At 40.4% G+C, this 57,671-nt stretch carries 56 protein-coding genes (1 of these 56 running past the window's edge); 42 read left to right on the top strand and 14 right to left on the bottom strand.

Features of this window, described 5'->3' with window-relative positions:
- Nucleotides 1–83, top strand: partial view of a gluconokinase gene (locus KTH84_RS11615; RefSeq protein WP_042894800.1) — the 3' portion only. 430 nt of this gene lie to the left of the window's left edge; the window shows 83 of its 513 coding nt (coding positions 431–513); its start codon lies off the left edge, out of view; its stop codon occupies nt 81–83.
- A 73-nt stretch (nt 84–156) separates the two neighbouring features.
- Here KTH84_RS11615 and KTH84_RS11610 read toward each other — a convergent pair whose 3' ends face one another.
- Nucleotides 157–1,422, bottom strand: a complete 1,266-nt coding sequence (locus KTH84_RS11610; protein ID WP_133975468.1) for a glutamate-5-semialdehyde dehydrogenase — start codon at nt 1,420–1,422, stop codon at nt 157–159.
- Between the two features lie 299 nt (nt 1,423–1,721).
- On the opposite strand from KTH84_RS11610, the gene KTH84_RS11605 reads away from it, so the two are divergent.
- Nucleotides 1,722–3,035, top strand: coding sequence for an alpha/beta fold hydrolase (locus tag KTH84_RS11605; RefSeq protein ID WP_262473204.1), 1,314 nt, complete (start codon nt 1,722–1,724; stop codon nt 3,033–3,035).
- 55 nt (nt 3,036–3,090) lie between these two features.
- Here the strand turns inward: KTH84_RS11605 and KTH84_RS11600 are convergent, their stop codons facing one another.
- Together KTH84_RS11600 and nagZ are read right to left on the bottom strand one after the other, a co-directional pair.
- Complete coding sequence (locus KTH84_RS11600) at nt 3,091–3,933, bottom strand: class I SAM-dependent methyltransferase (RefSeq protein ID WP_262473203.1); 843 nt, start codon at nt 3,931–3,933, stop codon at nt 3,091–3,093.
- 80 nt (nt 3,934–4,013) lie between these two features.
- The gene (nagZ, locus tag KTH84_RS11595) at nt 4,014–5,033 is read right to left on the bottom strand and encodes a beta-N-acetylhexosaminidase (RefSeq protein ID WP_262473202.1); all 1,020 of its coding nucleotides are present in this window, start codon (nt 5,031–5,033) and stop codon (nt 4,014–4,016) included.
- Nucleotides 5,034–5,224: 191 nt separating this feature from the next.
- Between nagZ and KTH84_RS11590 the strand changes: the two genes are divergently transcribed.
- The 33 genes from KTH84_RS11590 to KTH84_RS11430 all read left to right on the top strand — a co-directional run bounded on the left by KTH84_RS11590 (nt 5,225) and on the right by KTH84_RS11430 (nt 36,612).
- Entirely contained in the window at nt 5,225–7,408 is a 2,184-nt protein-coding gene (locus KTH84_RS11590; protein ID WP_133975462.1) for a carboxy terminal-processing peptidase, read from the top strand.
- A 137-nt stretch (nt 7,409–7,545) separates the two neighbouring features.
- Nucleotides 7,546–8,835 carry a glycosyltransferase family 4 protein gene (locus tag KTH84_RS11585; protein WP_262473345.1) on the top strand — a complete coding sequence of 430 codons (1,290 nt, stop codon included), beginning with the start codon at nt 7,546–7,548 and terminating at the stop codon, nt 8,833–8,835.
- Nucleotides 8,836–8,859: 24 nt separating this feature from the next.
- A complete protein-coding gene (locus KTH84_RS11580; RefSeq protein ID WP_316249455.1) occupies nt 8,860–9,411 on the top strand; it encodes a phosphatase PAP2 family protein in 552 nt (183 codons plus the stop codon).
- A 99-nt stretch (nt 9,412–9,510) separates the two neighbouring features.
- Nucleotides 9,511–9,711 (top strand): Fe-S cluster assembly protein IscX, encoded by a 201-nt coding sequence (iscX, locus tag KTH84_RS11575; protein WP_069036256.1) that lies wholly within the window; start codon nt 9,511–9,513, stop codon nt 9,709–9,711.
- Between the two features lie 113 nt (nt 9,712–9,824).
- Nucleotides 9,825–10,256, top strand: a complete 432-nt coding sequence (ndk, locus tag KTH84_RS11570) for a nucleoside-diphosphate kinase (RefSeq protein ID WP_003654870.1) — start codon at nt 9,825–9,827, stop codon at nt 10,254–10,256.
- A gap of 123 nt (nt 10,257–10,379) precedes the next feature.
- Nucleotides 10,380–11,615, top strand: a complete 1,236-nt coding sequence (gene rlmN, locus KTH84_RS11565) for a 23S rRNA (adenine(2503)-C(2))-methyltransferase RlmN (RefSeq protein WP_262473196.1) — start codon at nt 10,380–10,382, stop codon at nt 11,613–11,615.
- Nucleotides 11,616–11,630: 15 nt separating this feature from the next.
- Nucleotides 11,631–12,431 carry a type IV pilus biogenesis/stability protein PilW gene (pilW, locus tag KTH84_RS11560; protein ID WP_262473194.1) on the top strand — a complete coding sequence of 267 codons (801 nt, stop codon included), beginning with the start codon at nt 11,631–11,633 and terminating at the stop codon, nt 12,429–12,431.
- Nucleotides 12,422–13,213, top strand: coding sequence for a helix-turn-helix domain-containing protein (locus tag KTH84_RS11555; protein ID WP_262473193.1), 792 nt, complete (start codon nt 12,422–12,424; stop codon nt 13,211–13,213). The genes pilW and KTH84_RS11555 overlap by 10 nt, the downstream gene beginning before the upstream one ends.
- Nucleotides 13,214–13,234: 21 nt before the next feature.
- Complete coding sequence (ispG, locus tag KTH84_RS11550) at nt 13,235–14,350, top strand: flavodoxin-dependent (E)-4-hydroxy-3-methylbut-2-enyl-diphosphate synthase (RefSeq protein WP_133975454.1); 1,116 nt, start codon at nt 13,235–13,237, stop codon at nt 14,348–14,350.
- Nucleotides 14,347–15,639 carry a histidine--tRNA ligase gene (gene hisS, locus KTH84_RS11545; protein ID WP_133975452.1) on the top strand — a complete coding sequence of 431 codons (1,293 nt, stop codon included), beginning with the start codon at nt 14,347–14,349 and terminating at the stop codon, nt 15,637–15,639. The genes ispG and hisS overlap by 4 nt, the downstream gene beginning before the upstream one ends.
- Before the next feature lie 28 nt (nt 15,640–15,667).
- Nucleotides 15,668–16,366, top strand: coding sequence for a YfgM family protein (locus KTH84_RS11540; RefSeq protein WP_042894820.1), 699 nt, complete (start codon nt 15,668–15,670; stop codon nt 16,364–16,366).
- Nucleotides 16,366–17,511 (top strand): outer membrane protein assembly factor BamB, encoded by a 1,146-nt coding sequence (gene bamB, locus KTH84_RS11535; protein ID WP_133975450.1) that lies wholly within the window; start codon nt 16,366–16,368, stop codon nt 17,509–17,511. Before KTH84_RS11540 ends, bamB begins: the two co-directional genes overlap by 1 nt.
- A 187-nt stretch (nt 17,512–17,698) precedes the next feature.
- Entirely contained in the window at nt 17,699–19,108 is a 1,410-nt protein-coding gene (gene der / locus KTH84_RS11530; RefSeq protein WP_042894826.1) for a ribosome biogenesis GTPase Der, read from the top strand.
- Between the two features lie 196 nt (nt 19,109–19,304).
- Nucleotides 19,305–19,919 (top strand): beta-ketoacyl synthase chain length factor, encoded by a 615-nt coding sequence (locus KTH84_RS11525; RefSeq protein WP_262473192.1) that lies wholly within the window; start codon nt 19,305–19,307, stop codon nt 19,917–19,919.
- Entirely contained in the window at nt 19,904–20,707 is an 804-nt protein-coding gene (locus KTH84_RS11520; protein ID WP_133975446.1) for a lysophospholipid acyltransferase family protein, read from the top strand. The genes KTH84_RS11525 and KTH84_RS11520 overlap by 16 nt, the downstream gene beginning before the upstream one ends.
- A 1-nt stretch (nt 20,708) precedes the next feature.
- Complete coding sequence (locus KTH84_RS11515) at nt 20,709–20,969, top strand: phosphopantetheine-binding protein (protein WP_000067033.1); 261 nt, start codon at nt 20,709–20,711, stop codon at nt 20,967–20,969.
- 5 nt (nt 20,970–20,974) lie between these two features.
- Nucleotides 20,975–21,229 (top strand): acyl carrier protein, encoded by a 255-nt coding sequence (locus KTH84_RS11510; protein WP_080592314.1) that lies wholly within the window; start codon nt 20,975–20,977, stop codon nt 21,227–21,229.
- Nucleotides 21,226–21,780, top strand: a complete 555-nt coding sequence (locus KTH84_RS11505) for a Clp protease (RefSeq protein WP_262473191.1) — start codon at nt 21,226–21,228, stop codon at nt 21,778–21,780. The genes KTH84_RS11510 and KTH84_RS11505 overlap by 4 nt, the downstream gene beginning before the upstream one ends.
- A gap of 9 nt (nt 21,781–21,789) precedes the next feature.
- Nucleotides 21,790–23,448, top strand: a complete 1,659-nt coding sequence (locus KTH84_RS11500) for an AMP-binding protein (RefSeq protein WP_262473190.1) — start codon at nt 21,790–21,792, stop codon at nt 23,446–23,448.
- Nucleotides 23,449–23,450: 2 nt separating this feature from the next.
- Complete coding sequence (locus KTH84_RS11495; RefSeq protein WP_262473189.1) at nt 23,451–24,191, top strand: glycosyltransferase family 2 protein; 741 nt, start codon at nt 23,451–23,453, stop codon at nt 24,189–24,191.
- A 2-nt stretch (nt 24,192–24,193) separates the two neighbouring features.
- Nucleotides 24,194–25,120: an acyltransferase gene (locus KTH84_RS11490; RefSeq protein WP_262473188.1), complete on the top strand. Its 927-nt coding sequence runs from the start codon at nt 24,194–24,196 to the stop codon at nt 25,118–25,120.
- Nucleotide 25,121: 1 nt separating this feature from the next.
- A complete protein-coding gene (hutH, locus tag KTH84_RS11485) occupies nt 25,122–26,657 on the top strand; it encodes a histidine ammonia-lyase (RefSeq protein WP_262473187.1) in 1,536 nt (511 codons plus the stop codon).
- 9 nt (nt 26,658–26,666) lie between these two features.
- A complete protein-coding gene (locus tag KTH84_RS11480) occupies nt 26,667–27,095 on the top strand; it encodes an acyl-CoA thioesterase (protein WP_000542808.1) in 429 nt (142 codons plus the stop codon).
- A complete protein-coding gene (locus tag KTH84_RS11475) occupies nt 27,095–27,724 on the top strand; it encodes a LolA family protein (protein ID WP_262473186.1) in 630 nt (209 codons plus the stop codon). Before KTH84_RS11480 ends, KTH84_RS11475 begins: the two co-directional genes overlap by 1 nt.
- The gene (locus KTH84_RS11470; RefSeq protein WP_262473185.1) at nt 27,699–30,014 is read left to right on the top strand and encodes an MMPL family transporter; all 2,316 of its coding nucleotides are present in this window, start codon (nt 27,699–27,701) and stop codon (nt 30,012–30,014) included. Before KTH84_RS11475 ends, KTH84_RS11470 begins: the two co-directional genes overlap by 26 nt.
- Nucleotides 30,015–30,043: 29 nt before the next feature.
- A complete protein-coding gene (locus KTH84_RS11465; RefSeq protein ID WP_262473184.1) occupies nt 30,044–31,339 on the top strand; it encodes an NAD(P)/FAD-dependent oxidoreductase in 1,296 nt (431 codons plus the stop codon).
- A gap of 2 nt (nt 31,340–31,341) precedes the next feature.
- Nucleotides 31,342–31,887 carry a DUF3261 domain-containing protein gene (locus KTH84_RS11460; RefSeq protein ID WP_092707340.1) on the top strand — a complete coding sequence of 182 codons (546 nt, stop codon included), beginning with the start codon at nt 31,342–31,344 and terminating at the stop codon, nt 31,885–31,887.
- Nucleotides 31,884–33,086, top strand: a complete 1,203-nt coding sequence (locus KTH84_RS11455; RefSeq protein ID WP_262473183.1) for a beta-ketoacyl-[acyl-carrier-protein] synthase family protein — start codon at nt 31,884–31,886, stop codon at nt 33,084–33,086. The genes KTH84_RS11460 and KTH84_RS11455 overlap by 4 nt, the downstream gene beginning before the upstream one ends.
- Nucleotides 33,086–33,511, top strand: coding sequence for a 3-hydroxylacyl-ACP dehydratase (locus KTH84_RS11450; protein ID WP_133975430.1), 426 nt, complete (start codon nt 33,086–33,088; stop codon nt 33,509–33,511). Before KTH84_RS11455 ends, KTH84_RS11450 begins: the two co-directional genes overlap by 1 nt.
- 22 nt (nt 33,512–33,533) lie before the next feature.
- The gene (locus tag KTH84_RS11445) at nt 33,534–34,259 is read left to right on the top strand and encodes a 3-ketoacyl-ACP reductase FabG2 (RefSeq protein WP_262473182.1); all 726 of its coding nucleotides are present in this window, start codon (nt 33,534–33,536) and stop codon (nt 34,257–34,259) included.
- Complete coding sequence (locus KTH84_RS11440) at nt 34,259–35,485, top strand: beta-ketoacyl-ACP synthase (RefSeq protein WP_262473181.1); 1,227 nt, start codon at nt 34,259–34,261, stop codon at nt 35,483–35,485. The genes KTH84_RS11445 and KTH84_RS11440 overlap by 1 nt, the downstream gene beginning before the upstream one ends.
- A gap of 11 nt (nt 35,486–35,496) precedes the next feature.
- Nucleotides 35,497–35,931, top strand: a complete 435-nt coding sequence (locus KTH84_RS11435) for an excinuclease (RefSeq protein WP_262473180.1) — start codon at nt 35,497–35,499, stop codon at nt 35,929–35,931.
- A 24-nt stretch (nt 35,932–35,955) separates the two neighbouring features.
- A complete protein-coding gene (locus KTH84_RS11430) occupies nt 35,956–36,612 on the top strand; it encodes a 4'-phosphopantetheinyl transferase family protein (protein ID WP_262473179.1) in 657 nt (218 codons plus the stop codon).
- Between the two features lie 71 nt (nt 36,613–36,683).
- Here KTH84_RS11430 and secB read toward each other — a convergent pair whose 3' ends face one another.
- From secB to rsgA, 4 genes are all read right to left on the bottom strand, one after another.
- Nucleotides 36,684–37,136, bottom strand: a complete 453-nt coding sequence (gene secB, locus KTH84_RS11425) for a protein-export chaperone SecB (protein WP_003654925.1) — start codon at nt 37,134–37,136, stop codon at nt 36,684–36,686.
- 27 nt (nt 37,137–37,163) lie between these two features.
- Nucleotides 37,164–37,421: a glutaredoxin 3 gene (gene grxC / locus KTH84_RS11420; RefSeq protein ID WP_009390671.1), complete on the bottom strand. Its 258-nt coding sequence runs from the start codon at nt 37,419–37,421 to the stop codon at nt 37,164–37,166.
- Between the two features lie 11 nt (nt 37,422–37,432).
- Nucleotides 37,433–37,849 (bottom strand): rhodanese-like domain-containing protein, encoded by a 417-nt coding sequence (locus tag KTH84_RS11415; protein WP_133975422.1) that lies wholly within the window; start codon nt 37,847–37,849, stop codon nt 37,433–37,435.
- 98 nt (nt 37,850–37,947) lie between these two features.
- Nucleotides 37,948–39,009 carry a ribosome small subunit-dependent GTPase A gene (rsgA, locus tag KTH84_RS11410; RefSeq protein WP_202742625.1) on the bottom strand — a complete coding sequence of 354 codons (1,062 nt, stop codon included), beginning with the start codon at nt 39,007–39,009 and terminating at the stop codon, nt 37,948–37,950.
- 124 nt (nt 39,010–39,133) lie between these two features.
- Between rsgA and orn the strand changes: the two genes are divergently transcribed.
- The 3 genes from orn (at nt 39,134) to KTH84_RS11395 (ending at nt 41,525) form a co-directional block, all read left to right on the top strand.
- Nucleotides 39,134–39,700 carry an oligoribonuclease gene (gene orn, locus KTH84_RS11405; protein WP_005036888.1) on the top strand — a complete coding sequence of 189 codons (567 nt, stop codon included), beginning with the start codon at nt 39,134–39,136 and terminating at the stop codon, nt 39,698–39,700.
- A 152-nt stretch (nt 39,701–39,852) separates the two neighbouring features.
- Entirely contained in the window at nt 39,853–40,584 is a 732-nt protein-coding gene (locus tag KTH84_RS11400) for a Bax inhibitor-1/YccA family protein (protein ID WP_262473178.1), read from the top strand.
- 137 nt (nt 40,585–40,721) lie between these two features.
- Entirely contained in the window at nt 40,722–41,525 is an 804-nt protein-coding gene (locus tag KTH84_RS11395) for an enoyl-ACP reductase (protein ID WP_003654938.1), read from the top strand.
- A gap of 68 nt (nt 41,526–41,593) precedes the next feature.
- Here KTH84_RS11395 and KTH84_RS11390 read toward each other — a convergent pair whose 3' ends face one another.
- The 7 genes from KTH84_RS11390 to KTH84_RS11360 form a co-directional block, all read right to left on the bottom strand.
- Nucleotides 41,594–42,988 (bottom strand): efflux transporter outer membrane subunit, encoded by a 1,395-nt coding sequence (locus tag KTH84_RS11390; RefSeq protein ID WP_262473343.1) that lies wholly within the window; start codon nt 42,986–42,988, stop codon nt 41,594–41,596.
- 22 nt (nt 42,989–43,010) lie between these two features.
- On the bottom strand, nt 43,011–45,005 hold the full coding sequence (locus tag KTH84_RS11385; RefSeq protein WP_262473177.1) for a MacB family efflux pump subunit: 1,995 nt from the start codon (nt 45,003–45,005) through the stop codon (nt 43,011–43,013).
- A gap of 2 nt (nt 45,006–45,007) precedes the next feature.
- Nucleotides 45,008–46,348, bottom strand: coding sequence for a MacA family efflux pump subunit (locus tag KTH84_RS11380; RefSeq protein ID WP_133975416.1), 1,341 nt, complete (start codon nt 46,346–46,348; stop codon nt 45,008–45,010).
- A gap of 107 nt (nt 46,349–46,455) precedes the next feature.
- Nucleotides 46,456–47,445, bottom strand: a complete 990-nt coding sequence (holA, locus tag KTH84_RS11375; RefSeq protein ID WP_262473176.1) for a DNA polymerase III subunit delta — start codon at nt 47,443–47,445, stop codon at nt 46,456–46,458.
- Between the two features lie 18 nt (nt 47,446–47,463).
- Nucleotides 47,464–47,973, bottom strand: coding sequence for an LPS assembly lipoprotein LptE (gene lptE, locus KTH84_RS11370; RefSeq protein WP_003654946.1), 510 nt, complete (start codon nt 47,971–47,973; stop codon nt 47,464–47,466).
- A 27-nt stretch (nt 47,974–48,000) separates the two neighbouring features.
- Nucleotides 48,001–50,625, bottom strand: a complete 2,625-nt coding sequence (leuS, locus tag KTH84_RS11365; protein ID WP_262473175.1) for a leucine--tRNA ligase — start codon at nt 50,623–50,625, stop codon at nt 48,001–48,003.
- A gap of 187 nt (nt 50,626–50,812) precedes the next feature.
- The gene (locus KTH84_RS11360; RefSeq protein ID WP_262473174.1) at nt 50,813–51,148 is read right to left on the bottom strand and encodes a DUF4124 domain-containing protein; all 336 of its coding nucleotides are present in this window, start codon (nt 51,146–51,148) and stop codon (nt 50,813–50,815) included.
- 503 nt (nt 51,149–51,651) lie between these two features.
- Here KTH84_RS11360 and KTH84_RS11355 point away from each other — a divergent pair.
- The 4 genes from KTH84_RS11355 to KTH84_RS11340 all read left to right on the top strand — a co-directional run bounded on the left by KTH84_RS11355 (nt 51,652) and on the right by KTH84_RS11340 (nt 57,295).
- Entirely contained in the window at nt 51,652–53,376 is a 1,725-nt protein-coding gene (locus tag KTH84_RS11355) for an acetolactate synthase 3 large subunit (protein WP_262473173.1), read from the top strand.
- Nucleotides 53,376–53,867 carry an acetolactate synthase small subunit gene (gene ilvN / locus KTH84_RS11350; protein WP_001215920.1) on the top strand — a complete coding sequence of 164 codons (492 nt, stop codon included), beginning with the start codon at nt 53,376–53,378 and terminating at the stop codon, nt 53,865–53,867. The genes KTH84_RS11355 and ilvN overlap by 1 nt, the downstream gene beginning before the upstream one ends.
- Nucleotides 53,868–53,898: 31 nt before the next feature.
- Nucleotides 53,899–54,915, top strand: a complete 1,017-nt coding sequence (gene ilvC / locus KTH84_RS11345) for a ketol-acid reductoisomerase (RefSeq protein ID WP_262473172.1) — start codon at nt 53,899–53,901, stop codon at nt 54,913–54,915.
- Between the two features lie 325 nt (nt 54,916–55,240).
- Nucleotides 55,241–57,295 (top strand): EAL domain-containing protein, encoded by a 2,055-nt coding sequence (locus tag KTH84_RS11340; protein WP_262473171.1) that lies wholly within the window; start codon nt 55,241–55,243, stop codon nt 57,293–57,295.
- The last annotated feature ends 376 nt before the right edge of the window (nt 57,296–57,671 follow it).

Here is a 57,671-nt window from a genome sequence, read left to right as displayed (position 1 = left end):
TTGATATTATATTGACCCCTGAGCAAATTGTTACGCAGGTGATGCAGAAACTTGGTGTGATTAGTGATGTGTGTCAGGAATAATAATCCTAAAAATACTGAATGATGGAAACAAAAACGCCTGATCAATATCAGGCGTTTTTTTGGTTTAGCTCGATTATTGGCGAATCTGGCCGTCACCTAACACAATCCATTTTTGAGAAGTTAGGCCTTCTAAACCTACTGGACCACGCGCATGAATTTTATCGGTAGAGATACCGATTTCTGCACCTAAGCCATATTCAAAACCATCAGCAAAACGAGTTGATGCATTGACAACCACTGAACTCGAATCTACACGAGCTAAGAACTGACGGGCCAAAGTATAGTTTTCAGTCACAATTGCATCAGTGTGATGTGAACCATATTTGTTGATATGGTCAATTGCTTCATCAATACCGCTAACAACTTTAACTGCAAGAATTGGCCCTAAATATTCGGTATACCAATCTTCTTCTGTCGCAGGTTTTACAGATGCACCTAAAATACGGCGTGTTTCTGGACAGCCACGGAGCTCAACTTGTTTTTCTGCATAAAGCTCGGCAATGCGTGGTAAGAAAACGTCTGCAATTCTTTCATCAACGAGCAGCGTTTCCATCGCATTACAAACGCCATAACGGTGAGTTTTGGCATTTAAGGTAATTGGTAAAGCTTTTTGCAAGTCTGCTTGCGCCTCAACAAATACATGGCAGTTGCCATCAAGATGCTTAATGACTGGAATGCGCGCTTCATTGGTTACACGCTCAATTAAACTTTTGCCGCCGCGTGGAACAATCACATCCACATATTCAGTCATGGTAATGAGGTGACCAACAGCCGCACGGTCAGAAGTGCTAATAACTTGCACTGAATGTTCAGGTAAGCCAGCAACTGTTAAGCCATGCTTAATTGCTTCAGCAATTGCTTTATTTGACTCTAGTGCTTCTGAACCACCACGCAAAATAATAGCATTACCAGATTTAATCGCTAAAGATGCAGCTTCAAGGGTTACGTTTGGACGTGATTCGTAAATCATTCCAACCACACCTAAAGGCACACGCATTTTGCCAATTTGAATGCCTGTGGGGCGATATGCAAGATCAGTAATTTCCCCAATAGGATCGACAAGTGCGATCACATCTTTTAAACCTTGCAACATTCCTTTAAAACGTGCGGGTGTAAGTTCAAGACGATCAAGCAATGCGCTGTCGAGCTGATTGCTGCGACCTTTATCCATGTCGATTTGATTCGCTGCCAAAATTTCTGCCTGATTATTTTCTAAAGCAGTATAAATAGCAGAGAGAGCATGATTTTTTAGTGAGGTAGAGGCACTTGTTAAAACACGAGAAGCTTGACGTGCTTGTTGTCCCACCTGTTGCATATATTGTTCAATTGAGTCTTGCATAGCATTTTTTAATCATTTACCAATGCGTAAGATAGTAGCAGTCAAATGCGGAACAATGAATGGCTTTTTTGGAAAAATGTGACCGCCATAAAAAAACATTTAAATATTTTGCAAACTATTAGCGACTTAAACAAGATGAGCGGTCATTTGAGCGATTGCGTATATTTCACACAATTGTTTAGAATGTTATTGTGCAATACAAACTAATACAAATTTTAAAGTTTTGTGCATAAAAGATTACGTGTTCAAGAAGGAACTCTTGCAGCATAAAAAAATTACAGCAAGGAGGAAGCAAGGATATGAATTCCATTATTCAAATGGATTCGGAGATCAACCAAGCTTATGCCGGTTTTGGCTTTTTCGATATCTACCATAGAGATAGTTTTAAACAACCTGCTCGGACAACATGGATTGACGGCTGGAAAATTGAATATATGGCGATTGCCGATCCAAAAACGATTCACAATACGCCAATTGTGATTGTGGGCGGTGCTTTCCAGAATTTTAATTCTTATAAATATTGTGTTGAACAATTATTTGAAAGCGGTCCGGTCATTTTAATCGATTTACCTTCGATGGGCGCAAATCAGCAAATTACCAATCGGGACACAGGAGTATCTGCGGGTACTTTAGAGCTACCTGATTTGTCTAAAATGTTGGGGCGCTGGCTAGATATTGTCGGACTACAAAAAGTTTCTGTTATGGGAATGTCTTTGGGATCGGTAATCGCATCTTGCTTCGCTTATCATCGTCCAGAATTAATGGACCGCATGATTTTAATGGGCGTTATGCAAAAGACCCGAAAAAGTTGGCGAATGATTTTGGAAGAGTCGCTTAAGCTCATGCAAGAAAACCGCATGGAAGAGTTTGGGCAAGCTGTGATTTTGTATTTGGTTAATCATGCCAAATTAGATAAAACTCGCATGTCACCTACAGCTAAAAAATTATTTTTTAGGCAAATGGCTGAGTTTACAGGCACAGAGCGAGAGCGTTATGAAATTAACTGTAATCGTCTTTTGCGTTTAACGGATGTACCCATTCCAGATTGTAAAACGCTGGTTGCAGCAGGTCAGTACGATAGTTTTACTTTGCCTCATGAAAATGCAAATTTTGCGTTGCAATGTCCTGACATGGAGTTTGCACTTATTGCAAATGCTGACCATGTACCTCAGTTGCAGCGCCGTAAAGAAACCATGAGTTTGTTCACCACTTTCTTGAAAGGGGAATCTATCCAAAATCTGGATGGTATTATTCCCATGACACGTGAACAAATGCAAAAGATGGAACGCCGTGGTGAAGAACGAGTTCGAGTTTTGCAGCCAAAAACTCAACTTACTCATCGCGAATCTGATGTACAGGTGCCAGTGACGATCGTTGATGTCACATTCTTTGGTATGTATTTAAAAATGGATGATATTTCGCAGCTTGATTTTGTGAACGATTATCCACGTGACTTGGCACTGCATTTAGAAGATGAAGAGGGTACTTTTGCAATTGAGTGCTTAATTTTTGAAAGTACAGATCAAGGTATTCGAGCTTTGTTCAAACATGGTAGTTTTGAGCTAGCTGATCGTTTAAGCCGTTATATTACTCGTCAAAAACAAACCGTTTAATTTAATCCTTATAATTGGAAGCCCGTTTAATACGAGCTTCCATTTTTTATCTTTATTATTTTGTTTGAGCATGAATGGTCCAGACTAGATCACCTAAATGCTGTTCATGAGCCTCAGATGAAACTTGCCCAAAGAATATTTGTGGCTGTTCAACACTAACTTGACCAAACCCTGCATCTTCAAAAAAGTCTTGAACTTCCTGAGGGCTTTTAAAGTGAAAACTAAAAGAGCTGCGCGACATTAATTTAAGTAATTTACTACTGTTCCAGATAATGCTGGCGAGTTTATTTTTAACAGGTTCAGGGTAAAGGTCAGTTAAATAGTGAAGCTTTTTAAAAGAAGCGCCATAGTGAGCAATTGATTGAATCAGTTGTTTTAATAAATCTTTATCAAAATAGTTAATTAAACCTTCACTTATTACAACTAATGGACGGTTCAGATCAAATACCTCAAATGCTTGTGCAAAAGCTTCTGTAAATAAATCAACTGATAAAATTTCGGGCGCATTTTGTTCAATTTGCTGAAGTGCATTTTGTTTGGTTTGTGCCATATCGGGTAAATCAAGCTCCCGATAGGTAATTGAAGGGTAATGCTGTCTAAACCACCATCCGCGAGGGGATAGGCCACATGCTATTTCAAGGACTTGTAGATCAGGATTCTCTTGAATTAACTTCTCTAAATGATGATCAAGCATCGTGTGGCGTTGTTTGAGTGTAGTGCGCATGCTGCCACCCACATATTTCTCCGCCCAAGATTCTATCGGGTGAACCAAATATGCCAGTGATTTTCCTTTGGTTGTGGCAAGTGCTTCGTGAGAGATCCCCATTTGGTACCAGATATAACCCGTATAGTGGGCTGTAAAAGAGATGTGGCGGTGTTTTGAAAGTTGTTGTGTCATTCGTCCTGAACTCGGTTTATTGTTTTTGTGTGATTTGACTGATGATTTGAACCATCAGTCAAATATGTGCTTAAGTCAACTTAAAACGAATTCTTAAACTCTTCAATGGCTGTTCTGACAGCTTGCCACTCATTTCCAAGCGATAAGGTTTCACCAATCTGAATTTGTGGAATTTGACCGCGCATACGTTCTAAACGCTCTTGGTTTGGCAGTGCAAGTTTTTCGATACCTTCTAGTGCTGTGCATGCCGCACTTCGGTCGTTACACACAAGTCCCATATCACAACCCGCAGAAAGAGCTGCTTGAATACGAGCATCTGCACCACCTGCTACACATGCGGCCTGCATACTTAAGTCATCAGAGAAAAGTACACCATCAAACTTCAAACGGTTGCGTAGAACTTCTTGAATCCAGAAAGGAGAAAAACCAGCTGGATTTGGGTCAATCTGATCATAAATGACATGTGCAGGCATAAGTGCATCAAGCTGAGGCATGAGCTTGATAAAGCTTTGCATGTCATGATTATAGATTTCGTCATAGCTACGGCTGTCAATTGCAGCTGAGACATGAGAATCTGCTTTCACTGAACCATGACCTGGGAAGTGCTTGCCCGTATTTGCCATTCCGGCTTTTTTCATGCCTTGCATAAATGCGCCAGCAAGTGGTGCGATATCTTCAATGTTTTTAGAGAAACCTCGGTCACCAATCACGTCACTAATGGCATTGAGGTCTAACACTGGTGCAAAACTAAAATCGATACCGACAGCAAGGACTTCAGTTGCCATGAGCCAGCCACACTGTTCGGCCAGTTCAAGTGCTTTTTGAGGTTGGGTAATATAGAGTTCACCAAAACGGCCCATGGCCGGTAATAAGGTGAAACCAGATCTTAGGCGCTGAACTCGACCACCTTCTTGGTCGACAGCAATTAAAATATCTGGACGAATTTGACGCATGTGGTCTGTTAAAGCACGGACTTGTTGTGGAGATTCAATATTTCGTGCAAATAAAATCATGCCACCGACTTGCGGAGCGCGTAATAGTTCAATATCTTCTTGAGTAAGTTCTGTGCCGGCGATATCCAGCATCAATGCGCCAATCATATTGGTTCCATTTGAATTTTGATAAAAAACAATAAGCGAATTTTGCAATGTTTTGCTACATTTTGTCAGTACAGAATATGATAAAACTACACGGTATAAACAATTTAGTTGGTTAAGATTTTGAATCTGCTTAGTTCATATCGAAAACAGAGCATGTAAGATAGGAACACCCAAGGAAGTATTAAGAATTTATGAAACTTCAAACTATAGCTTGTGCAGTAGCGATCGCGACTGGCGGTTTATTCTTCTCTCATACGATGAACGAAGCGAGAGCAGCAACGAATACTGCTGTGGTTTCTCAATCGATCCAGCCAACGCAAGAACAGGCTTTGGTGGCCCGCCAACTGGCAACTTTAGTTGATCGGCAACATTATTTAAATATGCGTCTGGATGCGACAACATCAAATCGCATTTTAGATATGTATTTAGACAGCCTTGATCCAGATCACTCATTATTTTTAGACACTGAAGTTCAAAACTATAAAAAACTATACGGTTCAAATTTCGGTGCTTCATTAAAATCGGGGAATTTAACGGGGCCATTTGCAATTCATCAGCAATATCGTGAACGCTTAAAACAATTTTATGAGTTCATGTTGACTGAGTTGAAACAGCAGCAAAATCTAAAACAGCCAAATAGCTATATTGAAATTGATCGTGAAAAAGCACCGTATTTCAAAACTACGGCTGAGCAACAAAATCATTGGCGCAAAATGTTGGCTTCACAGTTAATCAACTTAACCATTAGCCGTGAAGAAGAGCAGGCTAAACAAAAAGCGCTTAAAGAGAATCCTTCACTTGCTGATGGTCAAGACTTAACTGGCCCAGAAGATTTAACACCAGCTCAGACGTTAACTAAACGTTATACACGTCAGCTTGAAAGAATTAGTCGCGTGAAAAGCGATGATGTTTTGGACAAAACATTAAATGCAATGTTGGCGACCTATGATCCACATAGTAATTATTACCCGCCAATTGATGCGATAGAACTTAATCGCCAAACGACTTTGCAATTAGAAGGTATTGGGGTATCGATTCGTCCAGAGCGTGGCAACGAAGATTACACCAAGATTGAAACTATTGTAGAAGGCGGTCCTGCAAGTAAGTCTGGTCAAGTGAAGTCAGGAGATCGAATCATTGGTGTCGCTCAAGGGGGCGAGAAAATGATTGATGTGGTTGGTTGGACAAGTTCTGAAATTGTGGGACTCATTCGTGGTAAACGCGGAACGAAAGTAACTTTAAAACTTCTTGGTGCTGGAGCATCAATGAGTCAGGCGCGTAATGTGACGTTAGTGCGTGATGTGATTCAAGAAGAAGATGCAGGTGTCCGTTCACGTACAGTTGAAGTTAACCGCGATGGTAAAAAGCATCTGTTGGGTGTGATTGAAATTCCATCTTTCTATTTTGACTATCGTTCACGTCGCGCGGGCCAACAATACCGTTCAGTTTCTGAAGATACTGCAAATGCTTTTGAAGCGTTAAAAGCGAAGAAAGTAGAAGGTATTATCATTGATTTGCGTAATGACCCAGGTGGTTCATTAGAAGAAGTTGCACGTATGCTTGGTCAGGTAATCAAGTCTGGTCCAGTAGTCCAAATTCGTGATGGTAATGGCAACGTAAGCGTTTTTGAAGATAACGATGGTGGTCAACAAATTTACACTGGCCCCCTTGCTGTCATGGTGAACTTGGCATCTGCATCTGCAAGTGAAATTTACTCTGCTGCAATCCAAGACTATGAGCGCGGTATTATTATTGGTAGTACAACAACTGGTAAGGGTACAGCTCAGGTACAACTTGATACTCTGGCATACGGTCAAGCGACTTTAACTCAGCGTAAGTTCTACCGTATTACCGGTGGTAGTACACAAAATAAAGGTGTAGTGCCTGACATTAAACTCGTCGATATCTATAACGAAGAGTTTGGTGAGCGTAAATCGAAGAATGCGTTGAAGTGGGACACTATTCCTACAGCGCCATTTAAACGTGAAGGTTCTGTTCAACCTTATGTCACAAAGTTATCTCAATTTTCTGAACAACGTGTAAGTGCTGATCCGCAGTTTAAATATTTGAATAAACGTACTGCAATTGCTAAGGCTACAAGTGAGCAAAAGCAAGTTGTACTTGATATTGATAAGCGCCGTGCGGAATTACTTGCTTTAGAGAAACAGACTCTAGACGCAGAAAATGAACGCCGTGCAGCAAGTGGTCAAAAGCCTTTTGCAAACTGGGAAAGCTATCAAGCTTCATTAGATGCTCTAGCTGAATCTCGCGCTAAAATGAAAGCTTCACAACGTCCTGCATTGCCAGAAGAGGAAACTTTTGTGACTGAAGCTGCAAATGTACTCATGGACTATGCAAAATTGCAAAATCGCTAAGCGTTATTAAGTTTTAAGAGAAAAGCATACTGTCATCAGTGTGCTTTTTTATTTTTCATGTCAGTAAACTGTCATGCATTTATCATCAAAGTGTCAAAAAAACTGCTTAATATTTAAGCATGAAAATAAATACATTGATGGATGGCGCTATGCAAAGCTCATACGCGACAGCACTATTAAAACAACAGCAACTTCCTGAAAGCTTCCAATTCTTTTTTAAACAAAAGCAGCAGATATCCAATACGCATTCGTTGCACGATTTGGTTCGCCCACGTTTAAAAATTGCGATTGTTACCGAAACATGGCCACCTGAAATTAATGGTGTGGCACTTTCATTATTACAATTATGTCAAGGTTTACAAAAACAGGGGCATAAGATTTTATTGATTCGCCCAGAACAAAAAGCAAAATGCCATGACTTTACGCCAGAGCAAGAATGTTTGGTGATGTCGCAGGCTATTCCGAAATATCCAACTTTGCAGTTTGGTTGGCCACAATATTTAAAAGTATCGAAAGCTTTTGAAAAGTTTGTGCCAGATGTAGTCCACATTGTGACAGAAGGTCCTTTAGGCTTAACTGCCATGCAGGCCGCAAAAGCAAAAGCTATTCCGGTTTCTAGCGGCTTTCATTCACCCTTTCAAGATTTTAGTCGATTCTTCGATTTGGCTTTTTTAGTAAAGCCGATTCAAAAATACCTGTGCTGGTTTCACAACAATACTCAAGTGACCTGTGTGCCGAGTAAAGATACACAAGAAGCGTTACGTGGTTTTGGTATTACTTGCCCGTTGGTTGTTGTTGGGCGCGGCGTAGATACAACAAGATTTTCACCAAAGCATCGCTCTGAAAATTTGCGAAAACAATGGGACGCCGATGAGAATACGCGCGTTATGCTTTATGTGGGGCGTTTGTCACCAGAAAAAGAAGTGCAAGTGCTCATTGAAAGTTATGCCAACTTACAAACTGTTCCTCCACATAAAACTAAATTAGTGATTGTGGGAGATGGCCCAGATTTTGCTCGTTTAAAGTCATTGCCTGAAGCGAAGGGTGTTATCTTTACTGGAAGTCTGAGAGGTCAAGATTTGGCAGCTGCCTATGCGAGTGCAGATGTATTCGTATTTGCGAGTCAAGTTGAAACGTTTGGTAACGTAGTTTTAGAGGCGATGGCAAGCGGTTTGCCCGTTATCGCGTATGATTATGCATGTGCACATCAATATTTAACCCATGGTGTGAATGGCTGGTTAAGCCCACTTGGACAAAAAAACCACTTTATACAACAAATTTATCAGCTTCCTTCAGTACAACAACTTAGAGAAATGGGCGTACAAGCCTGTCATAAAGTACAGCAAAGCGGTTGGCAACTCCCGGTTCAGCAATTGGAGCAGGCATTTTATCAGGTAGTGAAGGAGCCCTTGGTGGACTTCACCTAAGTATCCTAAAATAGGAGAATGACCATGAAACTTAAGAATGCAAAAATAAAAATACTCGATTTAGATTTGAGAGGCTGTTTATATCTTAATAATTTCTCTCACTCACAACGTGTTGCCCTTTTTTTCAAAATCATCAGTCGTGTGGGTGATGGTCCATTTTGGTATCTCATGCTGGCAATCGTGTGGGGGATGCAAGGCATTACCTATAGCCTGCAAATCATCTACTTGTTATTAGGTGGTTCTGTTGGGACAGCGATCTATAAATTCTTAAAACATAAAACAACACGACCGCGTCCTTATCAGGTGCATCAGGTAATTGTGCTCGGTGAAAGACCACTTGATCATTTCAGTTTCCCATCTGGCCATACACTTCATGCCGTGATGGTCACGATAGTTTTAGGTTATATCCAGCCTGCGCTGCTTGCGGCGATGTTTCCTTTCATGGTGCTTGTTGCATTGTCTCGTATGGTGCTTGGTCTTCACTACCCAAGTGATGTGATTGTCGGTGCGCTCATTGGTGCGGCAGTCGCAAGTATGATTATTTTTATGGCTCCGCTATTGAACATCGCTTTATAAACATCGGTAATTTTTATCAGCTTAAGCTATCGATTAGGTTTGTGGATTTGCTAAAGTACACAGTTCGTGATTTAGCAGATTAAACAGATAGGAGCCGCTATGGGCTTACGTTGGACAGATACGATTGAAATTGCGATTGAATTGTCGGAAGCACATCCAGAAGTTGATCCGCAATGGATCCGTTTTACCGATTTACACGCATGGGTATGTGCATTACCAGATTTCAGTGATGACCCAAATAAATCGACAGAAGGATTGCTAGAAGGGATCCAAATGGCCTGGATAGACGAAGTTCGCTAAAAACAGTAGAAAAAATCGCAACTTTTACACATACAAAGCTGATTATTGCCTATGACATCGGTATAATGCGGCAAATTTTTTAAAGTTTAAATCTTAAAATAAAGGAGCCACTCATGGCTATTGAACGTACTTTGTCTATCGTAAAACCTGATGCAGTGTCTAAAAACCACATCGGTGATATTTTTGCTCGTTTTGAAAAAGCGGGTTTAAAAATTGTTGCGACTAAAATGAAACACCTTTCTCAAGCTGATGCTGAAGGTTTCTATGCTGAGCATAAAGAACGTGGTTTCTTTGGTGACTTAGTTGCATTCATGACTTCTGGTCCAGTTGTAGTATCTGTTCTTGAAGGCGAAAATGCAGTTCTTGCACACCGTGAAATTTTAGGCGCTACAAACCCTAAAGAAGCAGCTCCTGGCACGATCCGTGCTGACTTTGCTGTAAGCATCGATGAAAACGCTGCTCACGGTTCTGACTCAGTTGCTTCTGCAGAGCGTGAAATTGCTTACTTCTTTGCTGACAACGAGATCTGCCCACGCACTCGTTAATCGAAAGCATTCAAACCAGATAAGTGGTATACTACTTATCTGGTTTTTTTATTCTCTCAAGAGAATATTGTTTGATTCTTGAACAATATCTTCAGTTTTTTGACATGGTTTAGGTAAATACACATGAGTTCTGCAGAGGTCGTTTCATCTGAAAATCTTGATGGACAGCAGCAATCTTCGTCCACGCTGGTCATGCCTGCTGCCGAAAATAAAGTGAATTTACTCGGCATGTCTCGTCCGGAATTAGAAAAATTCTTTGAAGATATTGGCGAAAAAAAGTTTCGTGCCGGTCAGGTCATGAAATGGATACATCAATACTTCATTACTGATTTTGCTGAAATGACCAATATTTCAGGAAAATTACGTGAGAAGCTTGAACAGATTTGTGAAGTCAAGGCTCCTGAAGTTGTTCACCGTCACTATTCAAAAGATGGTACACGTAAGTGGGTTTTTCGTGTGGGCGATGGTGCGGGTTCTTTGGTTGAAACGGTATTAATTCCTGCTGAAGATAAAACAGGCTTGCGCAAAACTTTGTGTATTTCATCACAAGTGGGTTGTGCATTGGACTGTTCATTTTGTTCAACAGGTAAACAAGGTTTCCAACGCGATTTAACGCCAGATGAAATCATTGGACAACTCTGGATGGCAAACTATTCTTATATGGAAGAAGTGCCTGTTGCTGAGCGTGAACGTTCAGTGACCAATGTCGTGATGATGGGTATGGGTGAGCCATTACTCAACTATGATGCCGTATTAAGCTCAATGCGGATTATGCTTGATGACTTTGCCTATGGCATGTCTAAGCGCCGTGTGACTTTATCAACGTCGGGTGTTGTACCGAAAATTGATCAACTTGCAAAAGACATTGATGTTGCTTTAGCAATTTCTTTACATGCACCAAACGATGAATTACGTAACGAATTAGTACCAATTAATAAAAAATATCCATTGGCTCAGTTAATTGCTGCATGTCAGCGTTATATTGCCAAAGATGGTAATGAAAGTTCACGTAAACATGTGACCATTGAATATGTGATGTTAGAGGGTGTAAATGATCATCCTGAACATGCACAGCAAATGATTAAATTATTAAAAAACTTACCAAGTAAAATTAATTTAATTCCATTTAATCCGTTCCCGCATGCACCATATGGTCGCTCAAGCCGAAATCGAATTATCTCGTTCCAAAAAACTTTGTCTGATGCTGGATTTGTGTGTACGATTCGTCAAACACGTGGTGATGATATTGATGCTGCATGTGGACAGTTAGTCGGTCAAGTGGCTGATAGAACGCGTCGTGCTGAACAGTGGCAGAAAAAAGTCACACAGCGTCAAGAGATTTTGCGTACACAAGGGTAAAATTGAGGGCAGGCTTTGAGTAATCCAAAGTTAAAAACGGTATTTTGTATGGGGGTTGCAGTTGCGCTTTTGGCAAGTGGTTGCCAAACAACGCATGTGCAAAAAAAAGACCCAGAAAAAGCGGTAAAGGTGCGTACACAACTTGCTGCTGAACATATCCGTTCGGGTGACTTGGATTCAGCAAAGCGAGCGCTTGATCAAGCTTTAAGTGTAGATAGCCGTGATGCAGCGGCAAATATGATGATGGGAATTTTACTACAGCAAGAAGGTAGTAAGCCGAACTTAGAAAAAGCAGAACATTATTTTAAACGAGCAATTTCATCTGAACCAGATAATGCTCAAGCACATAATAACTATGGTACTTATTTATACCAAATGGAACGCTATAATGATGCGATCGAGCAATTTCGCATTGCTGGCACAACATTAGGTTATGATCAACGCTATCAGGCGTTAGAAAATCTAGGTCGTATTTATTTAAAATTGGGTGATGTTGCGAGTGCTGAAAAAACATTCAAACAAGCACTCCTTGCTAACCGCGACTCTTATATTTCAATGTTAGAGTTAGCGGAAATTTTTTATTTGCAGCAGCAGGTTCCGGCTGCTACACAAATGTATGAGCAATATGTTCGTACAGTGGGGCAGAAAAATCAGGGTGCAAGAGCACTTTGGATTGGTGTAAGAGTGGCTCGAGCCAATGCGGATAAAATGGGAATGCAAGTGTTAGTAAACCAATTACGTGCCTTGTTCCCGGAAAGTCCAGAATATCAACGTTATTTGCAATTACAGTATAGTACTGAGGCCGTATGGAAATAAATCCTAATTCACAGCAGCCAACTGGCTCAAGCTTACCGACTTCTGCTTTAGGAAATATTCAACGTCCTGGTGAGTATTTACGTCAAATTCGGGTTGCTCAAAATAAAGAGTTAGTGCAAGTTTCCTCAGATTTAAACATGCCAGTTAAAACTCTAACTGCTTTAGAGCAAGATGATTATAAGTCATTACCAGAAGCGACTTTTATCAAGGGTTATTACCGTTCATATGCGAAATATCTAAATACAGATGCGACGGCAATTATTCAGCGCTTTGATGAGATTTATGCAAATGATACCGGGCTTTTACCGAACCATGCCTTAAATAATTCGCCAATTAAAATCATGGGTAAACTTCCTGGTTCTAATAGTGATCGTAATAAGAAATGGTTAAAGCGCGCACTGCTTGCAATTTTGGTTATTGCTGTTGTGTCATTGATTGTTATGGGTATTCAAAAATGGACTTCAAAGAAAGAAGATGCTGATTTACCTAAAGTAAATCAATCTAATGTTGAAGTTTTACCTATGAAAGGAGATACCACCACAACAGTGGGTGATCAATTGGTGCTAAACTTTAACCGACCAACTTCTGTTCATATTGTGGATGCAACAGGTAAAGTTTTGGCGACTGGTCGTCAGTCATCAACTTTAACTTTAAATGGTGAGTCACCATTCCAGATTCGTCTTGATGATGCAACTGCTGTGTCATTAAGCTTAAACCAAGAACAGATTTCATTGTCTCCATATACGGTAAACGGTAAAGCTGAATTCCGTTTATCCCGCTAATACCATGAGTTGAGCGATACAATGATAGAGAACCCAATTAAACGTCGACCAACACGCAAAATCCGTGTTGGGTCGGTGTATGTCGGTGGCGATGCACCTATTAGTGTGCAAAGTATGACAAACACTGAAACTTGCGATGTTGATGCAACAGTGGCTCAAATTGAGCGTTGCGTCGAAGCAGGTGCTGATATTATGCGTGTTTCGGTCCCGTCTATGGAGGCTGCTGAGGCATTTGGCGCAATTCGTAAGCGCGTTTCAGTACCATTGGTTGCCGATATTCATTTTGACCATAGAATTGCTTTGGCAGTTGCAGATTATGGTGCAGACTGTTTACGCATTAACCCAGGTAATATTGGATCCGACCAGAAAGTTCGTGAAGTCGTTGCTGCGGCGCGTCATCATGGCATTTCTATACGTATTGGTGTTAATGCGGGTTCTTTAGAAAAAGATTTACAAAAAAAATATGGTGAGCCTACAGGTCAGGCATTGCTTGAATCAGCACTACGCCATATCGATATTTTAGACCGTCTTGATTTTCATGAATTTAAAGTAAGCGTAAAAGCATCTAATGTGTTTTTAACAATGGATGCTTATCGTTTACTCTCTCAACAAATTGACAATCCATTACACCTTGGCGTAACCGAAGCTGGTATTTATCGTACGGGTACGGTTAAATCGGCGATCGCATTGGGCGGTTTGTTGATGGAAGGCATTGGCGATACGATGCGTATTTCGCTTGCTGCCGAACCAGAAGATGAAATCAAGATTGGTTTTGATATTTTGAAATCACTTGGTTTGCGTTCTAATGGCATTAACTTCATTGCATGCCCAAGCTGTTCACGCCAAGAGTTTAATGTTATTCAGGTGATGCAATCTTTGGAAAAACGTTTAGAAGATATTCGTACTCCAATGGACGTGTCCGTGATTGGCTGTAAAGTAAATGGCCCGGGCGAAGCGAAAGAAGCAGATATCGGAGTGGTCGGGGCAGCGCCTCGTTCATTGGTTTATCGTAATGGTGAGAAAAGCCATTTAATCGATACCGATCAATTGGTTGATGAAATCGAAACAATGGTTCGTCAACGTGTCCAAGAGCTTGAAGAAGCTAAATCTAAAGAAATTATTCGTAGTTCATCATGAGTTCAATTGTCGCAATCAAAGGTTTTAATGACGTCTTACCAACGCAAACAGTAGCGTGGAGACGTCTCGAGCAATATTTAGCATCTTTAATGGATGCTTATGGTTATCAACAAATTCGTTTGCCGATTATTGAACAAACGGGCTTGTTTAAACGTACCATTGGTGATGCAACCGATATTGTTGAAAAAGAAATGTATACCTTTTTTGACAAAGGTAATCCACCTGAGTCGTTAACCTTACGTCCAGAAGGTACGGCTGGTTGTGTTCGCGCGATGCTTGAACATAATTTGTTGCGTGGTGCTACACCGCGTGTGTGGTATATGGGACCTATGTTCCGTTATGAAAAGCCACAAAAAGGCCGTTACCGTCAGTTTCACCAGTTTGGCGTGGAAACTTTTGGCGTAGCAACACCTGATATTGATGCCGAATTAATTTTGTTGACTGCACGCTTATGGAAACGTATGGGTGTTGCTGATAAGGTTCAACTTGAGTTGAATACTTTAGGTGAGGCTGATGAGCGTACAGAATACCGCAATGCATTGGTTGCTTTTTTAAACGAGCATAAAGATGCGTTAGATGAAGATTCTCAGCGTCGCTTAACAACAAATCCATTACGCATTTTAGATTCTAAAATTGAATCTACCCAGAAAATTCTGGAAAATGCACCGAAATTGCATGATTTCTTAAAAGAAGATAGTTTGGATCATTTTAAGCAGTTACAAGACTATTTAACTGCTGCTGGTATCCAGTTTGTAATTAACCAGAAGTTGGTACGCGGTCTGGATTATTACAACAAGACTGTTTTTGAATGGACGACTACGGCACTTGGTTCGCAAGGTACAGTATGTGCTGGTGGACGCTACGACGGTTTAGTTGGCCAGTTAAAAGGTAAGCCGGATCAATCTGTACCAGCTGTTGGTTTTGCGATGGGTATGGAGCGTTTATTACTTCTGCTTGAGCAAGTTGAACAGGCCGAAGTTATTCGTGATTGTGAAGTCTTTTTGGTTGCAGAACCTGCTTATCAAACGAACGCTTTGATTTTAGCGGAACAATTACGTGACCAGTTAGAAGCTGCTAATAGCGGTATTCGAATCAAAACAGGTTCGCAAGGCAGCATGAAAAGCCAGATGAAAAAAGCTGATCAGGCTGGAGCAATCTTTGCTTTGATTTTAGGGGAACGAGAGTGGGATGCACAGCAGCTTGCAGTAAAAGAACTCGCAACAGCTGAACAGTCACAAGTCGCAATTGCTGATCTCGTACCATTTTTAATCCAAAAATTTACAAAATAAACTGAAACATCTGGAAAAGGACAATCACATGAGCGTAAGTGATGAAGAACAATTCGACAGCTTAAAGTCGTTCGCCAAAAAATATGGTTCTGCCATGATTAGCGGAATTCTCATTGCGTTGATTGCCTTTTTCGGGTGGACATATTGGCAGAAAAAGAATCTGGCAACTAGTCAGGTAGAAACTGCAAAAGTACAGCAGTTAATGGATGAAGCAAATGCAAGTGCCGATAATCCTAATGCCTTAACTTCGGTAACTGCATCGGCAGATAAAATTGTAAAAGATGATATCGACTCTGTTCAGGCAATACAGACTCAGTTTGTATTAGCAAAATTAGCCTATGAAAAACAGGACTATGCTGCTGCCGAAAAAGCATTAAAGAAAGTTGAAAATTCAAAAGTAAAAGATGAAGGTTTGATTCAGGTTGTAAAATTGCGTTTAGCAGATGCACAATTGGCACAAAACAAATATGATGAAGCACTAAAAACCCTGTCTGGTAACGTCGATCCTGCATTTAAAGCAACGGTAGAAGAGTTACGTGGTGATATCTTTGTTGCTAAGAAAGATGTTGATTCTGCTAAAAAAGCGTATCAGGCAGCTTGGAATTCGTTACTAGAACGTAAACAAGAGCGACAAATTTTACAAATTAAACTCGAAAGTGTTGGCGTTTTAGTTGAAGATCCACAGATTGAGCGCCCAATTTTGGAAACACAGGTGGAAGAGTCTTAATGAATCATAAATTCAAACTGCCTTTGGCAATTGCAATCGCATCGGCTGTACTGGTGGGATGTTCGAGTAATAAAGTAAAAGAAGTTAAACCTAATCCGCTACCGAAATTGACCGAGTCGAAAAAGACCTTAACGCCAGTGTTTTCGCGTAATGTTTCTTCTACTGATAAGGCTGATCCATTACGCTTACAACTTGATGCAAGTGACGGTGTGGTTTTCACGCTTGATCCAAAAGGCGAAGTAGCTGCATATCGTGGTAAACAACGCATTTGGGAGAAAAAAGTCAGCAAATTAGGCTTGAGCTCTGGTGTTGAAGCTGCTGAAGGAATTGTGGTTGTTGGTAATAGTAAAGGGCAACTTTTTGCACTAGATCAGGCAACAGGCGAACAGAAGTGGACTGCACAGTTATCGGGCGCATTGTTAAGCCCGTCTTTGGTTCAATCTGGACGTGTTATCACTGTTGCGAATGACGGTACTGTATTTGCACATGATGCTGCTTCAGGCCAACAAGTTTGGGCTTATAAATTACCAAATGTACAATTTAGTTTGCGTGGTCAAGCATCACCGGTGAGCCTTGATCCTCGTACTGTATTAATTGCATCTGCGAATGCGTATGTTTATGCAATTGATACCATTAGTGGTATTCCACGTTTCCAACGTCGTGTTGCAGTCAGCGAAGGTCGTTCTGATATTCAGCGTTTGGTTGATATCGAAGGTGATCCTACTGTAGCTGGACAATTTATGGTAACGACTAGTTTCCAAGGTCAAGTGACTGTAACCGATCTTGCTTCTCAACGCGTAGTTTGGAGTGAAGATTCGAGCAGTACTAAACGTCCTGAAGTTTATGACAATAAAGTATTTGTTTCTTCAACAGATGGTAAGTTAACAGCTTACGATTTAGCGTCTGGTGAAAAAATCTGGGAAAATGATAGTTTGTTAAACCGTCATTTAAGTAATCCAGTTGTGCTAGGACAAGATCTTGTTGTAGGTGATTTAGATGGCGTATTGCATCTTGTTGAACCAGCAACAGGTAAATTAATTGGTCGTTCAAAAACAAGTGGTGAAGTTAATACATTACGTGTTATCGAGAACCAACTCTATGTTTCGACCAGAAAAGGCGATTTAAGTATTTGGCAGAATCGTTAATTTCGTTCGCTTGTGCTAAAATAAGCGCTTAACAAATTACGCTGTTAAAAATATCGGGGTGTTTGAATTAAATCAGTTCAAAGCCCCGTCTTTTATTATGGTCATCTCTGACCTTAAAATATATCTCCTGTACTGTTTCTAATGCTCATGCCATGAGATATGGCTGGTCTTGAATTAAGGTTATTGTATGAAACCCGTTATTGCGCTCATTGGTCGTCCGAATGTCGGAAAATCAACGTTATTTAACCAGATTACCAAGAGTCGTGATGCACTTGTAGCCGACTTCGCGGGCCTGACTCGTGACCGTAAATATGGTGATGCGACTTATCAGAATAAGTCTTTCATTGTTGTTGATACTGGCGGTATTGGTGAAAATGAAGGCGGTATTGATAACTACATGGCCGAGCAGTCAAAAACAGCGATCAATGAAGCAGATATCATTATTTTTGTGGTTGATGCGCGTGCTGGCTTATTGGCTTCGGACGAACAAATTGCCCGTGAACTGCGTACTTTGGGTAAAAAAGTTTACTTGGTTGCCAATAAAGTTGATGGTGTCCATGCAGAAGCTGCGTTGGTTGAGTTCTACAAACTTGGTATGGGTGAACCCTTACAAGTTGCTGCCAGCCATGGACGTGGTGTACAGCAAATGCTTGAGGATGTCTTGGTAGACGTACCTGAAGATGAAAATCCAGAAGAACATGACAAAGCAACAGGCTTACGTTTAGCGATTATTGGTCGTCCAAACGTGGGTAAATCGACTTTGGTCAATCGTTTGCTAGGCGAAGACCGTGTAGTTGCATTTGACCAACCGGGCACAACGCGTGATTCGATTTATATTCCATTTGAACGTGATGGTCGTCAGTACACATTAATTGATACAGCGGGTGTGCGTCGTAAAGGTAAAGTTGATGAAATGATTGAGAAATTCTCAATCGTGAAAACACTACAAGCCATTAAAGATGCACATGTGATTGTGGTGGTGTTGGACGCTCGTGAAGGCGTGGTCGAACAAGATTTACATTTGATTGGTTACGCACTTGAAGCTGGTCGTGCCATGGTGATCGCCATTAACAAATGGGACAACATGACCGAATACGATCGTAAACAGTGTAAGTTGGATGTTGATCGCCGTTTTGACTTTATTCCTTGGGCGAAAGTCCATTTAATCTCGGCATTGCATGGCACTGGTGTAGGGGAAATGTACCCATCCATTCATCGTGCTTATGACTCATCACATTTAAAAGTTTCACCTGCGAAATTAACCCAAATTTTGAATGATGCTACAGATGCACATCAACCGCCAATGGTGGGGGGTAAACGTATTAAAATGCGTTATGCGCATATGGGTGGACAAAATCCACCAACGATCGTAATTCACGGTAATAAAGTAGACAAAACCCCAGCGGATTATCGTCGTTACCTTGAGAATGTGTTCCGCAAAGTTTACAAACTGGAAGGAACGCCAGTGCGTGTCGATTTTAAAACGTCGGAAAACCCATTTGAAGGACGTAAGTCACAAGTGGATGAGCGCGTTGCGGCACGTAAACGTCGTTATGTACAGAAATTCAAAAAAGCTGAGAAAAAGTTTAAACGTTAAGCTTTTTAAAGTTCAAAAACCCAAAGTCTTCTTTGGGTTTTTTATTGCAAATAAATGAGCATGAGCCAAGATTTATGAAAAAGTGTGAATAATAAACGTAATTTTTTGTAAATTTCATAACGAATGCTATAATCAGCATCTTTATAAAATAATTTATATTTCGACAGAATAACGCTGCTTAGGGTTCACTTTTAGCATGGTAACATTACATCTTGCTCAGCTTACATTTACACATGCTCAGCCCTCATATACAGCCCTTGACCGTATTCCAGCTATGCAACGTAGACGGTTATCGCCATTAGCTAAACTTGCTTTGAATAGCGCGCTTGGTGCATTAAATGGTAGTAAAGTCGATTATATAGTTTGGGTATCACGATATGGTGACGAGACTAAAACGTTGAATATCTTGCAAGACGTTTTAAGTGAGCAAACCCCGTCACCCACACAATTTTCAACGTCTGTTCATAATGCAATTTCTGGGCTTTATTCTATTTTATGTCAAGATGACACGCCATCTACCAGCTTAAGCTGCTCATGGACTGAAAGTTTGATTGAGGCCTATGCTCTTTTAAAGTCAATGAAAGATATCGAGCGGGTATTAGTCGTTGCCTATGATGAGCCTTTACCCCAAATTTATGCTGAGGCAGTCGATTTCCCTGCTTATGGGATGGCTGCGGTCGTTACCCTAGAGCAACCTAATTTACAAATTACTGCGTGGACGCATACAGATGAAGCAGATGGTCCTAGTTTTGCTCATTTTTGGCAGGATACTGACCAGTTAATATCTGCATTTGGGTGGAACAAATGCTAAATCTTAAAAATCTGAAGCAAAAAAGTAATTATTGCTGGCGTGTAGCTGCAACTGGTTTTAGCTTTGCCAGTTTCGGTCTGGGCGGTATGGTAATTGCCACAGTCATTGCACCTGTGCTGAATGCCACAACCTCTGATTCTGAAAAGCGTCAGCAGCGTGCGCAGAATGTGATTAAGTATAGCTTTAAAGGCTTTACCGAAATGATGGTCAAACTGGGCATCATGACTTACTCGGTCGAAGGTCTGGAAAAGCTACAGAATAGTCGCCAAGAGCTTGTAATCGCCAATCATCCGAGTTTGATTGATGTTGTAGTACTAATTGGTATGATGCAGCAGGCTAATTGTGTGGTGAAGCAGTCTCTTTGGTCGAACCCATTTACCAAAGGACCTGTACAAAGTGCGGGTTATATTTTAAACGCGGGTTCTCAGCAATTTGTTGAAGACTGTGTGATGCGTCTGAAAGAAAATAATGCGGCTTCTCTTTTAATTTTTCCGGAAGGAACGCGTACTGAAAAAGGGATGACCCTAAACGAATTTCAGCGCGGTGCAGCCAACATTGCCATTCGTGCAAATGTACCAATTCGCCCAGTAGTTATTACCTGTACACCATCGACATTAACCAAGAATGAAAAATGGTACCACGTACCATCTCGACCATTTCATATCGAAGTGAAAGTACTCGATGCTGTACAAGTTTCAGATTTGTTAGATGATTTAACAGTAGGACCTAAACAAGTTCGTCAGTTAAGTCGTAGTTTTTATAAAATTTTTGATGAAGAGTTATCGTGAAATGAGCAATCTTGCTGATGAACTAAAGCAAATGATTATTGATGTTTTGGCACTAGAAGATATTACTATTGCAGATATTGATACAGAAGCTCCATTATTTGGAGAAGGTTTAGGATTAGACTCGATTGATGCACTGGAGTTGGGACTGGCTTTGAAAAAGCGTTACAACATTCATTTAAATGCGGAGTCGGATGAAACCAAACAGCATTTTAAATCAATCCAGAGTTTAGTTGCTTTAGTTGAAGCACAGCAGAAGTCATAAGGAGTGTGATGATGTTATCTCAAGAGCAAGTATTAACTAAACTCCGCGAATGGATGGAAGATTTGTTTGAAATTGAACCGGAGTCTGTTCAACTCGATTCAAACTTATATTCAGATCTTGATGTAGACAGTATTGATGCAGTTGATTTAGTTGTAAAAATTAAAGAATTAACTGGTAAGCAAGTAAAACCTGAAGATTTTAAAAATGTGCGAACCGTACTGGATGTTGTGACGGTTATTCGGAATATGACTGCTGAATGAAGCTCGTGATTAAAGGGATGATTACAGCACTTTTTGTGTTGTATCCCTTTATTGTGGGTTGGAGTTTGACGCACGGTCAATTTGTTTGGGTGAGTGTGTTACTCATCGGATTAGGTGTGGTCAGACTTTTTAGTAAAGGCAACTCGTTATTATGGCCTTTAACTGGTTTTGCCATTGTTTGTGGCAGTCTTAGCTTACTGTCACATAATCACGCTTGGTTAAAGTTATATCCAGTCGGTATGAATTTGGGTGCATTGGTTATTTTTGCACTGACACTGATAAAACCACCTTCTATGATTGAGCGCTTTGCCCGACTCGTTGAACCTGATTTACCTCCTTCTGGTGTGCAGTGGACCAGACAGGTGACTAAAGTCTGGTGTGCTTTCTTTTTCTGTAATGCATTGATTGCTTTGACTACTGTGCTTTTTACTTCAATGCAGGTTTGGGTCATTTATAATGGCTTTATTTCTTATGTGCTGATGGGTATTTTGTTCGTTGGTGAATTTATTTTGCGTAAGCGACATCAGCGTTTACATTCTTCAAATCATTAATTAAAAATTATGCATTGTCATTTTCAGAAATTCATCGATTCAGTTCAGCCACTTTGTATAGACAGTGCTCTACATTCGACCAGTTTTACTCAATTTTGGCAGGATGTTGCTTTGCAAGCTGCTGCAATTGCTCAAATGGAAAATTTAACTTGGGCACTATGGGAAGCAGACAGCTATGAATTTCTGGTTTTATTCTTTGCCGCTTTGTTAGCGAAAAAACAGGTACTTTTACCACCAAATCGAGTACGCGAATTAGAACAAGATTTCGCAGCACAGCAGATTTATTTTTTAAAGCGTCAAGATGTTGAAAAAGTTGTTCCTTTATCTTTAATTTTGGATGATGCTTTTTTACAGCAAGCGCAACTCTATTTTTATACATCAGGTTCAACTGGCGAACCTAAAAAAATCCCAAGAACACTCAGACAACTACTTAACGAAGTTCAAGGATTAAGTCAGAGTTTTACTTTCGATGAAAATGCAATTGCGATCGCAACGGTCAGTCATCAGCATATTTATGGATTACTGTTTAAATTATTGCTACCACTTGCTGTGGGTCGAAGTTTTTATGTGCCTCAAATGGCATTCCCTGAAGATGTGGTACAAGCTCAAAAACAATTAGAAACGTTGGGTTTAAGCAATTATTTGATCTCAAGTCCTGCATTATTAAAACGCTGGACAACCGATGTGGTTTTACAACACTGTCAGATGGTCTTTAGTTCGGGTGGCAAACTGGAAAGTGGTGTTCGTCCTTTATTAAATCGTCCGATTATTGAAGTTTTGGGAAGTTCTGAAACAGGTGGTATTGCCCATCGTGCTCAAGATGAGGATGCTTGGACTGCTTTTAGCAATGTGGCTATTCGTATTGAAGACCAACAACTCATGGTGAAGAGTAATCATGCCTATGAGGATGACTGGATTACGACAGGTGATGGTGCAGCATGGACAGATGCAAAGTGTCAGACATTTAAGCTGATGGGGCGTACAGATCGAATTGTAAAACTTGAAGAAAAGCGTTTGAGTCTAGATGCGATCGAGCAAAGCATTCAAGCTTTAGATGCAGTGCAACAATGTCATGTATTGGTACTTGAACATGAGCATCGTCAAATATTGGGTTGTATTGTTGTTTTAAAAGAACAAGCTCGGGAACAATTACAGCAACTAGGTAAGTCAGCTTTTGTTGGCCATTTAAAACAGCAATTAAAAGATCACTTAGAAACTTTAGCGATTCCTCGTCAATGGCGTTTCCTCAGTCAGTTGCCGCAAAACTCGCAGTCTAAACTTAACAAAAACTATTTGAAAACTCTATTTAAACCTATGTTACAACCAGTCGTACTGTCGCAGTCTCAAAGTTCAGATGACCATATTTTGAGCCTTGAGTTTCCACCAGAGTTAGCTTGTTTTAAAGGGCATTTCTCAACACAACCGATTTATCCTGGGGTTGGGCAAATAGGTTTTTTACAATATTTTGCTAAGTCAATTTGGTCGGACTTAAATTGGTGTCAGGGGTATGAACAGCTAAAATTTCAAAATCTGATCCGTCCTTATGCAATTGTGCAACTTAAGCTTTCTCGAAAAGAGCATAAAGTGAGTTTTGAGTTACGCGATTCAGAACAGATTTTGGCTTCTGGGCGTTTATTATTCGCTTTGCAAACGGAAGTAGAGGGTTAAAAATGCAGACCAACTATGGCTTTGTTATCCCAGTTTATAATCATCCTCATTATTTAGCTGACTTGATTGCCTATCTAGATCGTTTTCATTTGCCGATTGTATTGGTAAATGATGGAAGTGATGATACTTGTAGCCAGATTTTACGAGCATTGGCCGATCAATATTCCCAAATTCATTTAATTGAACATGAAGTGAATAAGGGCAAAGGGCAAGCTGTGATTACAGGATTGCGTGCGGTACATCGATTGGGTTTAAGCCATGCCTTACAACTTGATTCAGATGGGCAACACCACTGGGATGACATTCCTAAATTTATTGAACAGTCCCAGCAACATCCCAAAGCCATGGTGATTGGTCAGCCGTACTTTGATGAATCTATTCCTAAAAAACGGTTGTACGGACGTTACATCACCCATTTCTGGGTGTGGCTTAATAGTTTATCTTTTGAAATTAAAGACAGTATGTGTGGGTTTAGAGTGTATCCACTCGAGAGCACCATTAAAGTTTTGAACAGCGCTAAGTTCCAACCACGTATGGGCTTTGATAGCGAAATTTTGGTGCGTTTAAAATGGGAAAATACCCCATTTATTAATGTGCCGACACCTGTGGTTTATCCAGAGCAGGGCATCTCCCATTTTCATGTCTGGCGAGATAACTTAGGCCTGAGTAAAGCACACGCAAGCTTGTTTATGGGCATGCTGATTCGTTTGCCGAAGCTGCTAAAACAAAAGCTGCAAGGTTAATTATGACTGATTCAGCTTCTCCAAAATGGAACGATATTAAAGAGCGAGGAGGCATGTTGCCCCTCATGCTCGTGTTGTGGTTTTATCGTTTTGGTGGGCGTTGGTTATGCAAGTTGGTGATGTACTTTGTCATTATGTGGTATTGGCTATTTGCCGCCACAGCACGCCAAGCTTCCTTACTTTATTTACAAAAACTGCATCATTTTTCCGGAACACAATCTCCGTTTAGCCACCAGCCCAATTGGACAAACAGCTACGCGCATTTTATGCAATTTGGTGAATGTATTTTAGATAAGATTGAAGGTTGGCTAGGTCATATCTCTGAGCAAAATCTGGAAGTTTTTGGACATGAAAACTTCTCACAGCATTATCAAAAAGGTGCCCTTATTATTGTCTCTCACTTTGGCAATATTGAGTTGCTTCGAGCAATTAAGTCAGAGCATCCGCAGAAAATTAATGTGCTGGTTTACCAAAAGCACGCGACAAAATTTAATGAGTTTTTGAAAAAATTAAATGATAAGGCAGATGTCTGTCTTTTATCAGTCGATGAGCTGGGCATTGAAACTGCAATGTTGCTGCAAGATAAAATGCAGCAAGGTGAGTGGGTTATTGTGGCGGCAGATCGAGTACCAGTGCAGTCAGACCGTGTACAGCAGATTGAGTTTTTAGGAGAGCCAGCATCCTTCCCTCAAGGTGCATGGATCTTGGCAAATTTACTGAAAGTACCTGTTATTGCAGTGTTTTGCTACCGTGTGCAACAGCAGTTTCAAGTTCATATTCATTCAATTGCCGAGCAGGTGAGTTTACCTCGTGCTAACCGTATTGAAAGTATGCAAACCATAACTAAAACGTATGTTGCTGTACTAGAACAGCATTGTCTGCGTGCTCCTTATCAATGGTTTAATTTTTATAATTTTTGGACGAAATAACATGCGTGTGTTAACCGTAGGTGAACAGCCACTGAGTATTGAAGATGTTGTTTCTGTAGCAAGAGGCGAATGTCAGGTCGCTTTACCTGAAACATCTGAGTGGCGTGAACTGATTCAAAAAGGTGCTGATTTTCTCGATCAGTTACTTGAAGAAGAAGGTGTCATTTACGGTGTAACCACGGGTTATGGTGACTCGTGTTTGGTTGAAGTGCCATTACATCAAGTTAATGAACTACCGCTACATCTTTCACGTTTTCATGGCTGTGGTTTAGGTGAAAATCTGGATGTGATTACCGCACGTGCAGTAGTCTTGACGCGCCTATGTTCGTTGGCTCGCGGTTATTCGGGTGTATCGATAGTACTACTTGAACGCTTGGTTTGGCTACTCAACGAAAATGTGATTCCAGTCATTCCATCTGAAGGTTCAGTGGGAGCAAGTGGTGACTTAACGCCGTTGTCTTACATTGCTGGAACTTTAGTCGGTGAGCGTGATGTCTACGTCGATGGACAAATTGTTCCTGTTGCTCAAGTCTATGCTGAAAAAGGTTTGCAAACATTAACGCTCAGACCGAAAGAAGGTTTGGCGCTTATGAACGGCACAGCGGTAATGACGGCAATTGCTTGTTTAAACTATAAAAAAGCAGAACAGATTGCACTCGCAAGTACTTTGATTACAGCTCTGAATGTATTGGCACTGGAAGGTAATCCAAGCCATTTTGATGAAGTACTGTTTGCACAAAAACCTCATCCGGGGCAGCAGCAAATTGCAAAGCAATTACGAGACTGGTTGAACAGCGAAGTACAAATAGAACATCAAAGCCCACGTTTGCAAGATCGTTACTCGTTGCGCTGTGCGCCTCATATTATTGGTGTATTTGAAGATTCAAAAGTATGGTTGCGTCAGTTTATTGAAAATGAATTGAACTCAAGTAATGACAACCCCTTGATTGATCCAGTGGGGATGCGCGTCTTGCATGGTGGGCATTTTTACGGTGGACACATTGCGCAGGCGATGGACAGCTTAAAAATTATGATTGCCAATATTGCTGACTTGATGGATAGACAGATTGCACAGCTAGTCGATCATAAAATGAATCATGGTTTACCACGTAATTTAACAGGTGCAACGACTGAACGTTTACCACTGAATCATGGTTTTAAAGCGGTACAAATTGGAGTATCGGCTTGGACTGCTGAAGCTTTGAAAAATACTTTGGCAGCGTCGATTTTTTCACGCTCAACCGAATGTCATAACCAAGACAAAGTCAGCATGGGAACTATTGCTGCACGTGATGCGAGCCGTGTAATTACCTTAACACATCAAGTGATTGCAGCCCTTTGCTGCGCTAGTGTGCAGGCGATTCATTTAAAAGGTTTAACAGCACAGCTCAGTCCGACATTGCAGGCATTTATGCAATGGACCTTACAAAGTTTTGCATTTGTTGAAGAAGACCGACCATTACAAACCGAATTACAACAGATTGTTGATCGTTTAGACCAACTTGAATTGTTTAATCAACCAGAATTTATGGGATAAGGTGAGCCAATGCATGCAGATGTAATCATTGAAATTCCATTTCATGATGTCGATACCATGAATGTGGTTTGGCATGGTCATTATTTAAAGTATTTTGAGATTGCGCGCTGTAAATTGCTCGATCAATTTCATTACAACTATATGCAGATGAAAGAATCAGGCTATGCATGGCCTGTGATTGAAAGCCATGTTCGCTATGCATATGGGATTGAGTTTGAACAAAAGATTCGGGTTCGCGCCATTTTAAAAGAATGGGAAAACCGCTTAAAAATTGATTATTTGATTTTTGATGCTGAGTCTGGGAAACGCTTAACCAAAGGTTATACCACACAAGTAGCGGTGAATATTGAAGCTCGTGAAATGTGTTTCCAGTCACCGCAGGTTTTGTTTGATCGTTTAAATGCATGGTCTGAGTTTCAACCGAAGAGGAATGCGTGATGTCTCAATTCATCAAAACTTTAGGTTTAGGTGCTGCTGTTTGGATGAGCAGCTTAAGTGCGGTTTATGCAGCGCCAACACACATTACGAAAATTTTTCAGCAATTATCACAGTCTCCTACGGTTCGTGCTGATTTCGAACAGCAAAAAAAACTGCCATCGTTGAATAAGACCTTTGTGTCGAACGGGTCTTTATTATTTGCAAAATCTTATGGCGTGGCATGGCAAATCAAACGCCCAGTGCAAGCAGATTTGATCGTCACCCCAACCAAACTAGTACAGAAAACTCAGCGTACATTTAGCCAAATACAAGTTGATCAATCACCTTATAGCTCTGTAGCGACTTTATTTTTGCAGCTGATGTCAGGTAATGAACAAGCCTTGGCGAAGAACTTTAATGTAGTGAGTGCGAACTATAGTCCAGCGGGTTGGAGTATGAGCTTAACTCCAAAAAGTAGCCTGTTTAAAAAGCTGTTTGTGCGTGTTGATGCGCAAGGTCAACAGTATGTCAACCAAATTGTGATTACCGAGAAAGCGAATAACTTAACGACCATTCGCTTTAGTCACCAGACTTCTCAACCGACGACTCTAACGGCTGCCGAGCATGCGATTTTCCAACTGGCAAAATAAGTTCACTGCAATTTGGTTAATTGCTCTGCTGCTCATTGCAGTGGGATTAGGCGTGACTTGGCTGAAAAAAGACATTCATATTCAAACCAATATTTTTGCGTTATTGCCTAAAGTTCAGCAAGACCCAGAACTTGCACATACTCAGCAGTACATGAATGAGCAACTTAACAATAAAGTATTTGTTGTTATAGATGCTAAAGATGAGGCTGCGATACAACAGGCTACCAGTTTTTTAACAGCGCAAGCGAAGCAAAGTGCGCTATGGCAGCCACTCAAACCACAGCTTGATTTTGATCAATTTGCAAAACAGTTGTATCAACATCGAGCAGGTTTGTTGAGTGCGCAAGATCAAGCCTTATTACAAAAGTTGGATTACGAGGCACTGACTGAACAAAGCCTGATGCAGATGATGAGTCCAGGCATGCCTGTCACTGCTGAGTCACTTAAGCAAGACCCGCTATTATTGTTCCCTCGTTATGCCATGCAGTTGGCGAATCCGTCACAACAAAACATAGAAATGGAGCAGGGCTTTGCGACCATCCATCATGAGCAAGGTATCTCTCGGCTTTTCGTATTACAGTTGACGCAAAGCCCATACAATATTGATTATCAAGAACAGGTATCGAACTGGATTGAGCAAACTAAGCAAAAGCTAGCTGCAAGGGGATTAAATTCTCATTGGACTGGAACTATTTTATTTTCAAATTTTGGGACGCAATCAGCTAAACAGGAAATCTCAACCATTGGTGTTGGCTCTACATTGGGCTTAATTTTTCTGGTTTGGTTTGGCTTTCGTTCACTGCGTCCGCTATTTACCGAGTTTGTTGCCGTTTCAACCGGAAGCTTTGTTGCATTTGCGGTCACGCATTGGATGTTTGGTGAAATCCACCTCATGACATTGGTGTTTGGTGCGAGTCTAATTGGTGTTTGTGTCGATTTTTCATTTTATTTTATGGCGATGCAATCGCAGCACAGACAGCTTGGCGGTTTTCAAATTTTAAAACCACTATTGCCAAGCTTGTTTATGGGCTTAATGACCACATTGGTTGCTTACATTTTCTTGAGCTTTACCCCATTTCCTGGGTTCAAGCAGATTGCAGTCTTTTCAATTGTCGGATTAACTGCGGCATGGATTAGTAGTGTGTTGTTATTACCACGATTACCTGCACTTAATGCTCAGCCAGCAATAAAAGCACTGTCGTGGATTGGGCAAGCACGGTTATGGTTTCAACAGCGTGCCAAAATTCGTTATGGTCTGATTACAGCCATTTTAGCAGTGGGTACGGTGAGTCTTTTCTATCTCAAAAGTAACGATGATATCCGTAACTTACAAGGGATGGATGTGAGTCTGAAACAGCAGGATCAAGCTGTTCGTGAACAATTTGGCCAGCAACAAAGCAGTGATTATTTTGTAGTACGAGCAGCCTCTGCAAATGAAATGCAGCAACAAGAGCAGCAACTGATTGGACATTTGCAACAGTTACAGTCACAAGGGAAAATCAGTGCATTTCAAGCTCTGGGACAATGGATTCCACCATTGGCAGAGCAACAAAAGAATGTACAACTATTAAGAAATATTCCAAAAGCAACTTTGCAGCAATATGCGCAAAGTATGGGGCTAAATATCACTGATGTTTTACAGTGGCAACAGCAACTGGCGACACAACCGTTATTAGATTTTGCTGTATTTAAAGATCATCCTTTAGCTTTTTTACAGTCTCAAGCCAATGAACGATTAGTGATGGTGACAGGAGTGAAACAACCTGAAGTGTTAAAGCAGCTTCAGAATGATCACATACATTTCCAGCAACCGATTACTGCAATGTCGGAAATGTTTGCCGAACATCGAGTGCAGGCTCAGCATCTTCTGATTTATGCCTTAATGGGGCTGGCTGTTGGTTTAGCGCTTATTTATGGTCTAAGTTCGATTGTGCCTTTGGTTCTGCCAGTAAGCTTGGCATTACTGAGCACTTTTGCTGTTCAGGCATGGTTAGGTGTCGAGATTAATCTGTTTAGTATTATGGCGACTTTCCTGATTATCGGGATCGGCGTTGATTATGCAATTTTCTACCGACATGGACATGATCACCCGCAAGTGGTTGGAATGGCGTTATTTTTATGTATGATGTCGACCTTGCTTGGCTTTGGGTTACTTTCGTTTAGCCATACTTACGCAATTCATTGTTTTGGCTTAACGGTTTTATTCGGGGTTATTTTCTCGTTTATCTATGCGACTTTGTTAACCCCAGCAGATAAAAAACACATTGTGAACTTACAAGACCATTCATAATTTGAATAAATTAAAAAGGAAGTTGTGCTATGAGCACTATAGAAAAAATTGACGTCGTTATTATTGGGGCTGGACCATCAGGTAGTTCTGCTGCGGCACTTCTTCGAAAAAAGGGTTATACCGTTACGGTTATTGAAAAACAGCATTTTCCTCGTTTTTCGATTGGCGAATCATTGTTACCGCAATCTATGGCGTTCTTAGAAGAGGCGGGTTTACTCGAAACGGTCCGTGAACATGTTGATCAATACGCTTTTCAATTTAAAAATGGCGCGGCTTTTTTACGCGGTAAACAACGCAGTTTTTATAACTTTACAGAAAAATTTACGGATGGACCGGGGACTACTTGGCAGGTTCGCCGTGCCGATTTTGATAATTTGCTAGCAAAGCAGGCTCAAGTTTATGGTGCCGACATACGCTTCGGGCATGAAGTCTTAGATGTTGATGTTGCATCTGAACAGCCCGTACTTACTGTATTAGATGAAGAACAACAAAGTTATCAGATTCAAACCAAGTTCTTGCTAGATGCGAGTGGTTTTGGACGAATTTTGCCAAAGCTCTTAGATTTGGAGAGTCCATCAAACTTTCCGGTACGACGTGCACTGTTTACCCATATTGAAGATGGAATTACAGATGACCCAGAGTTTGATCGCAATAAAATTTTAATTACCGTACATGAAAAAGATCATCGCGCATGGTATTGGCTCATTCCATTTGCAGATGGGCGTGCTTCTTTTGGCATCGTTGCAGAACAAGATTTTTTTGACAAATACACAGTCGAAAATGCTGAAGATAATGAACCTGAGGTAATGTTTAAGCATATTTTGGCCGATGAACCAAGCTTGTCACATGTCTTGCGCCGTGCAAGATTTGATACACCAGTGCGAACGTTGGTGGGCTATTCAGCAAATGTAAAACATTTGGCAGATCGCAACTATGCGCTATTAGGTAATGCCGGTGAGTTTCTCGATCCCGTCTTTTCATCGGGTGTGACGATCGCTTTAAAATCTTCTAGCTTGGCTATACCTTTGGTTGAGCGTGTCTTGCAAGGTAAGCAGGTAGACTGGTTGCAAGAATATGAAAAACCATTACGCCGTGGTATTCAGGTGTTTCGTGCCTATGTTGAGTCATGGTATGAAGGCGAATTTCAAGATGTAGTGTTCTCGCAAAATCAGAATGAAGGCATTCGCCGTATGATTTCTTCATTACTGGCTGGTTATGCGTGGGATGAAAAAAATCCAATCCATAAAAATGCCAAACGTAGACTGACTACTTTGGCAGAATATTGTCGTGAGGGCTTGGCACAAGAACAGGCACTTGAGGGGTAATCATGCAACGCAAATGGGCAACGATATTACTCAGTAGCTTTTTATTTTTAAATGGTTGTCAGGTCATGCCACACGCCAAAGGGCTGCAAAGCCCACTATGGCAGGCACAAGCTTATCAACGACAAGATCAGGTTGAAGTTCAGTGGAAGCAGCAAAGTTTTAGCTTCTTGTTATACCAACAGCAAAAGGGTGCTGTACTGGATATGGTGGCTTTGAGCCTGACAGGTCAACAATTATTTAAGTTACAGTTTGATGGGCATCGTGTTCATGTTGAACAACGTATTGATCAAATGCGTTTATTGCCTTTTGAGTTTGTGGTGCGCGATCTTTTATTTGCGACATACCCTCAATTTTCACATTTAGGGCAGCAAGCCGTAGAGATGAAACAACAAGCTGGCATGCAAGTTGTCTATATTGAAAAGCAGCCTGTGTTGCAGCTTAAACAAGGGCAAGGAAGCATTGAATTGATTAATCAACAAGTCCCTTATACCATGACGCTGAGTTCGATTGAAAATACGTTGCAGACAGAAGAAAGTCCTACGCCATGAAACATTTACCTTCAGAAAATGCAGCCACAATGGCAGTAGGCATACAATTCAGTGTCGGTTTATCTGCATTAGGTTGCGAACTTAATCAAATCAAACAGGCATTACAACAGCCACAGCAAACCTTAAGTTTGCGAGATGATTTAATTGCTGATCGTGATGTTTTGGTGGGACAATATACGCATCCATTATGTTTGCATGTACCTGATGCTTTACAATCTGTAGATTCACGTAATCTACGTTTTGCATTGACCGCATTATCTGAAATTGAAACAGAGTTAAAAGCCTATACGACATCCTTTGAAAATAAACGTTTGGCCATTGTGGTAGGTACATCTACTTCTGGTATTGCAGATAATGAATTATTACTTAAGCAATATTTTCAAGGGAAAACTGATCTTTCAATATCTCATTATCCACAAGAAATGAGCTGTTTAGCAAAAGCATTGCAGCAGTATTTAGGATGGGAAGGGCCTGCATATACTATTTCGACTGCTTGTTCTTCAAGCGCGAAAGCATTAGCTGCGGGGCAGCGTTTACTTCATGCAGATTTAGCCGATGTTGTTCTGGTGGGTGGTGTCGATACCTTATGCCAGTTAACACTAAATGGATTTAATAGCCTCGAAAGTTTATCTGACCATATTTGCCAACCCTGCGGCGTGAAACGTGATGGTATTAATATTGGTGAGGCTGCTGCATTTTTTGTATTAAGTAAAGCCTCTGCTCCTGTCATGTTAATGGGGGCGGGCGAGTCGATGGATGCATGGCACATTTCGGCTCCACATCCTGAAGGTAAAGGTGCGGCATTAGCTATGCAACGTGCACTAGACATGGCTCAAATTTCAGCTCAAGAAATTGATTATCTGAATTTGCACGGCACAGCAACTCCACAAAATGACGCAATGGAAATTAAGGCTGTACGACAAGTTTTTGGTGATTATCTGGTTGCATTAAGTAGCACCAAACACAAAACTGGACATTGCCTCGGTGCAGCTGGCGCTATAGAAGCTTTTATTTGTGAACAAGTTCTAAAAGATCAAAGTTGGTTGCCGTTGCATCAAAATGTTGAGGTTGATCCGGATTTGGCTGATCAAAACTATGTGCAAGAAGCTGAGTTAAAACAACCCATTCGCTATGTGATGAGTAATTCTTTCGCTTTTGGGGGAAGTAATATTAGTCTTGTTTTTGGAGTGAAGCCCTGATGAAACTAGATGCAATTCAATATATTCCTCATGAGCAACCGATGGTCTTTATTGACCATTTAACCGAGGTTACAGAAGGGCGAGCGCAAGCAGAACTCACGATTACGCCAGAGCTGATGTTTTGTGAAGCAGAAGGTTTGCCGACATGGGCAAGCATTGAAATTATGGCACAAACCATCAGCGCTTATTCAGGCTGGCAAGGTCAACAGTCAAAACAAGCGCCAAAAGTCGGTTTTTTATTGGGAACACGTAAGTTAAATTTACCGATCCCTTATTTTGCTTTAGGTTCACGATTGATCATTCAAATAGAACAACAATATTTTCATGAAGGACTTGGGCAATTTTCCTGTGAAATTCAATATGCTGAACACTGCATTCAGGCAACGTTAAGTGTATTTGAGCCAACAGAAACACCATTTGAATAACCACAAAAATTAGGAATACATTGTGACAAGACGAATTTTAGTAACGGGTTCAAGTCGAGGAATTGGAAAGGCGATTGCCTTACAACTGGCAAAGGCGGGTTTTGATGTAACTGTGCATGCACGTTCGCGTCAGGCAGATGCTGAGCAAGTTGTACAAGAGATTCAAGCGTTAGGACAAAATAGCCATTATTTAATGTTTGATGTAACTGAACGCCAGATGGTTCAGCAAATTTTAGAACAAGATGTAGAGCAACACGGTGCATTCTATGGTGTTGTATTGAATGCTGGTCTTACCCATGATGGTGCTTTCCCAGCTTTAACAGATCAAGACTGGGATGAAGTTATTTCGACTTCCTTAGATGGTTTTTATAACGTATTAAAACCATTAGTTATGCCAATGATTCATTTGCGTAAAGGTGGCCGTATCGTCACTCTATCTTCGGTTTCTGGCATTATGGGCAATCGTGGTCAGGTCAACTACAGTGCTGCAAAAGCAGGGTTGATTGGTGCGACCAAGGCCTTGGCACTCGAATTGGCCAAGCGAAAAATTACCGTGAACTGTGTAGCACCCGGCCTGATTGAAACGGAAATGGTGACAGATGAAGTCAAAGAGCATGCACTTAAAATGATTCCGTTACAACGCATGGGACAGGTCGATGAAGTTGCTAGCGTGGTGAAATTCTTGTGTTCAGATGAAGCTTCTTATGTGACCCGACAGGTTATCTCTGTGAATGGGGGACTTATCTGATGAAACGCGTTGTCGTGACAGGAATGGCGGGGATTACTTCTTTAGGTGAAACTTCAGATGAGATTTTTGCTCAATTTGAAGCTGCAAAAAGCGGGATTCGTTACATGCCGGAATGGGAACAGTATGTTGACCTTCGGACCAAGCTTGCTGGACCTGTTGAAACTTTTCATGTGCCAAAGCATTTTAATCGTAAAGTTACACGGGGAATGGGTCGTGTAGCGCTCATGTCTGTGGTTTGTGCCGAGACTGCTTTGCAAAATGCAGGTTTGCTTGGGCACGAAATCTTGAACAGTGGGGAAACTGGCGTTGCATTTGGTTCTTCTGCGGGTAGTGTCGAAGCAGTCGGTGAGTTTGCAAGCATGCTGCTTCATCAGAGCATGAGTAAGATCAATGCAACAACCTATATCCGCATGATGGCCCATACAAGTGCGGTGAACATGACCGTATATTTTGGCCTAAAAGGCTTAACGTTACCTACCTCAAGTGCCTGTACCTCTGGCTCGATGGCTATTGGGCAGGCCTATGAAGCCATTAAATATGGCAAACAACAGGTCATGATTGCTGGTGGTGCAGAAGAGCTTAGTGCAGCAGGTGCTGCAGTTTTTGATGTATTGTTCGCGACCAGTGGAATGAATGACCAACCAGAAAAAACACCACGCCCATTTGATGCTAAGCGAGATGGATTGGTAATTGGTGAAGGGGCTGGCTGTTTAATTTTAGAAGAATACGAACATGCCAAAGCTCGAGGTGTCCATATCTATGCAGAAGTGATTGGCTACGGTAGCAATACTGATGGTCAACATGTCACTCGCCCCGAGTCAGAAATGATGGGGCGCTGTATGCAATTGGCACTTAAAGATGCATCTGTAGAAGCTAAAGACATTGCTTATGTAAATGCGCATGGCACCTCAACTGATCAGGGCGATGTAGCAGAAAGTCAGGCGACAGCAGCAGTTTTAGGACGCAAGCCGATCAGCTCTTTAAAAAGCTACTTTGGACATACGCTAGGGGCGTGTGGGGCTATTGAAGCTTGGCTGAGCATTGAAATGATGAATCGTGGCCGTTTTATTCCAACTTTAAATCTAGATGAAGTCGATCCACTGTGCGGCGATCTGGATTATATCGTTCAGCAGCCGAGAACTCTGGATGCTGACATTATTATGAGCAATAACTTTGCTTTTGGCGGAATTAATACTTCGCTTATTTTTAAACGTGTTAAACAATAAGGAACACAACAATGTTAAATAAAAAACTTTTATTTGTAGCAATGCTAAGTGCGGGTTTTACTGCCACTGTTCAGGCTGGAGATGAAGTACATCAGTTAAATTTTAAAGAAGCTGTAGACCGTGCAGTTGCAGATGGCACTTTAGATGGTTCAGTAAAGTTTTATTTAAATGGTACAAAGTCTGGCGGTAAAGTCATTCAAAAAGATGCGGTGACCAATAAAAAAACCAATGGTTTTGGTAAGTCAGCTGCAACGTCTTGTGACTGGGTTTTACGTTCAGCACTCATCCAAATGCAAAACAATGCTAAAGCACAAGGTGCAAACGCCGTTACCAATATTGTGAGCTATTTTAAAGCCAATGAAACCACAAGTATGACAACTTATGATTGCTATAAAGGTGCCATGATGGCGGGTGTTACCTTAAAAGGCGATGTGGTTAAATTCTAATTAATTTTAAATAAGGTCGGGATAATGTCTAAGCGTAATATTGAAGTCTACACACAGACATTGTCCCAGCTTCTTTTAAAATCTAAACAAGATTTTCCTGACTTTCGTACATTTAATCATTATAAAAAACAGCAAATACATAACATTAGAAACGAGCTGATAGCGCAGAAATTACAAATTACAATAACGGATTTAGCGTTTGCAAAGTATGAGCATGGCAAGCCATATTTATTGAATCATAATTTAGATTTCAATCACTCTCATAGCCAACAATATTATGCTTTAGCAATGAGCCCGAATGTTAAAGATATAGGCGTAGACGTTGAAGAGTTAGACCGTAAAGTTCGTTTGGAAGCTTTAGCCCAGCATGCATTTCATTCTGATGAATATGAAACATGGCTAAGCTTAGAACAAGATAGAGAATACTGGTTTAAAGTCTGGACGATTAAAGAAGCTGTTTTAAAAGCTTCAGGTCTTGGCATACGGCTAGACTTAAACACTTTAAATACCTATGCACATTCTACAGACAATGGTGGAATATGTTCTCATCCACTTATTGGGACATTTGCTTATCAAAACTTTGTTCTGGGCAATATGATGCTAACAGTGGCATGGCGTTCGGAATTATCTTGTCGCGGATTTCAGTTTCCTACTATTCAGCTTATTTCTCTTGATCATTAATTTTTAAATTATTCAAAACATAAAAAAACCGCGATAGACGCGGTTTTTTTACTCAAGGAGAAGCTAGAAAATTAAGCTTGACCTTCAACAGCTTGAGCACGTTGCATATTTGCTTCGAACTCTGCATCAAAGTTGATTGGAGTAAGAAGTAACTGTGGGAAGCTACCTTTAGTTACTAAATCATTTACCGCTTCACGTAAGAACGGGAACAAAATATTTGGGCAATAAGCGCCTAAAATATAAGGTAAACGATCTTCTTCAATGTTATCAATCAAGAAAATACCTGATTGAGTGATATCTACAATGAACGCTGTTTCGTTGTCGTTATCGGCTTGTACCACAACTTTTAAAGAAACTTCAAAATGAGTTGGATCAATTTTTTCTGCAGCAGAAGAAAGATTGATATTGAGTTCAGGTTGCCATTGTTTAGTAAAAACCTGCGCCCCAGGAACCTCAAAAGAAATATCTTTTGTATAAATACGCTCTAAAGCTAATTGTGGTTGAACTTGTTGTTCTTCGCTCATTGTTTTTTCCTTAATATGGATGCGATGTTAAGCCAATAATTCGTCAAGTTTACCTTCACGCTCTAAAGCATAAAGTTGGTCAAAACCGCCAATAAACTGATCGTTAATAAAAATTTGTGGGACAGTACGATGATTGGTGCGTTGCATTAATTCAACACGTACTTCCGGTGCTTCAACAGAAAGATTCACTTCTTTGTAAGCAATACCTTTACGCTCAAGTAACTGTTTAGCACGAACGCAATACGGGCATACAGAAGTTGAGTAAACAATGACATTTGCAGCCATAATAATTCTCCTTAAGCTTTTGGTTTGCTTTTTACAAGAGGTAAGCCTTGTGCTTTCCAGTTACTAATACCACCATCAAGACGATAGCTGTCATGGTGAGCAACTTTTTGCAAAGCACTACCAGCAACTTGTCCGAGGTTGCAAATAAATACCAATGGACGCTCACTTGCTTTTAATTCTTCAGCATGACTTGCAATTTGGCTGAAAGGAATATTGCGGCTGCCACTAATATGACCTTCACGGAAGTCTTTACTATCGCGCAAATCGATTAGTATGGCATTTTTCGCTTTCACTAAAATACCAAGCGACTGTGGTGAAATTTTACGACCGTTACGTTGACCTTCAAAAATGAAGAACAACACGACCAAGACTCCGAGCGTACCAAACAAAATGGGGTGATTCCCCATAAACTCTAACCAGCGTTCCACAAGTCACCTAAAAAAAATTAAAAACAAAATTGACCTAGAGTATAGCGTATATAGATGGTGATCAAAATCACCACTTCAAGGGTAAAGCGGACAGAAAATTAGTTTTTTTGCTGTGCTTCTTGAATCTCATCATTTAAACGCAAAAAGCTATCTAGGCGCCGTGGTAAAATTTCACCAGATTCTACAGCGCGTTTTAATCCACAGTTCTTTTCATGAGTATGGGTACAATTACGGAATTGGCAAGAACCCAAATGTGCTTCAATTTCTGGAAAGCCCATACGAATTTTTTCTAAATCAAGATGCCAAAGCCCAAATTCACGAATTCCCGGCGAGTCGATTAACGCACCATTTTTACCGAAATTCATTAAACGTGTAGAGGTTGTTGTGTGTTGACCGAGTGCAGAGTTTTCAGAAATAATATTTGTTTTTTGCTCTGCATCTGGAATAAGCACGTTAATTAAAGAACTTTTTCCTACACCTGATTGGCCAACGAAAGCTACAGTTTCACCATCTAAACGTTCAGATAAAACAGAAATATCTCCCTTTTTAGACTGACAAATCATCACCTCATAACCCAAAGTTTTATATTCTTCTAATAGCGTAAGAATTGGGTCGTTTTCAGTGAGTAAATCTGATTTATTTAAGACTAAAAGTGCAGGAATGTTAGCGTCTGCGCAAGCTACTAAATAACGGTCGATTAATGTCGGAGCTGGTTCAGGAAGGGGGGAGAATACAATCACAATCAAACTGATGTTGGCTGCAACTGGTTTAACTTTGTGATAACGGTCTGGACGGGTAAGTAACGAGTTGCGTGGATGAATGGCAGTAATAATGCCTAAACCCGTGTTTGGGTCAGCCTGCCATTTAACTCGGTCACCAGTCACAAGTAACTCAAGGTTTGTTCGAGTATGACAGCGCCATACGCTTTTGAGTTCGATAGGTTTCCAGAAGGGTTCTGGCTCTCCTTCGGCAACTTGAGGTTTTTCTGGGTGATGCTCAGGTACAGAGAGTGCCTGTACTTCGAGTTGGCGGCCATAGTGTTGTACAACCAGTCCGTCCAGATCTTGTGAAGTATCGGCCTCTTCTTGGCGAGTTTTGTGCTGTTTTTCAATACGACGTTGCTGCTGTTCAGTTAAACGACGCTTACGAATTAAAGCCATTCATATCCCAAAAAACCACTGTTTGAAGATGGCAAAAATAGCATGAAGCGGCTATAGAATTACAGCGCAGATGCAAGAAATTTGCTACTATTGATGTTTTTACGGCATTTTAGAACGTACATACATGAGCAGTACTTTAAATACACGATTAATTTGGATTGATCTGGAAATGACCGGTTTAGATACCGATAATGACCAAATTATTGAAATCGCAACAATTATTACAGATGATAATTTAAATGTACTTGCCGAAGGTCCGGTCTTGGCTATCCATCAACCTGATCGTATTTTAAATGCAATGGATGAGTGGAATACTCGCCAACATGGGCAATCTGGGTTAGTTGAGCGAGTTCGTCGTAGCAAATTGACAGCTCGTGATGCTGAGTTACAGACTTTAGAATTCCTAAAAAAATGGGTCAATCCAAAAGTTTCACCGATGTGCGGTAACTCGATTTGTCAGGATCGCCGTTTCTTACATCGTCTTATGCCTGAACTTGAACAGTATTTTCATTATCGTAATCTTGATGTATCTACCGTAAAAGAGCTCTCAAAACGCTGGCGCCCTGAAATTATGAGCGGTCTGAAAAAGAATGCATCACATTTAGCAATGGATGATATTCGTGACTCGATTTCCGAGTTGAAATATTACCGTGAATACTTTTTTATTATGAACACTGATGGTAAAGATTAATTCTTTGCTGAAGTGATAGAGAGGGGGGCTACTGCCTCCTTTTTTATTGTTTAAAGGACATTGTTACAATAATGCCGATCGTCTGATTTGGCTTTCATATTCATTTTGCTTAAAATGATATTTTAAGTTTTTATTATAAAAAGAGAGCATTTATGCAAAGTAATAACCCGATACTGACGCGTGTTGAAACGGTCAGTGACTATAGTCAACCAATGACTGTGCAAGGTGCGATTCAAAAATCTATTATGCTGACAGTCATTGCAGCGGCTGTGGGCATTGCTTTATTTTTATACGCAGCTTTTACTGCAAATGTTGGTATTGCCTATGCGGGTGCTATTGTTGGCGCAATTGGTGGTCTAGTTTTAGCTTTGATTGCCACATTTAAACCGACGACTGCACCGACCTTGGCAATTCCTTATGCACTTTTTGAAGGTGCATTTTTAGGTGGTATTTCATTTACTTTTCAAATGAAGTACCCAGGTGTACCTTTACAAGCATTACTTGCCACTTTCATGACAACATTAGTCATGTTTGGTCTATATAAATTTAAGATTGTACGTGCAACTGAAAAATTCAAGTCAGTCGTGATTTCTGCGTCTTTGGCTATTTTTCTTGTATTTATTGTGCAGATGATCATGCGTTTAGCATTTGGTTCAAGCATTCCTTATATTTTTGAGAGCAACTGGTTAGGCATTGGCTTTGCTGCATTTATTGCTGTGATTGCGTCACTTAACTTAATTTTAGATTTTGATTTAATTGAAACCAACGCAGCTTACCGTGCTCCAAAGTTTATGGAGTGGCTGTGTGGAATTGCGTTACTCTCAACTTTAGTTTGGATGTATATCTCTTTTTTACGTTTGATTGGTTTGTTATCTGACGACTAAAATTATATTCATCGAGAAGTCGCTCCTCATGAGGGGCGATTTTTTTTCGTGCGATTTTTGAAAAAAGATGCATTATGCAATTTCGAAAACCGTTGAATATTGGCATTATGCTTTAAATTGTTTTGAGTGAGATCGGCATGACACAAGGACTTTTAGCAGGTAAACGCTTTTTGATTGCAGGCGTTGCTAGTAAATTATCAATTGCTTTTGGTATTGCCCAAGCATTACACCGTGAAGGTGCAGAGCTTGCGTTTACTTATCCAAACGAAAAATTAAAAAAACGTGTGGATGAATTTGCTGAGCAATTCGGTTCTAAGCTTGTGTTCCCATGTGATGTTGCAGTTGATAGCGAAATTGACAATGCATTTGCAGAACTTGCAAAACATTGGGACGGTCTAGATGGTGTAGTTCACTCTATCGGCTTTGCTCCTGCACATACACTTGATGGTGATTTTACTGACGTGACTGACCGTGACGGTTTTAAAGTTGCTCATGACATCAGTGCATACAGCTTTATTGCGATGGCACGTGCTGCAAAACCATTATTACAAGCTCGCCAAGGTTGTTTATTGACTTTGACTTACCAAGGTTCTGAGCGCGTTATGCCTAACTATAACGTTATGGGCATGGCAAAAGCTTCTTTAGAGGCTGGTGTTCGCTACTTGGCATCAAGCTTAGGTGTTGATGGTATTCGTGTAAACGCGATTTCTGCGGGTCCAATCCGTACTTTGGCTGCTTCTGGTATTAAATCTTTCCGTAAAATGTTAGATGCTAATGAAAAAGTTGCGCCATTAAAACGCAATGTAACTATTGACGAAGTGGGTAATGCAGCATTATTCCTTTGCTCACCTTGGGCTTCAGGTATCACTGGTGAAATTCTATATGTAGATGCTGGCTTCAATACTGTTGGTATGAGCCAATCTATGATGGATGATGAATAAGCTTTTTAGTTTATTTATTTAAAAAAAAGCCGTAGTTGAAGGACTACGGCTTTTTTTATGGGCGCAAGTTATTGAGGAAGTTCTTTTACAGGTGAACCACCTAACGCTTGCATGAGAGTGACATAAGCATTGTATTGGCTTTGCTTGGTTTCAACTAGACTTAAGCGAGCAGTACGTGTGGTTTGCTGAGCATCGAGAAGTGTTTTTAATGCGACAGCACCATAACGGTAACGGACTTCTGTTAGGCGTTCAGTTTTTTCTGCAAGTTCAACATTACGTTCTTGTAACGCTACTTGTTTATCGAGTTCTGTACGACTTGATAAAGCATTCTCTACATCAGCAAAAGCCTGATAAAGCGTCTGGCGATATTGAATAATCGCTTTTTCATAATCCAGATTGCTAATCGCGATGTCTTTCTTCATATCGTTATATTGCAAAAACGGTAAGCTTAAACTTGCACCTAAAGTTAGGGCTGGGTTACGTAACAGTTCTGTCAATGATGTACTGCTTGAGCCCAAACTACTGGTTAAACTAATCGATGGATAGTAGCTCGCCTTAGTTGAATCTTTAGTCGCGAGCGCCTTTTTCAAACGAAGCTCAGAGGCTTGCAAATCGGGACGGCGCGATAAAATATCGGCAGGTAAACCTGCACCAATTGCGGGTAGTGCATTGCGCGGTAAACGTTTGGGCTCTTGAATGTTTAACTGTTGCAATGGTTCATGTAAGAGCACGGCAATGGCAGTACGTGTTTCAACGAGTTGTTGCTCAATCTGGCTTAGGTTCGCTTTTTGGCTTTGTACAGATTGTTCTGCTTGAGTAAGATCTACACCTGAAACCGCACCGGCTTTATACTGAATCTGTACGAGTTGATATAGCTTTTGTGAGGTCGCCAGACTCTGCTGAGCAGTCGCATAACGTTCATTTAAATAACCAAGTTGCCAATATAATTTAGCCGTGGTTGCAATTAAACTTTGTCCAGTGGCTTGTAGGTCTTGTTCAGTCGCTAAAGCTTCCCATTTACTTGCTTCAGTTTGGCGTGCAAGTTTACCAAACAAATCAACCTCATAGCTTACGCCTGCACTCATTGATAGACCTTTAGCGCTGTCATCTCCTGAATTTAAATCAAAAGAATGTCCAGTTGAAAAACTAGAGCTAGTACGTAAGCCTTGCTTATTTGCTGTTAGGTCAGCTTGTAAGCGTGCTTGCCTTAAGGTAATTCCGGCAACAGCCAAATCGCTATTACGTTCTAATACATTATTTACGAGCTGATTAAGCTGTGCATCACCAAAAAGTGTCCACCAACGGTCAGAATATTGATCGGCAGACATGGTTTTTGCTTTTGTGGTGTCGTATTGAAAACTACCTGGAACTTGTACCGCAGGTGTTTCATAAGGGGTTTTTACTACAGCAGCACATCCAACAAGAGAGCCTGTGAGGAGAAGTGCTGTGCTGAGTTTAGTCATAGAGAAAGACATGCAATTTTCCTTATTCTCGAGATAGTGCGGCAACAGGGTCAAGCTTCGCGGCATTCTTGGCTGGTAAGAAACCAAAAACGACACCAATCAGCGTTGAACACACAAATGCTGCAATAATAGAGGTGCTTGAGTAAGCTACGCTAAAGTTCCCGCCAGCAAATTTATTAATGAGTTGTCCAAGACCAAGTGACAGTAAGACACCAAGCACACCACCAATTAAACAGACTAAAATTGCTTCAATAAGAAATTGCTGCAAAATATCACTTTGACGTGCGCCTACAGCCATACGTACACCAATTTCCTGAGTACGTTCAGTCACAGAAACCAGCATAATATTCATTACCCCAATACCGCCAACGACCAGTGAAATTACGGCAATTGCTGAAACCAGAAGGGTCATCGTACTGGTTGTTTTCTCAATGGTTTGACGGATACTGTCACTGTTCATAGTGAAAATATCTTGTGCACCGTGGCGCTGGGTTAATAAGTTTACAATCGCATTTTCAGCGGCAGTAGTTGAATATTTGTCATTAATACGAACCACGATATTGCGGACATTAGACTGACCCAACATACGGCTCATTACGGTTGTATAAGGCATATAGACATTTAACGTGTCGTCTGAGCCCATGCCGCTTGTTTGCGGTTCTACAACCCCAATAATACGGGCAGGTACACTACCGAGCAGTACGACTTGGCCAATTGGATTGCTACCATCACCAAAGAATTGTTTTTGAGTGTTGGTATCAATCACTACATCTTGTGAACGATCACGAACACTACGTTGGTCAAAAGTTTGTCCATCTTTAAAGACCAAACCTTTTACATCGAAATAGTCGTTACTCACACCATTAATGGTCGCATTTGCTTCATTCTGCTGGTAACGCATGGTCTTGGATGTACTGACCATCGGACTAACTGCACTAACATAAGGTTGGGTTATTAACGCATCAGCATCGGCAGGAACCAAGGTTTTAAAGCTCGCGGTTTTAGAATTATCACCAAACCCTCGGCCCTGAAATACGGTAATTGTATTTGTTCCCAGACTACTAATGTTGCTTAAAATTTGCTGCTGAGAACCTTTACCTAGAGCGACCACTGTAACAACAGATGCAATACCAATAATGATCCCAAGCATCGTTAAAAAAGTACGCATGCGATGGGCATTCATAGACAGTAAAGCCATTTGGAAGGCTTCGGATAAACGGTCTAAAGTTGAACGCCATGCAGAAATACTTTTGCCTTTCTTCTGCTTACCTTGCAATGCAGGAGCAGCATCAGGATCAGACTTGATCGGTTCAGCTGCTTGATCAGGAACATTAGGACGGTCGCTAATAATTTCTCCGTCACTAATCTCGATAATACGAGTCGCATTTTTTGCAACTTGCATATCGTGTGTTACCAAAATGATGGTGTGACCAGCAGCATTGAGTTCACGTAAAATACGCATAACTTCAACACCGCTATGAGAGTCGAGCGCTCCTGTGGGTTCATCCGCAAGGATCACGTCACCACCATTCATGAGGGCACGGGCAATAGAAACACGTTGCTGCTGCCCCCCAGAGAGTTGGCTTGGTCTATTGAGTGTTTTAGTTCCCAAACCTAGCTCGGTGAGTAGTGCCGTTGCACGTTGTTTACGCTCTGAAGGAGTAACGCCTGCATAAACTGCTGGAACCTCAACGTTACCTTCAGCAGATAAGTCACCCAGTAAATGGTAGCGCTGGAAAATAAAACCAAAATATTCACGGCGTAATCGAGCGAGCTGATCTGGCTCTAACTTACCAGTCTCTTGTCCACTAACCTTGTAACTACCACTGGTAGGGCGGTCTAAGCAGCCCAAAATGTTCATGAGCGTTGACTTACCTGAACCGGACTGGCCGACAATGGCAACCAGTTCTCCTTCATAAATGGTAAGGTCAATCCCTTTTAAAATTTGTATTGTGCTTTCGCCAGCAGGGAATTCCCGGACCAGATTGCTGACTTCAAGCAGAGCTTGTTTTGTCATGCTTACATTCCCATTGGGCCACTACGGCGACGGTTATTACTACTATTTGCTGATGCCGCAGAAGTGTCTGCACTATCAGCAATCACAACTTGATCACCTTGTTCTAAGCCCGCAAGAACTTGTGCATTTACACGGTTGTTAATACCAACCAAAATCTGAGTTGGTTTAGTTGTGCCATCGGCTTGTAATATGCGTACAACACTTAATGTTAATTTACCTTGTTCAATTAACTGTTTTTGCTCAGCAGTCAAATTAAGGCGCTCTAGACGAGCTCCATTTCCTTGAGATTTCTTGGCTGCTTCTGGTGAAGAACTAGATTTATCAGATGATTGACCTGATTTTCTTTGACCTGAAAATTGTTTAGAGCTAAGTGCTGATGAAGGAACGAGCAGGGCATTTTTAGCTGAATTTAATACGATATAAACTTGTGCAGTCATATCAATACGCAATTTACCATCCGTGTTTGGCACATCGAATAGGGCATTATAGTAAACGGCTGAACTGGTCGTTGAACTTGTAGTACTGTTTGATTCACTAGAAATTGAATCAGGAGCAGGTTCAATTTGACGTAAGGTTGCGTAACGCTTAGTGTCTTCACCTAAGGTCGTGAAATAAACCTGTTGGCCTTTCTCAACTTTCATAATGTCAGCTTCACTGACCTGCGCCTTAATCGTCATATTTTGTAGTTTTGCAATTTTGACAATTGTTGGTGCACTTTGGTTGGCGTTTACGGTTTGGCCTTCTTCCGTCACAATCGCAACAACTGTACCATCAGTTGGAGCAAGAATACGCGTATAACCAATATTGGTTTGTGCCGTAGATCTAGTTACTTTTGCAGACTCGATTTGTGCATCTAGTGCTTTGATTTGTGCTTGAGCTGTTTTATAGCTTGCTTCAGCCGATTCTAAATCTGCACGCGGTGTTGCATCTTGCGCATACATTTGTTGCTGACGACGAAATTCAAGTTGTTTTTCATTCAAAGATGCAACCTGTTGAAGGCGTTGTGCTTCTAAATTTTTAATATTTGCATCAGAAGTTTTTAAACTATTTTCTTGGGTAGTTGAATCAATTTGCGCAATAAGTTGACCTTGTTTAACCTGATCACCTAGTTGCACATACATTTTTTTGACCTGACCAGATACCTGTGCACCGACACTAATCAGTTTGGTTGCATCAAGTGTACCCGTTGCAAGTACATTATTTTCAATATCCCCGCGCGTTACCTCAGCAGTAATATATTGTGGTTGCTGCTGTTTTGGTTTGAAAAACTTCCAAGCTAATATAGCAATAATGACTATACAGACGATGATAATAACAAGTTTAATTGGCTTTATTTTTGGCATGGTGAGAGGTCGAAAAGTTTAAAATTTAATTTAGTATAAAAGCGAAATGAGGATAAAACGTGAATTTTTATAATATTTCAGGAATGAAGGAAAATGATTCAGCCGAATTATTGTATAAAGAGTGTTTTTCCACATAACTCAGCAATCGCTTGCTGCATTAAATGTTCTGCATTTTCATTCGACATTCCTTTAATTGCTGCATCAATTTGCAATAGAAGGGTAGACCAACCTAGAAACTGTTGGGGATTTAATCTTCGTAAGGCTTGTTGATATAAACCAACTTTTGTTTTCCATATACCGAGCTGTAAGGCGTTATGAGGCTGTTCAAATAATTGCATCAATAAGCGCATTTCTTTACTTAAAGTCCATAAAATCAGACTATCTGGTTCGCCTGCCGCAATTAAATATTGAAAAATCTTAATAGATTGGCCGAGGTTGCCTTCTAATAACGCATCACTTAAATCATAAGTGGTATAACGAGATTGATCTTGCAGGCAAGCATACAATTGCTCAATTTGAATAAGCTTCTGGTCTGGGAAAGTATCTCTTACACGCATTAAGCTATTTTTAGCAGCTAATAAGTTGTGCTCATGATGTTGCATTAACCATTGCCAAGCATCATTGTCGAGCTGGATCTCAAGCTTTTCGGCTTCTACGTTTAAAATACGTTGACGGTCTTGCGGATAATTTGCTGTTAGGGCAACAACAACGCCGTTTGCTTCCACAACTTGAAAAAAAGCAGATTTTAAGCTGCTACTATCTTGTTTGGGTAAAACAATTAACAGCAGGTTATGTTCGTTATTTTGGATATAACTTTTGAGTTGTTTTAAACCATTTGCATCAGGTTTGATGTTGCCATGTACTTCAATGGCAAGCTGTTGAGAAAATAAAGATAAACTATTAAGTGCATTAAAGACATTTTTCCAGTCATTCACGCTACTAATATCATAGCGCTGTCTTTCAACCTCTTGTTGCTGCCAGCTTTTTCGAAAAGCATCTAGTAAATTTTGTTCTAATAAGGGCTCTTGCCCATGCAAAATCCACGCACCCCGAGCTTCCGAAGTACGTTTTAAAGCTTGTAAATAGTCAATTTTCATTAATAGCAGAAATACAGATTAAGGCTGAGCTTTTGGTAAACGATTTGCTGAAATCTGACGAGTAATCTGTTGTGCAATATCATCAATCACAATACGTTGTAAGTAACTTTCTTGCTGATTTTCAGTGTTGACTGTTGCCAAATCATATTGGTAACTACGAGATGCAGTTAATGAGCGTGGTTCAGTAATTTTATTACCCTGACGATCTTCAATCTGGAAGGTTACAGTTAGGCGTAATAACACTTCTGTCAGTTTTCCATTTAAAAGCTGACGACGTGGTGTGTACTCTAAAACACGAAGTACATAGGCATCATTATCATTGCTGAATTGAACACCATTGGCAGCCAAATATACTTTTAACTGCGTTTCCAAATCATCAGTTTTAGCTGGTAACTCAAGGCTTAACTTTTTATATACAAGCGGAGTCGCAGTCGGGTTGGTTCCTTTTAAATGAAATCCACACCCGACTAAGCCTGCACTAAGGCCTAAGGTTAAAACAACAGCGGCTAAACGTTTGGCTAAGTGCATGCTTGATCCTCTCATTAATAACTTTAATTAAACCACGAGGTTAACTAGTTTATTTGGAACCACAATTTCTTTTTTTGTTGGTCCGGTTAAGAATTGTTGAACTTCTGGTAGAGCTTTAGCTTGAGCTAATAGATCTTCTTTAGAAATATCAACAGAAACTTCAAGTTTACCGCGAAGTTTACCGTTAACCTGTACAACAATCGTTTGTGTATTACGTGTCAACGCAGAAGCATCGACTTCAGGGAACGTTGCTGCCGTAACATCTGTACCAAATTGAGCCAATAAAGTTTGGCTTAAATGTGGTGCAAACGGTTCGAGCAAAGTTAAAAGTGTAGTGATCGCTTCTCGTTCTACAGCAATATCGTTGTCATCTTTTGCTTCAAACTTGTTGCTCGCATTTAACAATTCCATCAATGCGGCAATGGCAGTATTGAATGCATGACGACGTTCAATATCATCACTTACCTTTTGAATGGTTTCGTGTGTTTTACGGCGTAAATCTTGAGCGTCTTTAGACAAGTTTGCAGTATCGATTGTAGAAGCCGATTTGCCTTTTTCAAGGAAGCCCGCTACAAGGCGCCATACACGTTTCAAGAAACGGTTTGCACCTTCAACACCTGCATCAGACCATTCTAAAGATTGATCTGGTGGTGCGGCGAACATCATGAATACACGAGCAGTATCTGCACCGTATTGGTCAATAATCGCTTGTGGGTCAATACCGTTGTTTTTCGACTTAGACATTTTTTCTTGTCCGCCGATGACAACTTCTTGACCATCACCTGAATATTTTGCAGAAAGAATACGACCTTTTTCATCGCGTTCTAATTCGATATCAGCAGGGTTAAACCAAGTTTTCTTACCATTTTCTGCTTCACGATAGAACGTATCTGCAAGCACCATGCCTTGAGTTAACAAGTTGGTAAATGGTTCATTACCTTGTACAACGCCTTCGTCACGCATTAATTTGTGGAAGAAACGTGCATAAAGTAAGTGAAGAATTGCGTGCTCAACACCACCAATATATTGGTTCACAGGAAGCCAGTTTTGAGCAGCTTCAGGTTTAACCATACCACCAGTAAAGTCTGGAGATGCATAACGTGCATAGTACCAAGATGACTCTACGAAAGTATCTAAAGTATCGGTTTCACGACGTGCATCGCCGCCACAACAAGGACATTTAGTTTCATAGAATTCAGGCATTTTGTTAAGCGGGTTGCCTGAGCCATCTGGAACAACATCTGTTGGTAATACAACAGGCAGTTGATCTTCAGGCACTGTGACTTGACCACAAGTATCACAGTTAATCATTGGAATTGGACAACCCCAGTAACGTTGACGAGATACACCCCAGTCACGTAAACGGAATTGAACTTTAGAGTTTGCTAAATTGTGTGGTTCTAATTTTGCAAGGAATGCATCGAAAGCAGCTTGGAACTCTAAACCGTCAAACTCACCAGAGTTAACAAGTTTACCTTCTTTAGAACCGTACCATTCTTGCCAATGGGTTGCAGAGTATTCTGCATCGTCAGCGCCTTTAGCATCAATCACTTGCTTAATTGATAAATTAAATTTGTTAGCAAACTCAAAATCACGTTCGTCATGCGCTGGTACAGCCATTACTGCGCCAGAACCATAAGACATTAATACGTAGTTTGCAATCCAAACAGGAAGGTCTTCACCAGTTACAGGGTGTTTTACAAACAAGCCTGTTGCCATGCCTTTTTTCTCGGCTGTTGCCAAGTCCGCTTCTGCAACTGAGCCCATGCGGCATTCTTCAATGAATGCAGCCAATTCAGGGTTGTTTTCAGCAGCTTTAAGTGCAAGAGGGTGTTCTGCTGCAACGGCAACATATGTCACACCCATTAGAGTGTCGGCACGAGTTGTATAAACAGTTAAACCGTCAGCATAAATTTCAGTATTGGCAGGTGGGAAGGTAATTTCCATGCCAGTAGAGCGACCAATCCAGTTACGTTGCATGGTCAACACTTGTTGAGGCCAGCCGTCTTGTAAAGTGTCAAGATCGTCTAATAATTCTTGTGCATAATCCGTAATACGGAAGTAGTACATTGGAATGTCGCGTTTTTCAACCAATGCACCTGAGCGCCAGCCACGACCATTTTCAACTTGTTCGTTTGCCAAAACTGTTTGGTCAACCGGATCCCAGTTTACCGTTGAAAGTTTACGGTAGATCAGGCCTTTTTTATAAAGCTGAACAAATAACCATTGTTCCCAGTGATAATACTCTGGTGTACAAGTTGCGAACTCGCGATCCCAGTCTACAGATAGACCTAATTTTTTTAATTGGTCACGCATGTAGGCAATGTTTTCAAATGTCCATTTTGCTGGAGCAACTTTATGGGCAATTGCTGCATTTTCAGCAGGTAAACCGAATGCATCCCAACCCATCGGTTGTAGCACAGTTTCACCCTTTAAACGGTAAAAACGGCTAATCACATCGCCAATTGTATAGTTACGCACATGCCCCATATGCAGCTTGCCGCTTGGGTAGGGAAACATTGATAGGATGTAGCGATGTTTACCTTCGACAGTGTCGGCAACTTTAAAGACTTTACGATTTTCCCAATCTTGTTGAACTGATGGTTCAATCGTGTTTGCTTGATATTCGGGGTCAATGTGAGAAATAGTCATAGACGTAAGCTATACAACGAAAATTGAAATGAAAGATTGCTGCACAGCATAGCGCAAAATAAAGGGAAATGTCAGTTTTTAGATCAGGATTTTATCTTTTAATATGAGCAATAAACATTTATCAATCTATCCTTCTTTATTTTAAATAATAGAAGAGTGATGAAAATATTCACCACTCTCATTTCGGTTATCGTGCTGCTGCGGATGAGGCGGGCGGAACAGGTACAGCGGATACACTTTTTTCCTGTTCTACGTTAGCTGTCTCTTGCACTACTTTATCGGTTATAACTTGAGGTTGTTGTTCTGAGGTGGGGGCCGAATTTTTTAGGGATGATTGGCTGCCGTAAGTTGAAACTTTGTTCAAATGTTTTGCACTCTTCGGTGGTGGCGTTGTGGTGTAATGAGTGGAGCCACTTTTATCCATCCATTTATAATATTGCTGTGCCTGACTTTGGCTTGAGTAAATTAAAATTACTATTGTTAATGTCATATATGAGATTGTTTTTAAATAAGATAAATTCATATCAGATCTTCCCCAAAGAATGCTGACTATATTTAAATAAAGTTCATAAATAAGCAATTTACAATGTATGGTTTTATATAAAAAAGAATAATTTTTTAATAAATAGAGGTTGGGCTGATCAAATTTATGATTTAATTTTAGATTAAAAAAGCAACAGCTAAAAATTTTTATGGAAAAACTTTTTCTTTAATCTTGACTTTAGTGAATTAAACAACAAAAATGCTTCCTTTAGTTTTATATGCGATTATTTGATCACCCTTCGAATAACCGTCATGTTTTGTAATAGACATTCTCTCTAGCCGAGAGATTGATTTTACTTAAAGTATGTATATCCAGACATGCTTTATTAATGTTAAAAAAGCTTATACGGCTGAAAAACAGAAATTTTTCTATTGCAACGAAAACTAGACAATATGTGTGCTATAACAGTGCAGACAATTCAATGAATGAAACACTATTTGTGCCTTCCATAAATAGTGATAAAGATTTTAGGGTGAATCACGTTGGAACTTTTATCTGGTGGTGAAATGCTCGTTCGTGCTCTTGCGGACGAAGGCGTTGAACATGTTTTTGGTTATCCAGGCGGCGCTGTATTACATATTTATGATGCGCTATTTCAACAAGACAAAATTAATCATTACCTCGTACGTCATGAACAAGCTGCTGGTCATATGGCAGATGCTTACTCACGTGCTACAGGGAAGACAGGCGTAGTACTGGTCACTTCTGGACCTGGCGCAACTAATACTGTGACTCCAATTGCAACAGCTTATATGGACTCAATCCCAATGGTGATTTTGTCTGGCCAGGTTGCATCACATCTTATTGGTGAAGACGCTTTCCAGGAAACTGATATGGTGGGTATTTCACGTCCTATCGTGAAACACAGCTTCCAAGTTCGTCACGCAAGTGAAATTCCTGCAATTATCAAAAAAGCATTTTATATTGCATCAAGTGGCCGCCCTGGCCCAGTTGTAGTCGATATTCCAAAAGATGCGACAAATCCTGCAGAAAAATTTGCGTACGAATATCCTGAAAAAGTGAAGATGCGTTCTTATCAGCCTCCTTCACGTGGTCATTCTGGTCAAATTCGCAAAGCGATTGATGAACTTTTAAGTGCAAAACGCCCTGTAATTTATACTGGTGGTGGTGTTGTTCAAGGTAATGCATCAGCATTATTGACTGAGCTAGCTCATTTGTTGGGTTACCCAGTGACAAATACACTCATGGGTCTTGGTGGCTTCCCTGGCGATGATCCACAGTTCATGGGCATGCTTGGGATGCACGGTACTTATGAAGCAAACATGGCGATGCATAATGCTGACGTCATTCTTGCGATTGGTGCGCGTTTTGATGACCGAGTAACCAATAACCCTGCAAAATTCTGTGTGAATGCCAAAGTTATTCATATTGATATTGATCCGGCGAGCATTTCAAAAACGATCATGGCGCACATTCCGATTGTAGGGGCGGTTGAGCCTGTACTTCAGGAAATGTTGACGCAATTGAAACAATTGAATGTGTCTAAGCCAAATTCTGAAGCAATTTCTGCATGGTGGGATCAAATTAATGAATGGCGTAAAGTTCATGGTTTGAAGTATGAAACACTCACTGATGGCACGATGAAGCCACAGCAAGTTGTTGAAGCTTTATATAAAGCGACCAATGGTGATGCCATCATTACTTCGGATGTGGGTCAACACCAAATGTTTGGCGCGTTGTATTACAAGTACAAACGTCCACGTCAATGGATTAACTCAGGCGGATTAGGCACCATGGGCGTAGGTTTACCTTATGCAATGGCAGCTAAGTTAGCTTTCCCTGATCAACAGGTCGTTTGTATTACCGGTGAAGCTTCAATCCAAATGTGTATTCAGGAGCTTTCAACTTGTAAGCAATACGGTATGAATGTGAAGATCTTGTGCTTGAATAACCGTGCTTTAGGTATGGTTAAACAGTGGCAAGATATGAACTATGAAGGCCGTCACTCAAGCTCATATGTTGAATCATTACCTGATTTTGGCAAGTTAATGGAAGCTTATGGTCATGTTGGTATCCAAATTGATCATGCTGATGAACTAGAGTCGAAGCTTGCTGAAGCAATGGCAATTAATGATAAATGTGTATTCATTAATGTCATGGTTGATCGTACAGAACATGTTTATCCAATGCTGATCGCAGGTCAGTCCATGAAGGATATGTGGTTAGGTAAAGGGGAGCGTACATAATGAGACATATTATTTCTGTACTCGTTGAAAACGAAGCTGGTGCGCTTTCTCGTTTGGTGGGTTTATTCAGTCAACGTAACTACAACATTGAAACGTTGAATGTAGCTCCAACCGAAGACCCAACGTTATCACGTCTGACATTAACTACTTATGGCGATGACCATAAGATTGAACAAATTACAAAGCAGCTCAACAAGCTTGTTGAAGTTGTAAAAGTAGTAGATTTATCAGAAGGTTCACACATTGAGCGTGAACTGATGTTGATTAAAGTAAAAGCGTTAGGTGCTTCACGTGCTGAAATTAAGCGAACAGCGGATATTTTCCGTGCGCAAATTGTAGACGTGACACCAACTACCTATACCATTCAAATAGCAGGGACAACTGAAAAATTAGATGGTTTTATCGATGCACTTGCAGAAAACACTATTCTAGAAGTCGTTCGTTCAGGTGTATCTGGTATCGCCCGTGGCGAAAAAGTATTAGCCATTTAATTTTTTAAAAGTATTTTAGCGGAGAACACAAATGCAAATTTTTTACGATAAAGACTGTGACTTATCAATCATCCAAGGCAAGAAAGTAGCGATTGTTGGTTACGGCTCTCAAGGTCATGCTCACGCACTTAACCTTAAAGACTCAGGCGTAGACGTAACTGTAGGTTTACGCGCAGATTCAGCTTCTTGGAAGAAAGCTGAAAATGCTGGTCTTAAAGTTGCAGAAGTTCCTGTTGCTGTTAAGCAAGCTGACCTCGTAATGATTTTGACTCCAGATGAATTCCAATCACAACTTTACCGTGACGTGATTGAGCCAAACATCAAAGAAGGTGCGACTCTTGCATTTGCTCATGGTTTCTCGATCCTTTATAACCAAGTTGTTCCACGTAAAGACTTAGATGTAATCATGGTTGCTCCGAAAGCACCTGGTCACACAGTTCGTTCAGAATACCAACGTGGTTCAGGTGTTCCTGATCTAATCGCAATTCATCAAGATGCTTCTGGTAATGCACGTAACGTTGCTCTTTCTTATGCTTCAGGTGTAGGTGGCGGCCGTACTGGTATTATCGAAACTTCATTCCGTGAAGAAACTGAAACTGACTTATTCGGTGAGCAAGCAGTTCTTTGTGGTGGTGCAGTTGAACTCGTGAAAATGGGCTTTGAGACTTTAGTTGAAGCTGGTTATGCACCAGAAATGGCTTACTTCGAATGTTTACACGAACTTAAATTGATCGTTGACTTGATGTTCGAAGGCGGTATCGCTGACATGAACTACTCAGTATCTAACAATGCTGAATATGGCGAATATGTAACTGGTACTGAAGTAATTAACGAACAGTCTCGTGAAGCAATGCGTAATGCATTGAAACGTATTCAATCTGGCGAATATGCGAAGATGTTCATTCAAGAGGGTGCATTAAACTACCCATCTATGACTGCTCGTCGTCGTCAAAATGCTGCACATGGTATTGAAGTAACTGGTAATAAATTACGTTCAATGATGCCATGGATTCAAGCGAACAAAATCGTAGACAAAGAAAAGAACTAATTCTCTTTTTCTAAAGCTTTAAAAGAACCCTGCGCTAAGCAGGGTTCTTTTTTATACTGTTTTGTTTGAATATGAAAAGAGCCATGTAAATAACTCAATTGGATTAAAGAAATTCTATATTTTTCATATAATTGGCTGCTTAATTTTTGGTTACTCTATTGATTTATAAAGTAAAAAATACTTGACCAAAAGATAGATAATGTTATTGTTTATAACTGACTTAAAAAGTCAAATTTAATAGAATGTATTGAACATGTTTAGTTGTATTTTGGGCAATGAGTTGAACAAAATAAAAAAAAGTATTGAATAATCATGGAAGTCCAATATGGGTCATGTTGATTACGATAGCACATTGATCGTCGGCTCTTTTATTGCAGCCGGCATTATTTGCTATATTGTGATTTCCATGGAGCAATTATTATTCAATAAAGCCCTTAAAAAATTTGAATCTCTAATTTTACTTATCAATAGCTTATTGCTCGCATCAGCAATTAGTATCGTTCATATTGTTGGAATACAAGCCTACCATTTGCTTGGAACAATCAATTCTAATATCCCTTTAATTGCCGTTTCTTTTGCCGTAAGTGTTTTGTTATCTTACATTGCAATGTGGTTAACTTCTCGTTTTACTCTACCTTTATTCCGACTTATTTTAAGTTCGGTTGTAATGGGAATCGGAATTTCAGCTTCATATTACATTAGTATGTTGGGCTGGAATATTGATATCTATAAAAAAGACTATACCGCTTTCTTGCTATTATTTTCTGTACTCATTGCTATGAGTGGGGCAGGATTGGCTTTTTTATTGTCCTATAAATTAAAAGATACAGAGCATCATCGATTAAATCTAAAAATAGCATTCGCGATCATGATGACCTTAAGCATTATGGGAATGCACTATACTGCTCTGATTGCGACCAACATTACTGATAAATTTATTAGCCAATATCAGGCTGAGCATGACTTATTATTATTTACAATTATTTTAGTCACGTGTCTGGTACTGGTCGCAAGTTTTATTGTGGCGATGTTGGAGCAGCGGCTTACTCAACAAAACTTAGAGTTACGTAAGGCAAATAAAGAATTAGCTAATCTTTCTATACAAGATAACTTAACTAAACTGCCAAACCGTCTTTACTTAGTTGATTATGCTGAAGTACTGCTCTCAGATCATCGATATAAAGACCAAAAAATTGCTTTTTTATATATTGATTTAGACCGATTTAAATCGGTCAACGATGCGTTTGGGCACCACGTGGGTGACCAACTACTCATTCAAATGGCGAACCGTTTACATTGGCAACTCAATGAAAAATGTAAACTGCTTAGAATTGGTGGCGATGAGTTTTTGCTTATTGCAGAAAATACCAATGCAGAAGAAGCAGTTGTTTTGGCCGAAAAAATTTTACAATTGATTCAGGAAAGTTATCAAATTTCTGGTAAGGAAATTAATATTTCTGCAAGTTTGGGCGTCGCACTTTTTCCTGAGCATGGACAGAATGTTCAGGACTTACTTATGAATGCTGATGCGGCCATGTTGATGTCTAAAGAACAAGGTCGTAATACATATACCATCTTTAGTTATTCAACCCATCAACAAGAAACGAGAAGTCAGTCAAAACTGATCAATGATCTTTATAAAGCCGTCGAAGAAAAACAGTTCATCTTATATTACCAACCAAAATTTAATACCAATCTTGAAGTTTGTGGAGTTGAAGCATTAATCCGTTGGAATCACCCAGCCTTAGGCATACTTACACCGCATATGTTCATTGAAGGTGCGGAAAAAACGGGTTTGATCATTCCAATGGGATATTGGGCGCTTGAGCAAGCTTGCCTGCAAATTCAGGAGTGGGAGCGCAGTAACACGCCATTTTATCCAGTCGCTGTGAACTTGTCGGCACTACAGTTTGAAAATAAAAAGCTATTCAGTACGCTCGAAGCACTATTAAAAAAATATCAAATTCAACCTTATCATTTAATTGTTGAAATTACTGAATCAACTGCAATGCGACATATTGACTTGAGTATTCGAGCGTGTGAACGGCTGCGGGACATGGGAATTCGTGTTGCGATTGATGATTTTGGAACAGGGCATTCGAGCTTCTTATATTTAAAAGATTTGCCCGTAGATGAATTGAAAATTGACCGTGGTTTTATTGTTGATTTAAAACCGGGTTCGAAAGAAGAAGTTATTCTCGAAAGTATTATTCATCTAGCTAAAAAGTTAGGTTTAACCGTAACGGCAGAAGGGGTCGAAACTCAGCAGCAGGTTGAGATTTTAACCCGTTTAGGCTGTCAGCAATTCCAAGGTTATTTATTGGGAATGCCTGTTCAAGTTGATCAACTCATTGAGTCCCAAGGCGCTCATTTTGCTTAGTCTTAATGGATAGATTAAGTTACTCCAATTTTTAAACGACTGATGACCGATTTCTTAATAAATTTTCAATTAAAACTATTTGTTTGTATATAATATTTAAAATAATAATTTATTTAATCTAATGAAAAATAATAAGAAATTTAAGATCTTGTCATAAATTCGACATTGACACCTGTAAACTCTCAGATTATCCTTTGCAAGCTGGCCTACATTGCCAGTCGGTTTTAGCAGACCGTGATGAAAGATCGCATCAGAGTTATTCCGTCTGAGGGATAGTCTTATGCGTAAACTCCTCGTCTCCTCCCGTAGCGGTAGGATGATCTGACCCCATAAAGTTGGACAGTTAATTAAGCAGTTTTTAAAAACTGATTTCTAT

Origin of the sequence: Acinetobacter sp. WU_MDCI_Abxb74, from assembly GCF_025513915.1 — a bacterium.
Lineage (GTDB): Bacteria > Pseudomonadota > Gammaproteobacteria > Pseudomonadales > Moraxellaceae > Acinetobacter > Acinetobacter calcoaceticus_C.
Note: the sequence above shows the minus strand (reverse complement) of the source record. Positions and strands in the feature narration are given on the sequence as shown.

What these genes read in the sequence shown, in the direction of transcription:
- KTH84_RS11610 (WP_133975468.1), bottom strand. Translation starts at nt 1,422, where the DNA reads ATGCAAGACTCAATTGAACAATATATGCAACAGGTGGGACAACAAGCA.
- KTH84_RS11605 (WP_262473204.1), top strand. Translation starts at nt 1,722, where the DNA reads ATGAATTCCATTATTCAAATGGATTCGGAGATCAACCAAGCTTATGCC.
- KTH84_RS11600 (WP_262473203.1), bottom strand. Translation starts at nt 3,933, where the DNA reads ATGACACAACAACTTTCAAAACACCGCCACATCTCTTTTACAGCCCAC.
- nagZ (WP_262473202.1), bottom strand. Translation starts at nt 5,033, where the DNA reads ATGATTGGCGCATTGATGCTGGATATCGCCGGCACAGAACTTACTCAA.
- KTH84_RS11590 (WP_133975462.1), top strand. Translation starts at nt 5,225, where the DNA reads ATGAAACTTCAAACTATAGCTTGTGCAGTAGCGATCGCGACTGGCGGT.
- KTH84_RS11585 (WP_262473345.1), top strand. Translation starts at nt 7,546, where the DNA reads ATGGATGGCGCTATGCAAAGCTCATACGCGACAGCACTATTAAAACAA.
- KTH84_RS11580 (WP_316249455.1), top strand. Translation starts at nt 8,860, where the DNA reads ATGAAACTTAAGAATGCAAAAATAAAAATACTCGATTTAGATTTGAGA.
- iscX (WP_069036256.1), top strand. Translation starts at nt 9,511, where the DNA reads ATGGGCTTACGTTGGACAGATACGATTGAAATTGCGATTGAATTGTCG.
- ndk (WP_003654870.1), top strand. Translation starts at nt 9,825, where the DNA reads ATGGCTATTGAACGTACTTTGTCTATCGTAAAACCTGATGCAGTGTCT.
- rlmN (WP_262473196.1), top strand. Translation starts at nt 10,380, where the DNA reads ATGAGTTCTGCAGAGGTCGTTTCATCTGAAAATCTTGATGGACAGCAG.
- KTH84_RS11555 (WP_262473193.1), top strand. Translation starts at nt 12,422, where the DNA reads ATGGAAATAAATCCTAATTCACAGCAGCCAACTGGCTCAAGCTTACCG.
- ispG (WP_133975454.1), top strand. Translation starts at nt 13,235, where the DNA reads ATGATAGAGAACCCAATTAAACGTCGACCAACACGCAAAATCCGTGTT.
- hisS (WP_133975452.1), top strand. Translation starts at nt 14,347, where the DNA reads ATGAGTTCAATTGTCGCAATCAAAGGTTTTAATGACGTCTTACCAACG.
- KTH84_RS11540 (WP_042894820.1), top strand. Translation starts at nt 15,668, where the DNA reads ATGAGCGTAAGTGATGAAGAACAATTCGACAGCTTAAAGTCGTTCGCC.
- bamB (WP_133975450.1), top strand. Translation starts at nt 16,366, where the DNA reads ATGAATCATAAATTCAAACTGCCTTTGGCAATTGCAATCGCATCGGCT.
- der (WP_042894826.1), top strand. Translation starts at nt 17,699, where the DNA reads ATGAAACCCGTTATTGCGCTCATTGGTCGTCCGAATGTCGGAAAATCA.
- KTH84_RS11525 (WP_262473192.1), top strand. Translation starts at nt 19,305, where the DNA reads ATGGTAACATTACATCTTGCTCAGCTTACATTTACACATGCTCAGCCC.
- KTH84_RS11515 (WP_000067033.1), top strand. Translation starts at nt 20,709, where the DNA reads ATGAGCAATCTTGCTGATGAACTAAAGCAAATGATTATTGATGTTTTG.
- KTH84_RS11505 (WP_262473191.1), top strand. Translation starts at nt 21,226, where the DNA reads ATGAAGCTCGTGATTAAAGGGATGATTACAGCACTTTTTGTGTTGTAT.
- KTH84_RS11500 (WP_262473190.1), top strand. Translation starts at nt 21,790, where the DNA reads ATGCATTGTCATTTTCAGAAATTCATCGATTCAGTTCAGCCACTTTGT.
- KTH84_RS11495 (WP_262473189.1), top strand. Translation starts at nt 23,451, where the DNA reads ATGCAGACCAACTATGGCTTTGTTATCCCAGTTTATAATCATCCTCAT.
- KTH84_RS11490 (WP_262473188.1), top strand. Translation starts at nt 24,194, where the DNA reads ATGACTGATTCAGCTTCTCCAAAATGGAACGATATTAAAGAGCGAGGA.
- hutH (WP_262473187.1), top strand. Translation starts at nt 25,122, where the DNA reads ATGCGTGTGTTAACCGTAGGTGAACAGCCACTGAGTATTGAAGATGTT.
- KTH84_RS11480 (WP_000542808.1), top strand. Translation starts at nt 26,667, where the DNA reads ATGCATGCAGATGTAATCATTGAAATTCCATTTCATGATGTCGATACC.
- KTH84_RS11475 (WP_262473186.1), top strand. Translation starts at nt 27,095, where the DNA reads ATGTCTCAATTCATCAAAACTTTAGGTTTAGGTGCTGCTGTTTGGATG.
- KTH84_RS11470 (WP_262473185.1), top strand. Translation starts at nt 27,699, where the DNA reads ATGCGATTTTCCAACTGGCAAAATAAGTTCACTGCAATTTGGTTAATT.
- KTH84_RS11465 (WP_262473184.1), top strand. Translation starts at nt 30,044, where the DNA reads ATGAGCACTATAGAAAAAATTGACGTCGTTATTATTGGGGCTGGACCA.
- KTH84_RS11460 (WP_092707340.1), top strand. Translation starts at nt 31,342, where the DNA reads ATGCAACGCAAATGGGCAACGATATTACTCAGTAGCTTTTTATTTTTA.
- KTH84_RS11455 (WP_262473183.1), top strand. Translation starts at nt 31,884, where the DNA reads ATGAAACATTTACCTTCAGAAAATGCAGCCACAATGGCAGTAGGCATA.
- KTH84_RS11450 (WP_133975430.1), top strand. Translation starts at nt 33,086, where the DNA reads ATGAAACTAGATGCAATTCAATATATTCCTCATGAGCAACCGATGGTC.
- KTH84_RS11440 (WP_262473181.1), top strand. Translation starts at nt 34,259, where the DNA reads ATGAAACGCGTTGTCGTGACAGGAATGGCGGGGATTACTTCTTTAGGT.
- KTH84_RS11435 (WP_262473180.1), top strand. Translation starts at nt 35,497, where the DNA reads ATGTTAAATAAAAAACTTTTATTTGTAGCAATGCTAAGTGCGGGTTTT.
- KTH84_RS11430 (WP_262473179.1), top strand. Translation starts at nt 35,956, where the DNA reads ATGTCTAAGCGTAATATTGAAGTCTACACACAGACATTGTCCCAGCTT.
- secB (WP_003654925.1), bottom strand. Translation starts at nt 37,136, where the DNA reads ATGAGCGAAGAACAACAAGTTCAACCACAATTAGCTTTAGAGCGTATT.
- grxC (WP_009390671.1), bottom strand. Translation starts at nt 37,421, where the DNA reads ATGGCTGCAAATGTCATTGTTTACTCAACTTCTGTATGCCCGTATTGC.
- rsgA (WP_202742625.1), bottom strand. Translation starts at nt 39,009, where the DNA reads ATGGCTTTAATTCGTAAGCGTCGTTTAACTGAACAGCAGCAACGTCGT.
- orn (WP_005036888.1), top strand. Translation starts at nt 39,134, where the DNA reads ATGAGCAGTACTTTAAATACACGATTAATTTGGATTGATCTGGAAATG.
- KTH84_RS11400 (WP_262473178.1), top strand. Translation starts at nt 39,853, where the DNA reads ATGCAAAGTAATAACCCGATACTGACGCGTGTTGAAACGGTCAGTGAC.
- KTH84_RS11395 (WP_003654938.1), top strand. Translation starts at nt 40,722, where the DNA reads ATGACACAAGGACTTTTAGCAGGTAAACGCTTTTTGATTGCAGGCGTT.
- KTH84_RS11390 (WP_262473343.1), bottom strand. Translation starts at nt 42,988, where the DNA reads ATGACTAAACTCAGCACAGCACTTCTCCTCACAGGCTCTCTTGTTGGA.
- KTH84_RS11385 (WP_262473177.1), bottom strand. Translation starts at nt 45,005, where the DNA reads ATGACAAAACAAGCTCTGCTTGAAGTCAGCAATCTGGTCCGGGAATTC.
- KTH84_RS11380 (WP_133975416.1), bottom strand. Translation starts at nt 46,348, where the DNA reads ATGCCAAAAATAAAGCCAATTAAACTTGTTATTATCATCGTCTGTATA.
- holA (WP_262473176.1), bottom strand. Translation starts at nt 47,445, where the DNA reads ATGAAAATTGACTATTTACAAGCTTTAAAACGTACTTCGGAAGCTCGG.
- lptE (WP_003654946.1), bottom strand. Translation starts at nt 47,973, where the DNA reads ATGCACTTAGCCAAACGTTTAGCCGCTGTTGTTTTAACCTTAGGCCTT.
- leuS (WP_262473175.1), bottom strand. Translation starts at nt 50,625, where the DNA reads ATGACTATTTCTCACATTGACCCCGAATATCAAGCAAACACGATTGAA.
- KTH84_RS11360 (WP_262473174.1), bottom strand. Translation starts at nt 51,148, where the DNA reads ATGAATTTATCTTATTTAAAAACAATCTCATATATGACATTAACAATA.
- ilvN (WP_001215920.1), top strand. Translation starts at nt 53,376, where the DNA reads ATGAGACATATTATTTCTGTACTCGTTGAAAACGAAGCTGGTGCGCTT.
- ilvC (WP_262473172.1), top strand. Translation starts at nt 53,899, where the DNA reads ATGCAAATTTTTTACGATAAAGACTGTGACTTATCAATCATCCAAGGC.
- KTH84_RS11340 (WP_262473171.1), top strand. Translation starts at nt 55,241, where the DNA reads ATGGGTCATGTTGATTACGATAGCACATTGATCGTCGGCTCTTTTATT.